We start from the raw sequence: 57671 nt of genomic DNA on the forward strand, positions 1-57671 counted from the left end.
ACGCTTCCTTTGTACTCACCCTCTCGGGCTTTCCTCCGGGCGCTTCCCTTCGATCTTGCGTTTCCGACTCTATCAGACTCTTTCGTGTCCGATTCCCGGCCGAAGCGGGTCAAGCGATTTTCGCTTTCCAGTTCTTCGCTTTCGCGTTTCCCTTTCCGGCGAGTCCGACTCTATCAGATCCTTTCGGGCCTGATTCCCAGTCAGCGGGGCTTGTCCTCCGGGCTGTTGGGCCCTTCCGACGTCCAAAACTCTAGCGGATTTTCCCGGCGGCTCATAATCGGGCCTTCGAAATTAATTTCGGCATGCCGAAATTTCCCCGAACGGGAGATCGTGCTGAGTTTGGTGTGCCGCGTCTGCGGCGGGATCGGCTGCCGCGGAACCGTTCAGGCTCCGTGGCAACCCGAAGAACCTTACGGATCGCCGAGGGGCGTGTCAACCCCTCCCCACCTGCCCCGCAGGGCCGCTCAGTCCAGGTCGGTGAGCCGGCCGCCGGCGTCCGGCTGGGCGTGCTCCACCCTCCGCAGCAGACGGGTCAGCATCGCGCCGAGCACCCCGCGCTCCTCGCCGTCGAGGTCCTGGAGCAGGTCCGCCTCGAAGTCCGTGGCCATCCGCATCGCCTCCAGCCACTTCGTACGGCCCTCGTCCGTCAGCTCCACGATGACGCGGACACGGTTGTTCTCGTCGCGGTCACGGGTCACCAGGCCCTCACCAGCCATCCGGTCGATCCGGTGCGTCATCGCGGCCGGGGTGAGACCGAGCCGCTTGGCGAGCTCGCCGGGGCCGAGGCGGTAGGGCTCTCCGCCCAGCACGAGGGTCTTCAGGACCTCCCACTCCGCGTTGCTGATGCCGAGCGCGGCGAGCTGTCTCCCGTACGCGACGTTCATCCGGCGGTTCAGCCGGCCGAGCGCGGAGACGACCTGTTCGACCTGGGGGTCCAGGTCGCGGTACTCGCGCTGGTAGGCGGCGATCTGCTCGTCGAGGCTCGGCTCATCGAGTCCGGGCTCGGTGGTGTCGGACATGGCGCGCAGTATGGCACGCCACCCATAGCCGTCGAAGTCCTTCGAGTCGTAGTGTTCAACATCTAACTTTAGTGATAAAGTCTTCGGGTTCGAGTCGTTCGATCGGTACGACTCAGAGGCTTCGAGAGCTTGAGGTAGGTGAGTGTGACCAGGGAAATGGGCGCAGCACTGCGGCGGATCCAGCTGGGGAGCGCGCTGAGCGCGTTCGGGCTCGGGTTCACCGTTCCGTATCTGTACGTCTATGTGGCGCAGGTACGGGATCTGGGCGCCGGTACGGCCGGGATCGTGCTGGCGGTCTTCGCCATGGCGGCGCTTGCCGTCCTGCCGTTCACCGGCCGGGCGATCGACCGTCGCGGTCCGCTGCCCGTGCTGATCGCCGCCTCGGCCGTCGCTTCCCTGGGCGCCGTCGCGCTCGGTGTGTCCTCGCAGGTCACCACGGCCGTTCTGGCGGCTGCCGTGCTCGGCGCCGGCACCGCCGTCATGCAGCCCGCGCTCGCCACCATGCTCGTCCGATGCACCGGCCCCGCCACCCGTACCCGGGCGTTCGCGATGCAGTTCTTCCTGCAGAACCTGGGGCTGGGGATCGGTGGTCTGGTCGGCGGGCAGATCGTCGACACGAGCAGCCCGGCGTCGTTCACGCTGCTGTTCCTGATCGAAGCGGTGATGTTCCTGGCGCTCGGCGTCATCGCGGCGACCGTGCGGATGCCGGGTGCCCCCGTCAGCGCGCCGGAGACGGTGGCCGGGGCACCGGCCCCGCGCGGCGGGCTGCGGACGCTGCTCTCGCACCGCGCGATGGTGCAGCTGTGCGTGCTGGGCTTCGTGCTGTTCTTCGCCTGCTACGGACAGTTCGAGTCCGGGCTCGCGGCGTACGGCACCGAGGCGGCGGGCATCGAGCCCTCCACGCTCGGCATCGCGCTGGCCGCCAACACCGCCGTGATCGTCGTCGCCCAGTTCGTGGTGCTGCGTCTCGTGGAGCGCCGGCGGCGCTCCCGGGTCATCGCGGCGGTCGGCCTGATCTGGGCCTTCGCCTGGATCGTGGCCGGTTACGCGGGCCTCGGGCACGGCAGCCAGACCATGGCGACGGCCGCGATGATCTCCACGTACGCGCTCTTCGGGCTCGGCGAGTCCATGCTGTCGCCGACCGTCGCACCGCTGGTCGCGGACCTGGCGCCGGAGTCGATGGTGGGCCAGTACAACTCGGCGTTCGCGCTCTGCAAGCAGCTCGCGCTGGCCGTCGGCCCGGCCGTGGGCGGTCCGATGGGGGCCTCGCTGCACGGCCCGTACATCGTGACGTTCGTGCTGTTCTCGCTGGGCATCACCGCGCTCGCGCTGCGGCTCGGCCGACGGCTCACCCCCGTACAGGACCAGCCCTCGATCGCGCACGTGCCGTCGCGGGTGGTGGCCGTCTCCGTGCCGGAGAGCGCGCCGGAGCCCATGGCCGCCGCGCGCTGAGCGTGGCCGCTACCGCGGCAGGACGAACTCGCACCACACCGCCTTGCCGCCGCCCGGCGTGCGGCGGCTCCCCCACGACGTGGCGATCGAGGCGACGATCTCGATGCCCCGGCCCGCCTCGTCCGCCGGTTCGGCGCGGCGGCGGCGCGGCAGGTGGTCGTCGCCGTCGGTCACCTCGATGATCAGGCGGCGGTCGGTGCGGCGCAGGCCGAGGCGCATCGGCGGGGTGCCGTGCTGGAGGGAGTTCGCGACGAGCTCCCCGGCGGCGAGGACCCCGAGGTCGCACAACTCCACCGGGAATCGCCACGAGGCGAGCACGCCCGTCGCGAAGGCGCGGGCGCGGGGAGCCGCTTCGATGCCGCCGAGCAGTTCGAGCGAGGCGTTGTGGAACAGCTCGGCGGCGGCGCCCGTGCGCGCCGGGTGCTGCACGACCAGGACCGCCACGTCGTCGTCGTGCTCCGCGGTGACGTTGAGGGAGCGGATCAGCCGGTCGCAGACGACCTGCGGCGCGCCCGTCGCCCCGGACAGCGCCCGCTCCAGCGCGCCCACGCCCTCGTCGATGTCCTCGCTGCGGCGCTCCACCAGCCCGTCCGTGTAGAGGACCGCGGTGGAACCGGGCGGCAGCGGGATCGTGCCCGAGGTGTGGATCCAGCCGCCGGTGCCGAGCGGCGGGCCGATCGGGTCCTCCGCGCGGTGGACCGTACCGTCCTCGTCGCGCACCAGGATCGGCAGATGTCCGGCGGAGGAGTAGACGAGCAGCCCCTCGTTGGGGTCGTGCACGGCATAGGCGCAGGTGGCGATCTGGCTGGCGTCGATCTCGGCGGCGAGCCCGTCGAGCAGCTGAAGGACCTCGTGCGGCGGGAGGTCCAGGCGGGCGTAGGCCCGTACGGCGGTGCGGAGCTGGCCCATGACGGCGGCGGCGCGCACACCGCGTCCCATCACGTCCCCGATGACCAGCGCGGTGCGGCCCGCGCCGAGGGTGATGACGTCGTACCAGTCGCCGCCGACCGCGGCGTCCGTGCCGCCCGGCTGGTAGGTGGCGGCGATCCGCAGGTCGTCGGGCTGTTCCAGCTCCTGCGGGAGCAGTGAGCGCTGGAGGGTGACGGCGGTTTCGCGGTGGCGGCCCTCGCTGGCGCGCAGGCGTTCGGCGGCCTCGGCGTGATCGGTGACGTCGGCCGCGTACACGAGGACTCCGCTGTCGCGGCCCTTCTCCTGGTCGGGACGCACAGGAGTGCAGGTCACGGTGTACGAGCGGCCGTCGGCGGCCTTGCGGGACTTGACCGTGCGCGGGGTGCCGCTGCGCAGGACCTGGTCCATGAGGGGGAGCAGGCCGATCTCGGCCAGCTCGGGCATCACCTCGGCGGCCGGGGCGCCGCAGGGGCGGGGGCCGAAGGCGGCGGCGTACGCGTCGTTGACGTAGGCAATGTGGTGGTGGGATCCGTGCACCAGGGCGACGAGGGCGGGCAGCCGGCCCAGGATGTCGCGGGCGGAGAGGTCCTCCAGGTCGGGCGCCGAGGGCAGCGGGACACCGACGGTCCCGCCCTGCTGCGGGGCGGCGCCCGGTTCGGCGCGGGCCGCCGGTACGGAGCTGTGGTCCTCCCGGGCGGCGCGACGCTGCGTACCGGGGAGGCGGGCGCTCCAACGCGTGAAGTTCACGGAATTTCTGGCCTCGTGTGTCGGTCTGGTCCGCTCGGGCGGGTGCTTCCTCTGCCCAGGGCGTCGGGCGCGTTCGTCGCTCCTGGGGCGGTTTTCGCTGGTCACTGTCGGTTGCTGCCGGCCGGGTCACTCTGTGCAGATGTGGGCCCACCCATGGTCACACGTCCAGTGTGTCGGACCCTACTGACAGTCGTCCCCGTCCGGCCGCGGGCGGCGTCCGGCGGCGAGTTCGAACTCGGCCCGGGGGTGCTCCAGGGAGCCCAGGGAGACGATCTCGCGTTTGAAGAGGCCGGCGAGCGTCCATTCGGCCAGGACGCGTGCCTTCCGGTTGAAGGTGGGGACCCGGCTCAGGTGGTACATGCGGTGTATCAGCCAGGCCGGATAGCCCTTCAGCCGGCGCCCGTAGATGTGCGCGACGCCCTTGTGGAGTCCGAGCGAGGCGACGGAGCCCGCGTAGCTGTGGCGGTATTCGGTGAGCGGTCCCTCGTCGAGCGCGGCGACCAGGTTGTCCGCGAGGACCTTCGCCTGGCGGACGGCGTGCTGGGCGTTGGGGGCGGTCGTGCGGCCGGTTTCGGCGGCGGTGAGATCGGGAACGGCGGCGGCGTCGCCCGCCGACCAGGCGTGTTCGGTGCCCTCGACGGTGAGCTTCGCGGTGCACACGAGCCTGCCGCGTTCGTCCAGGGGGAGGCCGGTGTCGGCGAGGAGCGGGGCGGGTTTGACCCCGGCCGTCCACACGAGGGTGCGGGTGGGGAAGCGGGAGCCGTCGCTGAGGACGGCGACGCGGTCCTCGCAGGAGTCCAGCCGGGTGTCGAGGCGTACGTCGATGTTGCGCCCCCGCAGTTCCCGTACGGCGTACCGGCCGAGGGATTCGCCGACCTCGGGCAGGATGCGGCCGGTGGCCTCCACGAGGATCCACTTCAGGTCCTCGGCCTTGATGTTGTGGTAGTACCGCGAGGTGTAGCGGGCCATGTCCTCCAGTTCCGCGAGCGCCTCCACACCCGCGTAGCCGCCGCCGACGAAGACGAAGGTCAGGGCGGCGTCACGGACGGCGGGGTCGCGGGTGGCGGACGCGATGTCCATCTGTTCGATGACGTGGTTGCGCAGCCCGATGGCTTCCTCGATCGTCTTGAAACCCACGCCGTGGTCGGCGAGGCCGGGGACGGGGAGGGTGCGCGAGACGGACCCGGGGGCGAGGACGAGTTCGTCGTACGCGATCTCCAGGGCACCGGTGCCGTCCTCACCGCTGGCGAGGGTGGTGACGGTCGCGGTGCGCTTGGTGTGGTCGATGGCCCGGGCCTCGCCGATGACGATGGTGCAGTGCGGCAGGACCCGGCGCAGCGGTACGACGACATGGCGCGGCGAGATCGAGCCGGCGGCGGCCTCGGGGAGGAACGGCTGGTACGTCATATAGGGCTCGGGCGCGACCACCACGATCTCGGTCTCGCCGCTTCTCAGTCTCTGCTTCAGCTTCCGCTGGAGACGCAGCGCTGTGTACATCCCGACGTAGCCTCCGCCGACGACGAGAATGCGCGCACCGGGCGGGGGGCCGGGGGTTGTGCCCCCGGAAGCTGAAGCCATCACCACCCCATGACGCAACGTGCACCGGAATTTGTCCACAGGCCCGGCAAATTGTGTGACCGGAGGTCGTGGACGGGCCGGTGGTGCCGGACGGACTCTTGGTACGCAAGCCCCGCAGGTCAGGCATTGCGGCGGGGGGCCGGGGCGGGGATCAAGTGGTGACCAACCGGTCCTTGCGCCGATCCGGGGGCGCTCCGGGCGGAACTGCCCCCTTCTGAATTGACCCGGGCTCAACTATGTTCGTATGTCGTCGGGGTGTCGGACGGTGACGATCGGTCCACCCTCGACGGACACGGCGGGAGTCTCCGGGGGGAGACGCGTCATAACCGGGGGAACAGTTATGGACATTCAGGAATCGCATTGGCCGACCACTGCTGTCGCGCCTGAAAGCAGCGGACACATCGGGGCAGTTGGCACCCTCAACGGAACGGGCGGCACCACGACGACCGCGCCTCCGGCTGCGGTGAACGCGCTGGGCAACGGCCTCGGTGCCCAGCCCGCCGGTGTGTCGGCGCACGCACGGTCCGCCCCGCTGCGGGTGGACGCGCAGCGCAATCTCGAGCACGTACTGCGTGCTGCGCGCGAGGTGTTCGGGGAGCTCGGGTACGGGGCCCCGATGGAAGACGTAGCCCGTCGGGCCAGGGTCGGCGTCGGTACGGTCTACCGGCGCTTTCCCAGCAAGGACGTGCTGGTGCGCCGGATAGCCGAGGAGGAGACCGCCCGGCTGACCGACCAGGCGCGTTCCGCGCTCGGGCAGGAGGACGAGCCGTGGTCGGCGCTCTCGCGCTTCCTGCGGACCTCCGTGGCCTCGGGGGCGGGGCGGCTCCTGCCCCCGCAGATACTGCGGGTCGGTGTGGAGGCCGAGGACTCGACCGTGGTCGGTGAGGCCGGCGAGGGCGGGGACGAGCCCCGGGTGCCGCAGCAGCGGCAGGAGGCGGGCACGGCCGCGCCCCGGGCGGTGGCCCGGCAGCGGACCGGTCCGGAGGGCGGCGACGAGGACCTGGGCGCCGGTGCGGCCGAGCTGCTGGAGGTCGTGGGGCGGCTGGTCGACCGGGCGCGGACGTCGGGCGAGCTGCGCCACGATGTGACGGTGTCGGACGTTCTGCTGGTCATCGCGACGGCCGCGCCTTCGCTGCCGGACGCGGCCCAGCAGGCAGCGGCCTCTTCCCGGCTGCTGGACATCCTGCTGGAGGGGCTGCGCTCGCGTCCCGAGTGACAGGCGCCGGGCGGGGCGGGGTCGCGATGCCCTGCCTCCCGCCCGCTGCCGCGTCAACCCAACCGCTCGCTCCTTCCCCGAAGGAGTGCCGGCTATGGCTCACGTTCGGGGAGGACACCCCGGATGAGTGGTTGGTGGGACTGAGGGCACGCCGCATCGGCGCTCTGTGGCACGCTTGCCCGGTATTCGGGTCCGATGGCGCATACGGGGGCGTCCGCGATGAGCGGTGACGGGCAGAGGGAAGAGTCGTACGACGGTGTGTCCATCGCCGGCGGCGGTACGGAGCCGGCCGGCTCACCCGGGCACCAGGTGCCGAGCCAGGCCGTCCCCGGTCAGCACGATGCCGACGTGGCGGCGGACGACCCAGGCGGAACGGTCCTGCCGGGCCCCTGGCCGCCCGCACCGGCCGACCGCGGCGGGGCGGAGAGCGCTTCCGAGAGCCCCGGCGCGGGTCCGGCCGAGACCGTTCCCGCCGTGCCCATGCAGCGGGCGGGGCGGGGTTCCGGCGGGGCGGACGGCGCGGCGGCGGGGCCGTCGGACGCGCAGCTGATCCAGCGCATGCGGGAGGGCGACAACCTCGCCTACGACGAGCTGTTCCGGCGCCACTCCCAGGCCGTGCGCCGCTACGCCCGCACCTGCTGCCGGGACGCGCACACCGCCGACGACCTGACCGCCGAGGTCTTCGCCCGGACGCTCCAGGCGGTACGGGGCGGCAAAGGGCCCGAGGAGGCGGTGCGCGCCTACCTGATGACGGCTGTCCGGCATGTGGCCGCCGCCTGGACGAAGACCGCGAAGCGCGAGCAACTGGTGGACGACTTCGCCGCGTTCGCCGCCCAGGCCGCCCGGTCGTCCGAGGTGTCCGACGACGACACCCTCGACCTCGGCGCGGACGTGCTCGCGATGCACGAGGCCGAGCAGTCGATGGCCATGCAGGCGTTCCGCAGCCTCCCGGAGCGCTGGCAGGCGGTGCTGTGGCACACCACCGTCGAGGAGGAGTCGCCCAGCGACATCGCGCCCCTGTTCGGGCTGACCGCCAACGCCACGTCGGTGCTGGCCAGCCGGGCGCGTGAAGGGCTCAAGCAGGCGTATCTGCAGGCCCATGTGAGCCAGGCGCTCACCTCCGGCGGCGACTGCGCGCGGTACGCGGACCGGCTCGGCGCGTACGCCCGGGGCGGGCTCCGGATGCGGGCGGAGCGCGGGCTGCGGGGGCATCTGGACGAGTGCGCGAAGTGCCGCGTGGCGGCGGGCGAGCTGGCCCACGTCAACGCCGGTATCCCCGCGCTGCTCCCGGTCGCGGTCATCGGCTGGTTCGCCGCCGGGTACACCCTCAAGGCCGCCGGAATCGTGGCGGGAGGCGCGGTCGGCGCCGCCGGGGCGAGTGCCGCCGCGGCGGCTACCGGAAGCGGCTCGTCCGCAGGCACGGCGGGGGGTGCGGCGGCCTCCGAGGGGCTCGGCGCACCCGCGAAGGCCGGCATCGCCGCGGCGGTGGCCGTCGCAGCGGCGGCCGGGCTCGTCTGGGCCCTGGTGGGCGACGACAGCCCCCGGCCCGAGGCGAAGCCGGTCCCCAAGCCCCCGGCCGTGGCGCCCGCGGTGCCCTCGCCGGCACCGCCGAGGCCGACACCGCCGGAGCCCACGCCCCCGAAGCCCGCGCCGCCGGCCCCCACACCGCCGGAGCCCACGCCCACCCCGACGCCCAAACCGGCGCCCACGCGGACACCGAAGCCGACGCCGCCGCCGAGTCCCACGCCGCCGCCGACGTCCCCACCGCCGAAGCCGACCCCCAGCCCGCCCGCGCCGACTCCGCCGCCTCCCGCTCCGGCGCCGGATGTCTACCAGGTCAACGAGCTGGAGTACTCCCTCTTCGGCGACCACACCGCACCCGAGGTGGTGCTCGGGGAGAGCGGCTGGGTCTGGCAGCGCTCCGGCGTATCGGTCGGCGGCACGCAGTACGCGCACGGGGTGACTGTCAACGGCCGCTCCTCCGTGGTCATCCAGCTGAACCGCCAGTGCACCCGTTACGAGGCCATGGCCGGGGTGGACGACCTCACCCTGGGGCTCGGCGCGGTGCGGTTCTCGGTGTTCGGCGGGGACGGGACACGGCTCTGGCAGTCCGCCGTGGTCCGGGGCAACGACCCCGCCGTGCCGGTCGGGGTGAACGTGGCGGGCCAGGAGCGGATCCGGCTGGTGGTCGAGCCGGAGCAGCCGTTCGGCGGGGCCGCCCTCGCGGACTGGGCCGAGTCGCGCATCAGCTGCCGCTGAGGATCGCGGCCCGCCCGCCCCTCGGCGCGGGCGGGCCGCGCTCGACACGGCAGGTCCGGTGTCACGGCAGGTCCGCGACGACCTCCTGCAGCAGGGCGATGACGTCGTCCAGGGACAGCCCGTGGCCTGCGGCGCGCTCCTCCTCGTAGCGCGCGGAGCCCAGCGCCTCGCGGCTCAGTCGCTCGGCCGCACCGGTCTCGGCCAACTCCCCCTCGGTCCGCGGGCTCGACGTCCGCCGCCAGTCATCGGCGGCGGCGGACACCCGGGCGGCCACCGCGTGGTGGCCGAGCCTCGCCAGGACCGACACCGCGCCGTCCGCCAGATGCCCCGTGACGATCTCGGCGCACTGGGCCTCCTTGGCCGCGACGAGGGAGCCGGTCAGCCCGCGCGCCCCGGCGACGAGGCCGCCGTCGGGCCCCGGCTCGTGCACCGCGATCCGGGCCGACAGGCCGGCCATCGCCACAGTGAAGTGCGAGGGCGGGCCGCCGCGCCCGGCCTCCTCCAGGGCGACCGTGAGCAGCCGCCGGGCGTCCGCGATGTCGCCCCGGTAGAACGCCATCGTGGCGCGCAGGTAGTGGACGTACGCGGTGGCGTCATGGGCCTGGTGGCGTTCGGCCTCGGCCTCCGAGCTGTCCAGCCGCTGACGGGCGTCCGCCAGGTCGCCGGTGCGGTAGGAGAGTTCGGCGAGCCGGGCCAGGAGGAACGGGGCCTCGGCGTGGGCGCCGACCTCGCGGGCGAGCAGTAGCGCCTCCTCGTACGCGGCGCGGGCCTCGGCGTAGCGTCCGCGCATCATGCCCGCCTCGGCCGCCGCGCTCGCCACCTGGGCGCGCATCCAGCGGTCGCCGACGCGGCGGCTCAGGGTGCGCAGCTCGTCCAGGTCGTCATCGATCCCGGGCATGCCGCCCGGCATGTCGACCACCATGTGCGCGCGGAACATCAGGATGACGCCGTACTCCCACGGGCCGCCGTGCTCGCGGGCGTTGTCGACCGCCGCGTCGATCTTCTCCCGGGCGTCCTCCGGCGTCCCGGTGAGATACGCGGTCATCGGCCAGAGCAGTCCCGGGAACCGGACGCTGTGGGTGAGCGAGCTGGCGAAGGCGTCGGCCACCCGCATCACGAGCGCGTGGAGCGCGGTGTCGTCGTGCGCCATCGCGGAGTGCCCGCTCTCCGCCGCGAAGAAGAACCACAGCATGTGCAGGTCCATCCGGGGCCAGTACCGAGGGTCCGACTCGTCGGTGGGTTCGGGGCCGAGCTCACGGGCCTTCCGGGTCCAGGACAGCCCCTCGGAGCGGTAGTTGCGCAGCCACCAGAACCAGCCCATGGCGAGCACCAGGCGGGCCGCTTCCGCCTCGGAGGAGGAGGCGGGCGAGGTGGTGCGGTGGAGCACGGCCCGGATGTTGTCGAGGTCGGTCTCCAGACGCTGGATCCAGGGCAGTTGGTCGTCGGAACGCAGGAGCGGATCGGCCTCCTCGACCAGTGCGAGGAAGTAGGCGGTGTGCGCGTTCTCGGCGGCGGCGCGCACCTCCGGGACCTCGGCGCACCGCTCGCTGGCGTACTCGTGGATCGTCTCCAGGAGCCGGTAGCGCATCGCGCCGTCCGCGCCCGGGGCAGCCACCACGAGGGACTTGTCGACCAGCGCGCCGAGCAGGTCGGCGGTGTCCCCGGCGGGCCCGCCGGGGACGGCCGGTGTCCTGATGACCGCTTCGGCGGCAGCCAGATCCCAGCCGCCCGCGAAGACGGAGACCTGGCGCAGGGCGGTGCGCTCGTCCTCGTCCAGGAGGTCCCAGGACCAGTCGACAACCGCGCGCAGCGTCTGCTGGCGGGGCAGGACGGTCCGGCTGCCGCCCGTCAGCAGACGGAACCTGTCGTCGAGCCGGTCCGCGATCTGACGCGGTCCGAGCAGGCGCAGCCGGGCGGCGGCCAGCTCGATGGCGAGCGGCAGCCCGTCCAGCCGGCGGCAGATCTCCGCGACGGCGTCCGCGTCGTGCGCGGCCCCCTGACCGGGGTCGAAGCCGGGGCGCACGGCCCTGGCCCGCTCCGTGAACAGGCGATGCGCGGGGTCGGCGGGCAGGGGGCCGACCGGTCGCACGGACTCACCGGGCACCGCGAGCGGTTCGCGGCTGGTGGCGAGGATGCGCAGCTGTGGGCAGCGGGTCAGCAAGTTCTCGGCCAGCGCGGCGGCGGCGCCGATGACGTGCTCGCAGTTGTCGAGGACGAGGAGAACGGGTGAGGGGCGGGCGCCGTGGCCCAGGCGGTCGACCAGCAGGTCGACCGGGTCCGTGCGCGGGGGCGCGGCATCGAGGGCGGTATCCCGCAGCAGGGCGGTCTCCCGCAGCCCGAGCGCGGAGAGCACGGCGCCCGGGACGGCCTCGGGGTCTTCGACGGGGGCGAGTTCGGCGATCCAGACATCCGGCGGAGCCTCGCCCGGGGCAGGGGCCAGATGGGCGGCGGACTCCTCGGCGAGGCGGGTCTTCCCGGAGCCGCCGGGGCCGGTGAGGGTGACCAGCCTCGACCGGGTCAGGTCCTCGCGGATGGCGCGCAGTTCGGGCTCGCGCCCCACGAAGGAGGTCAGCCGGGGGCGCAGATTGCTCCGACCGGGTTTCACGTGAAACAACCCGGTTTCGGCGGGCGCGGGCGCCGGGGCGAGGAGTTCGCGGTGCAGAGCCGTCAGTTCGGGCCCGGGATCGGTGCCGAGCCCGTCGGCGAGGGCGCGGCGCGCGTCCTCGTACGCGGCGAGCGCGTCGGCCTGCCGGCCGTCGGTGCGCAGGGCCCGTATCAGCTGGGCCCGGAAGCGCTCGTCGTACGGGTGGGCGGCAGTCAGCTCGGTCAGCTCGGCGACCAGGGCGGCGGCGGCCGGGGCGGCGGCCTCGCCGGGCTCTGCGGTGAAGGGCTCTGCGGTGAAGGGCTCGGCGAGGGTCGGCGTCCCGGAAGCGGACTGCCTGGCGGCCCCGGCGCCGCCCGAGCCCGCACCACCGGCCGGGCCCGCACCCCCGGCCGAGCCCGCACCCCCGTCCGAGGCCGCACCCCCGCCCGAGCCCGCACTCCCCGCGCCATCCGTCGCGCGGCGCAGGTCCGCCTCGATGCGGCGTTCCAGGGCGGCGAGGCGGTGGGCCTCCGGGCGCAGCGCATGGCCCTGGTCCCCGTCGGGCAGGTCGGCCAGGGCCGGGCCGCGCCAGAGGGCGAGGGCGGTCCGCAGGGTCCGGGCGGCCCGGTCCGGCGCGCCCGCCTCCAGTTCGGCCCCACCCTGCCGGGCCAGCCGCTCGAACACATAGAGGTCGACGTCGTCCGGGCCGGCCGTCAGGCGGTAACCGCCCGGCGTACTGGCCAGCGCCTCCCGGCCCAGCACCCGGCGGAGCCGCCCGACGAGGGCCTGGAGGGCGGCGGGCGCGTCGGCGGGGGGATCGTCCGCCCAGACGTCGTCCACGAGGTCGGCCACGGGCACGGGGCGTCCCGGTCGCAGGGCGAGGGCGGCGAGAAGGGCACGCAGCCTGCTGCCGCCGAGGGGCAGCGCGCCACCGTTCTCGTCTCGCGCCTCGGTGGCGCCCAGGATCAGATACCGCACTGGACCATTGTGTCCCGGCGGAAGTGCCGGTGAGCAGCGGTCGGACGGACCGGGACGCCTGGGGACGAACCCACCCGGCGGGCGCCCGCCCTCAGGACCCGTGGAGACGAGCCCACCCCGGCGCGCCCCCGCCCCCTGTCACCCCTGGAGCGAGCGCCGGGCCGGGACCACACCCCCCGCCACCGCGCGCTGCCGGGGCGCCGCCGTGCCGGTCCAGCAGGTGCCACGCCGGGAGACGAGGCGGCGCAGCCACAGCTCCGTGGAGGCGAGCTCGGCGAGGCCGTCCAGGGGCAGCGGCTCCCCCTCGGAGGCCGCGCGCAGGGCCTTGCGTACGACCCGGGCCTCCACCAGACCGGCATCGGCGAGCAGCGGGGCGTCGAAGAGCGCGATGAGCTCGGGCAGGGCGGCGCGCAGCCCGGTCCGGGTCACCGCCGTCGAGGTGTGCTGCGAGGGGGCGCCCCAGCCGGGCGGCAGTTCGTGGATGCCCGCTCCGGCCAGGACACGGCGCAGGATCGCCGCGCGGGCGCCCGGCTGGACCCGCAGCGACTCGGGGAGCGCGCGGGCCGCGCGTACGACCTGGTTGTCCAGGAAGGGGGCGTGCAGCCGCTGGCTGCGGATCTCGGCGGCCTGCTCCAGGATGCGGTGGTCGGCGGCGCTGCGGGCGAGGGCGGCCCTCGCGCGGGCCTCGCCGGGGCGCTGGACCGAAGAGGGACGGATCGCCGCCTCCTGAAGACGAACCGATACTTCTGCCAGCGCCTCCCCGGTGAGCCACCGGGCGGCCGGACCCGGTCTCGACCAGGCGAGTGCGGCGAGCGACGCATCGGCCGGGGTGTCGAGGCCGGGTGCGAGGCGGTTGGCTTCGGGCAGCCGCCCTGCCGCCGTCTCGAGGCCGGTGCGATAGGACGTACGGGCCAGCTTGCGGGCCGCCCGGTAGACGGTCAGCGGCACGAACAGCGAGTGCGCGGAGGGGCCTTCGGCCTTGGCGAGGGCCGCGACCGGACGTAGCAGGTGGCGGCGGCGCCGGTCCATCAGCAGGTCGGCGAGGCGGGCCGGGTGGGCGTCGAGCACCTGCCGGGCACCGGCGCCCACGAAGTGGTCGGCGCTGCCCGCGGAGAGCCGGCGCCGGTGCCGTTCGGCGACGACGAGGGAGGGAGCCGGCTCGTCGGTGAGCGGCCCGGCCCCCAGCTCGGCGTAGGGCAGCGCCTCTTCGCCCGCCGCGACGACGACGTGGTGCAGCCGGGGGTTGGCCGCGATGGCGCGGGCCCGTTCGAGCTCGGGTTCGTGGGCGCGGGTCGTCAGATCGTTGAAGGTGACCGCGAGCAGCCGCTCCCCCGCCCCGGTGCCGTGGCCCAGGATCGTGCCGGGCAGCCCGGGCAGACCGGCAGCGAGCAGGGCGAGCGTCGCCGATGCGCTGCCCCCGGAGAGGTCGGCGCCGATGCCGGGCACGGGCGCGCCCCGGGCGGCGCGGCGTTCGGCCGGGCCCATGCCGGGGACCGGGCCGGGGTCGGGCGGCAGGGTCTCCGGGGCGTGGCGCGGGGCCAGGAGCCGGGCGCGTACCGCTTCGACCAGGGCGTCGCGCACGCCGTCGACGGCGCTCACCGGGTCGAGCTCGGGCGCCGCGACGGCGAGGGAGGCCACCGCCTCGTAACCGGTGATCTCGCGCGAGCCCTCGCGGAGGATCAGGGCGTGGCCGGGCGGGATGCGCTTCACGCCCGCGTAGGGGGTGCCGTCGCGCAGCGCCTCCGGGGTCTCGGGGCAGGCCAGCAGGGCGGCCAGGTGGCCGATGTCGAGCTGGGCCTCGATGAGATCGGCGAGCGGCAGCGCGGCGGTGGCGTACGCCGTGCCCCCGGCCCACGGCGTGTAGAAGACCGGGCGGGCCCCGGCGAGATCGCCGACGACGGTGATCCGGCGGCCGATCTGGACGACGACCGTGTAGCTGCCGGTCCACGCGGTGAGGTGGCGCAGGGCGCCGCCCCGGGCGGCCAGCAGACCGACGCGCAGCTGTTCGTCGGTGGCCCCGCAGCAGCCGAGGACGGCGAGCCGGACCATGGGCGCGCCTTCGGCCGTGTCCACCCGGACGGTGCGGATCTCATCGGGCCGCCAGTCGCCGACCGCCCAGAGCGGATCGGGGTCGCCCCACAGGAGTTGGGAGCCCACGGGGTGCATCGTGCGCCCGTCGTCGCTGCCGCCGACCGCCCCGGCCGTGCCGAAGCTCGCGGCGATACTGCTCCAACCCACCAACCAACGCATCGCCGCCTCCACAGGCTGTGGACAAAAAACGGCGCGGCAGGCAAGCACCCGGAGAACTCCGGTGACGATCGGCGCCGTTGCGGACATGCTGCCACGACAACGGCGCGCAGGAGTGGCTACGGACGGCGCACGTCGTGAGCGCATGCGCCCCTGGCAAAGGCCGCTGGGCGGACGCCGGGACGCGCGATCCGTGCGGGGCTCGCGCGCGTCGCCCGGGAGAGCAACGGAATTGCGGATTCCGGGCGTTGCGTTCCCCGGTACGGTCCCGCGTGAACGGCCCGCTTCCGGCCAACGCCCGCACCCGGATCCCGCGACGGCGGAAGGGCACGCGCCTCCCCCGGCCCGACCTCATCCGACCGTCGACATCCGGCCAATCTCAGGGCGGAACGGAACCGTTGGCCACCTGATCGATTGGCCGATTCGCTCCGATATCACCACACTTGGCCGCCGTCGCCCCGGTCAACGCATCCGCTCGGCCGTCCACCCGCCGCACCGAAGGTCCACACCCCCGGACCCCCGGGAACACACGGTCCGGGAGGCGGGCCTCGCCCCCCGGACCGGTCCACCGCCTGCGGGGAATGAGGCGGCGATATCCCCCAGCCCCCTGCGTCGGACGCAGCGGGCCGATCCACGCAGCACCCATGCAAGCGCCGCCTCCCGGACCGGGCCAGAGCGCACGTGCGGGCGCACGGCCACACACCGGGGTGCACGCACGGAGCCCTCGGAGGACCCTGGCCGGCCCCGCCGGGGGCGAGCGGGGCGACAGCGGGCACGAACGCCCCGCGCGCCGGTCCGCGCTGGTCGGCGGGGAGAGGGAGCGGCGCGACGAACCCCGTACTCCGCCGCCGCGAAGCGGAATCGCACACCCTCACGGGCCGGCCCGCACCCCGCTCCGGCGATCTCCACTCCCCCTCCCCCGTACCGCCGCCATTCCCCCGCTCTTCCTTTTCCCTTCCTCCGCCGCGTGTTCGCCTCCACCGCCCCGTACGCCCCTCGCGTCACCTCCCGCCCCACAGCACCCCGCACGTGGCCGGGACGGACAACAATCCCGCCATACGGACGTCCGGCCCTTAACGGTAGGGATGCGACGAACTACGCTGGGTGCACTGATGTTCTCTGCAGGGCGGCATATTCCCCGGGGCACGGCCAAATGCGTGTGCGGGCGGAGTGACAGGGTTCGTCCCTGGGGAGAACACGGTACGAATGCCGCGCGCCGAGACGGTGACGCGGCTGCCGTCTGTGTGTCGAGGGGTGGCCATGTCCAGGGAGCAACGAGGACCGAACGAGAAGCTCGGCACCGTTCTCGCCCTCGCGGGAATCAGTAACGCCGGGCTCGCCCGACGGGTCAACGACCTCGGGGCGCAGCGCGGACTGACCCTCCGCTACGACAAGACGTCGGTCGCCCGGTGGGTCTCCAAGGGCATGGTGCCCCAGGGCGCCGCGCCCCATCTCATCGCCGCGGCGATCGGCGCCAAGCTCGGCCGGCCCGTCCCGCTGCACGAGATCGGTCTCGCCGACGCCGATCCGGCGCCGGAGGTCGGCCTGGCGTTCCCGCGTGACGTGGACGCGGCCGTCCGGTCCGCGACGGAGCTGTACCGGCTGGATCTGGCCGGGCGGCGCGCGGGCAGCGGCGGGATCTGGCAGTCGCTCGCGGGCTCGTTCTCGGTGAGCGCGTACGCCACACCCGCGTCCCGCTGGCTGATATCCCCCGCCGACCCGTCGGTCGCGCGGGCACCGGCCACGGCCGGGGGGCAGCCGACCGGCGCGCACGGCGCACCGGGGGCGCACGGCCCCGCCGGGGCGCCCGCCCAGCCGGACACAGCCGCATCGCCCGCCCAGGCGACCGGCACGGCCACCGGCCACAGCCTCCTGATCCCGGCCCAGCCCGGCCCCGAATCCGGAGGCGACGCCTCCTCGTTGCGCGTCGGCCACAGCGACGTATCCAAACTCCGCGAGGCCGCCCAGGACGCGCGCCGCTGGGACTCCAAGTACGGCGGCGGCGACTGGCGCTCCTCGATGGTCCCCGAGTGCTTACGCGTGGACGCGGCCCCGCTCCTCCTCGGCTCGTACAGCGACGAGGTCGGCCGGGCGCTGTTCGGCGCGGCGGCCGAGCTGACCCGGCTCGCCGGCTGGATGGCCTTCGACACCGGCCAGCAGGAGGCGGCCCAGCGGTACTACATCCAGGCGCTGCGCCTCGCCCGGGCGGCGGCCGACGTGCCGCTCGGCGGCTATGTCCTGGCGTCGATGTCGCTCCAGGCGACCTACCGCGGCTTCGCCGACGAGGGCGTCGACCTCGCGCAGGCCGCCGTCGAGCGCAACCGGGGGCTCGCGACCGCCCGCACGATGAGCTTCTTCCGCCTGGTCGAGGCCCGCGCGCACGCGAAGGCGAACGACGCGCCGGCCGCGGGGGCCGCGCTCAAGGCGTCCGAGAGCTGGCTCGAACGCTCCCGGGAGGGCGACGCCGACCCGGCGTGGCTCGGCTTCTACTCGTACGACCGGTTCGCGGCCGACGCCGCCGAGTGCCATCTCGACCTGAAGGCGCCCCGCCAGGTCCGGCGCTTCACCGAGCAGGCGCTGTCCCGGCCCACCGAGGAGTTCGTCCGCTCGCACGGGCTGCGGCTCGTCGTGTCGGCGGTCGCCGAGCTGGAGTCGGGGAATCTGGACGCCGCCTGCGCGGCGGGCACCCGGGCCGTGGAGGTGGCGGGCCGCATCTCGTCGGCGCGGACCACCGAGTACGTACGCGACCTGCTGCACCGACTGGAGCCGTACGGGGACGAGCCGCGCGTCGTGGAGCTGCGCGAGCGCGCCCGGCCCCTTCTGGTCGCCCCTGCGTAAAAATCCCGACGTCGGCATGGAAGTCCCACTTCCGGGGAACCGCCACGCTGACCGCACGGGTTTGAGTGCGTTGTCAGTGGGTCAGTGCACTATCGGGGTGGGAGGTGGCGTGATGATGACGCACGCGGCGTACGACTGCGATGTGCTGGTGATCGGCGGCGGGATCGTCGGCCTGTCGGCCGCGTACGCGCTCACGCGCACCGCGCCCGGCACCCGGGTGACCGTGCTGGAGAAGGAGAAGGGCCCGGCGCGCCACCAGACGGGCCGCAACAGCGGGGTGATCCACAGCGGGATCTACTACCCGCCGGGCTCGCTCAAGGCGCGGTACGCGCTGCGCGGCAGCGCCGAGATGACCGACTTCTGCCGGGAGCACTCCATCACCCACGCGGTGACCGGCAAGCTGATCGTCGCGACGGACCGCGCCGAGCTGCCCCGGCTGCACGCCCTGGTCCAGCGCGGCCGCGAGCACGGGCTGCCGGTGCGCGAGCTGGGGCCCGCGCAGATCGCCGAGTACGAGCCGAAGGTGCGGGGCCTCGCCGCGATCCGGGTCGGCACGACGGGCGTGTGCGACTTCCGGGCGGTCGCCGGGCGCCTCGCCGACGAGGTACGCCGCGCGGGCGGCGTGATCCGCTTCGGCGCCGAGGTCACGGCGATCGACCGCCGCCCCTGGGGCGTGGCCGTGCGCACGGCCGACGGACTGGTGGTCCGGGCCAGGGTGCTCGTCAACTGCGCGGGGCTGCACTGCGACCGGATCGCCCGGCTGGCCGGGGACGACCCGGGGATGCGGATCGTGCCGTTCCGGGGGGAGTACTACGAGCTGGCGCGGCCCGAGCTGGTGCGCGGGCTCGTCTATCCGGTGCCCGACCCGGCGTTCCCGTTTCTCGGCGTCCACCTGACCCGGGGCTTCGACGGCTCCGTCCACGTCGGCCCGAACGCGGTGCCCGCCGCCGCCCGCGAGGGCTACGGCTGGCCCGTCGTCCGGCCCCGCGAGCTGATGGACACGCTCAGCTGGCCGGGCTCGTGGCGCATCGCCCGCAGACACTGGCGGTACGGGGCGGGCGAGGTGCACCGCTCCCTCTCGAAGCGCGCGTTCACGGAGGCGGTCCGCCGCCTCCTGCCCGAGGTCAGGGAGGAGGACCTGCGCCCCTCGCCGGCCGGGGTCCGCGCCCAGGCCGTGCTCCGGGACGGCACGCTGGTGGACGACTTCCTGATCCGCGAGGCCCCGCACACGGTGCACGTGCTGAACGCCCCGTCGCCCGCCGCCACCGCCTCGCTGCCCATCGGCCGCGAGGTGGCCCGCCGCGCCCTGCTCCGGGCCCGGGCGGCGGGCTGGAAGCCGCCGGAGCGGGCGACGACGGGGTGATTCCCGCGCCCTCCGTGGCAGGAAGCCCGTCCCCGTAGAATCAGGGCATTGTGTCTGAGCCCAAGAACCCCTCCCCGACGCCCGACGACGGCGCCGTGCCCACCACCGCCGGGATCCCCGACGACGTGCGGGCCGCGTCCCTGGAGCGCGCGCGCCGGATGCGCCAGCAGCCCCGCTTCCCCGGCGGCCCCGCCGCCGACCCGGCCGGCTCGCACCACGAGCGCCGCATCCGCAGCTTCCAGCCGCGCCGCAGCCGGGTCACACCCGGCCAGCAGAACGCCCTGGAACGGCTCTGGCCCAAGTGGGGCCTGGACATCGACGGGCTGAGCGTCCTCGACCTGCCCGCCCTGTTCGACGGCCTCCCGGTGGTCCTGGAGATCGGCTTCGGCATGGGTGAGGCCACCGCGCAGATGGCGGCCGACGACCCGGGCACCGGCATCCTCGCCGTCGACGTGCACACGCCCGGCCAGGGCAACCTGCTCGGCCTCGCCGACCGGAACGGCTCGACCAACGTCCGGGTCGCCAACGGTGACGCGATCATCCTGCTGCGCGAGATGCTGGAGCCGGATTCGCTGGACGGGCTGCGGGTCTACTTCCCCGACCCGTGGCCCAAGTCCCGCCACCACAAGCGCCGGCTGATCCAGCCGGAGTTCCTGGACCTGGTGGCGGGCCCGCTGAAGTCCGGGGCGATCGTGCACTGCGCGACCGACTGGGAGCCGTACGCCGAGCAGATGCTCGACGTGCTGACCGCGCACCCCCTCTTCGAGAACACGGTGGCCGACGGCGGTTACGCCCCGCGCCCCGCGTTCCGCCCGCGGACCCGGTTCGAGGGCCAGGGCCTGGGGAAGGGCCACGTCGTGCACGACCTGCTCTTCGCACGCGTCTGAGCCCGACGGGCACCATGGCCGTTGTCGGACCCGCTCGTTAGGGTCAAGGGGTGTCCGACGGGTCTGTTCAGCGACAACGGTGGGATCAGCCGGCCGTCCCGGTGCTCCAGGAGCAGCGGGTCGGCGAGATCCTGGCCGCCGTGCCGGCGCGGGGTCAGTGGCGTTACCGGCCGCGCCGCGTCGGCCTGCTCTGGCGGAACCGTACGTTCCGAGTCATCGCCGTCTTCACGCTGCTGGCGCTCTGCGGGGTGGTGATCCTCGCCCTGGTCCGCGACCAGACCGGCACCGAGGGCTTCCTCGTCGGCCTGAGCCTGGCCGTCCTGCCGGTCCCGGTGCTGATGACGGCCTTCCGCTGGCTGGACCGGGTCGAGCCGTCGCCGTGGCGGAATCTGCTGTTCGCCTTCGCGTGGGGCGCGTGCGCCGCCGCCCTGGTCGCCATTCTCGCCAACTCGTTCGCGACCCGGTGGATAGCCGACAGCGATCCGGGGAACGCCGACACCCTCGGCGCCACGGTCATCGCACCGGTGGTCGAGGAGAGCGCCAAGGCGGCCGCCGTCCTGCTGCTCTTCCTCTTCCGCCGGAGGGACTTCACCGGGATCGTGGACGGCGTCGTCGTCGCCGGGTTCACCGCGACGGGGTTCGCCTTCACCGAGAACATCCTCTACCTGGGCAACGCCTTCGGCGAGGACCAGCAACTGGACTCCGGTTTCGCGTCGGTGACCGTGGTGACGTTCCTGGTCCGGGCCGTGATGACCCCCTTCGCCCACCCGCTCTTCACCGTCCTGACCGGCATCGGTCTCGGGATCGCCGCGAGCAGCGCCCCCGGCCGCCGGGTGCGGCGCATCGCCGTACCGCTGCTCGGCCTGGTCCTCGCGATGGGCATGCACGCCCTGTGGAACGGCTCGGCGACCTTCGGCCGGTACGGCTTCTACATCGTGTACGGGGCGTTCATGGTCCCGGTGTTCGGCCTGGTGACCTGGCAGGTGGTCCGGGCCCGCCGCAAGGAGCTGCGCTCCCTGGCCGTCGAGCTCCCCGCGTACGCCGAAGCCGGCTGGCTCACCCCCGACGAGCCCCGCGCCCTCGCCTCGATGCGGGCCCGCGCCCTGGCCAGGAACGCGGCGCGCAGGCGGTACGCGGTGAGCGCCTCCGGCCATCCGTACCACCCGGACTACGCGAGGGTCCGTGCCAAGGAGGCGAAGGAACGCGGCAGGGCGGCGGCGCGGGCGGTCGCCGAGTACGAGGCGTTCGCGACGTCCCTGGCCTCCCTGCGCCGGCAGGCCGGACTGGGCAGGACGGACCCGGACTTCGCCGCACGCGAGCTGGAGCTGCTGCACCACCTGTGGCAGCGCCGCGAGATCGCGGGCCCCGCCCTCGCGTACGCGGCCCGGGCCACGCACCGCCGCCCGCCGGGCTACACGGCCGCCTGGCCACCCGGCCGACCGTACGCGGGCGGGCCCGTGCCGTACGCGTACGGCAACCCGGCCCCGTACAACGGCAACCCGAATCCGTACGGCCGCCCGTCCCCGTACCCGACGACGCAGTCGCAGCCCTACGGTCAGCACCCCTACGGCCAACAGCCCCACCCCCACGGGCCGCAGGCCTGATCGCTAGGCCGAGGCCGCCGTCAGCGTCGACAGCTCCTCGTCCGTCAGCTCGAGCCCGGCGACCGCCAGCAGGGCGGGCAGCTGGTCGACCGTGCGGGCGGAGGCGATCGGCGCGGCGACCGTCGGGCGGGACGCGAGCCAGGCCAGGGCCACCGTCGCGATCTCGGCGTCCCGGTCCCGGGCCACCGTGTCGAGCGCGGCGAGCACCCGCTGTCCGCGCTCCGACTCCAGGTGACCGGCCGCGCTCCCGGCGCGGGCGCTGTCCACGGCCGTCCCCGGGCGGTACTTGCCGGTGAGGAAACCGGCGGCCAGCGCGTAGTACGGGACGGCCGCGAGCCCGGCGTCGGCGGCGGTGTCCTGGAGCTCGCCCTCGTAGGTGTCCCGCGAGACGAGGTTGTAGTGCGGCTGGAGCGCCACATAGCGGGCCAGGCCCTCGCGTTCGGAGAACTCCAGCGAGGCGCGCAGCCGCGCGGCGCTGATGTTGGAGGCGGCGATCTCGCGGACCTTGCCCTCCTTCACCAGCTCGTCGAGGGCGGTGATGATCTCCTCGACCGGGACCGTCTCGTCATCGAAGTGCGTGTAGTACAGGTCGATGTGGTCCGTGCCGAGGCGGCGCAGCGACTCCTCGGCGGCCGACTTGATCGTGGGCGCCGAGAGGCCCTTGTAGCCGGGGAGCGCACCGACCTTGGTGGCCACCACGACGTCGGACCGGTTGCCGCGCGAGGCGAACCACTTGCCGATGACCGTCTCCGACTCGCCGCCCTCGTTGCCGGGCACCCAGTGCGAGTAGGCGTCGGCGGTGTCCACGAAGTTGCCGCCTGCCGCCGCGTACGCGTCGAGGACGGCGAAGGACTGGGCCTCGTCCGCGGTCCAGCCGAAGACGTTTCCACCGAGGCAGAGCGGGAAGACCTGGAGGCCCGACGGGCCGAGATTGCGCAGTGAAGTCATAGGTGGAACAACAGCTTCCGGCCCGCCCGCTATTCCGTGCCACCTACATCCGGCAGGCCGCGGCCACACAGACCGGCAGCCCTGACGTCGGGGGGTGTGCGTCAGGGCTGCCGGGGTTCGAAAGGCCGCGTGCGGGGAAGGGCCGGGGTGCCGGAGGAGGAGACCTCAGACCGTCAGGCCGCGGGCGCGCAGCCAGGCCATCGGGTCGATGCCGGTGCCGTCCGGGGTGTGGACCTCCAGGTGGAGGTGCGGGCCGGTCACGTTGCCGGTCGCGCCGACGCGGCCGATGGTGTCGCCGGTGGTGACCTTCTGGCCGACCGTGACGCCGATCGAGGACTGGTGGCAGAACCACAGCTCGGTGCCGTCCTCCAGCTCCAGCACCGTGCGGTAGCCGTAGGCGCCGGACCAGCCGGCCGACTTGATGGTGCCGGTGTGGATGGCCTTGATCGGGGTGCCGGTCGGGGCCGCGAAGTCGAGGCCCGTGTGGTAACCGGAGGACCACATCGAGCCGGCCTCGCCGAACGTCGAGGTGATCGTGTACGAGGAGGTGGGGATGGCGTAGCTGGCGGCGAGCTTGGCCAGGCGCAGGGCCTCGGCCTTCTTCTTCGCCTCCTCCTCCGCCTTCTTCTTCTCGGCGGCGGCCTTGGCCGCGGCCTCGTCCTGCTGCTTCTTCGCCTCGGCGGCCGCCTTCTCGGCAGCGGCCTTCTCCTCGGCCGCCTTCGCCTCGGCGTCGGCGGCGCCCTGCTGCTGTTCGGCCTGCTGGAGGATGCGGGCGCGCAGCGCCTCACCGGCGTCCGTGGTGCCCTGCTCGGCCTCGGCGGTGGTGATGCCGGCGGTGGTCAGCGGGGCGGCGGCGGTGGCGGTCGCGGGGGTTTCGGCCTCGCTCTCGCCGGAGAACAACGCGCCCACGCCGGGAAGGGACTTGGCGTCGGGGAGATTGTCCGCGATGGAATCGGGAAGAGAGATGGAGACCGGCGGCTTGCTCTGCGCGGTGGCCATGCCTCCCGCACCGACGGCCGCGATGACACCGACGCCGAGGACGGTGGAGCTACGGGCCAGACCATTGCGCTGCTTGGCGACACGGTGCTTGCCGCGGACGGGGCGGACGGACTCCTCGGTGGGGTTCCATTCCTCCCAGGTCCGCTCGGAGTCGGCGTCGTCGGCGCGGAAGCCGCTGCCGTAACCGGCGCCGGTGGCGAAGCCGTTGCCCCGGTCGGTCGCGTAGTCGCCGCCCTGTTCCGGGATGTACGCGGTGCCGGTGCCGGACGCGAAGTCGGCGCCGTACTCGGGCACGAACCGGGAAGGTGATTCGGGGGCAGGCTTGTTGGACGCCACGCGGGCGCGCTCCTTTCCTTCCTTCTCGCCTACCGGGTTAGCTGACGGGTTCGGAGCAGGAAGGTCTCCTACGGGTTCCTCCGCCTCTTGTGAAGACGAAGATGCCCGATTCACCCCATGTAGGTGGTTCCCCGGTTCCCTTGCGGAATTCGGCGCACGCGCGCGGCGCCGTCCCTGACGACGGCTGGGACAACCGCGCTGCGTTATCGAACGTTAATAGACAGACGGGTCCGATTCCAAGCTGTTCCCACTGATCGTTCACGCGCTCGGCCTGGACTTTACGGGACACAACCGGGTGCAATCGGGCGAGTTGATCGGCGCTCAGCCACTACGCGTTTTCTGACGTTGCGTCAAATGTTATGCGGAGTGGCGCCCCTCAGTCACGCAGCGTGGCATCCCCCTTGATGATCTTCACCGTCCTGCGCCGGTCGGGCTGCCCCTTGGCCGGCCGGGCCACCGCGAGCAGCGCCATGTCGTCGGTTGCCTCGCCCCCCGTATGCAGCCGTACGTCGTCGGTCAGCGCGGACAGCAGCTCCTCGGGCCCCGGGAAGAGCCGCCCCCGCAGCCGCTCCGCCGGGTCGTAGAAGACACCCTCGGCGTCACGGGCCTCCGACAGGCCGTCCGTGTAGAACAGCAGCGTCCCACCGGGCGGCAGCTCCCACTCGTCCGAGCGGTCCGGCCGCACCCCCAGGTCCATGCCCAGCGGCAGCGCGGGCTCCGTGGGCGTCAGCGCCTCCACCGCCCCGTCCCCGTACAGCAGCAACGGGTCCGGATGGCCGCGGTTCACCAGCCGTACGCGCTCCGCGCCCGGCGGGATCTCCGCGAACACGGCGGTCACGAACCCCTCGAACGCGTCCAGGTTGCTCCGCCGTACCGACTCACGCGCCAGCGCGCGCTCCAGCCGCTGCGCCACGCCCTCCAGCGACTTCTCGTGCTCCGCCGCCTCGCGGAACGCCCCGATCACCACCGCCACCGCCCCGACCGCCTCCAGCCCCTTCCCGCGTACGTCCCCCAGCACGAGCCGTACGCCGTACGGAGTGTCGGCGGCCGCGAAGAGGTCGCCCCCGACGAACTCGTCCGCCTGCGCCGCCTCGTACCGCGCGGCCACCTGGAGTCCGCCGATCCGCTCCGGCGGGGCGGGGAGCACGGCCCGCATGGCCGTCTCCGCGATGATCCGGGCGGACGCCAGCTGCTCGCTGCCGCGCCGCACGACCCGGTTGATCACACACGCCTGGACGGCGACCGTGAGCACGGTGAGCATCTCGATGAACGAGACCACCTCGACCAGGTCGCCGGTGTAGAGCCGGATGCCCGCGACCGCGAGCACCGCGGCGATCCCGATGCGGATCGTGGTGCCCAGACCGAAGAAGGGCGCGGCGATCAGCGGCGCGGCCGCGAAGATCGGGACGGCGGTGAAGGAGGGTGGCGTGAAGAGGTCGAACACCACCCCGATGACGATCATCGCCACCGGCAGCACCCGGACGAACCGGCGGCTGCCCGCGCCGTCCGACCCGCGCCGCCGTCGCTCCCACTTCCTCACCTGCGGTCTCCTGCCCGGTGCGGCCACGGCCGGTACCGCGCACCTCCCCCAGCCTCGCGCCGACGCGGCCACCGGGCGAATCCTCGGCCGCCGATGGGGCGACAACGCATCAGGCCCGGCACGCTGTCTGCGTGCCGGGCCTGATCCTTCAGTAGCGGGGACAGGATTTGAACCTGCGACCTCTGGGTTATGAGCCCAGCGAGCTACCGAGCTGCTCCACCCCGCGTCGGTGAACCCAACTCTACGGCATCTTCGGAGCTCTCATGACCACCACCCGTCCCGCGCACCCCGTGCGCACCGGCGGCGCGGACCGCGGCCTCCCTTGATCCGAACCCCAAAGTGCCGAAAACGAGAAGGTGTTGCGAGGAACATGTGTTCTGGCGCAAGGTATCTGCTGCACCCCCCGGCTCGGTGGGCTGCCCGTGTGAGCAGGCCCCCGACCGCGCATGCCGGCGCGCGCGGAGAGCTGCTCCCGGTCTCTGATCGCAGCCTGTCTGGAGGGCTCTCGACCATGGCCGCACCGCTCGCCGCCTCCGATCACACCCCCGCCCCCTCGGCCACCCCGCCGTCACCCGCACGCGCCGCCGCCAAGAGCGGCCTCATCGGCGGTGTGATGGGCGCGGCGATGAGCGCGGCGGTGAACTACCTGGCGATCGGCCTCCCGGGCAGCGCGTCCGTCAACGCGGTCAACCACGCGATATCGGGCCTGATCAGCGGATTCCTCGCCGGTTTCATCGGCATCATGGTCCACAGCAGGAAGACGGCGGCGGCCACGACCACCGCCCCCTCCGAGCCGGAGAAGTAGCCACCGCCCTCCACAGCGCTCCCCCTTCAACGGGCGCACGGACCCATATGGCGATATGACTGATTTCAGACTCAGCCATTTCGAGGCTCCGGGAGTGGACGATGGACGACTATCCCCTGCTCAACCTGTTCTGGACGATGCTCTGGTTCTTCCTCTGGATCATGTGGCTCTTCCTCCTCTTCCGGGTCATCATGGACATCTTCCGCAGCGATGACCTGAGCGGCTGGGCGAAGGCCGGCTGGCTGATCCTGGCGCTGGTCCTGCCCTATCTGGGCGTGCTGATCTACGTGATCGCCCGCGGCAAGTCCATGGGCAAGCGCGACGTCCAGGAGGCGAAGGAACGCGACGCCGCCTTCAAGGCGTACATCAGGGACGCGGCGGGTACGGAGGGCGGCGGCAGCCACCACAAGAGCGGCGGCCACGTCGAGGACCTGTCGAAGCTCGCCGACCTCAAGGACAAGGGCGCGATCACCGAGGAGGAGTACCAGCGAGCGAAGTCGAAGCTCCTGGTCTGACGCCCGCCCCCGCACACGACGGAGCCCCGGGTCGCGCACGCGCTGACCCGGGGCCACGAGGTAGGCCGTGTGGGACTCGAACCCACAACCAACGGATTAAAAGTCCGCTGCTCTGACCAATTGAGCTAACGGCCCTCGGCACATCACCCCCGAGCATAGCCCGCCCCGGCCGCGCAGCCGATCGGGTATCGGCCGCGCGGCGCCGTCGGCGGAGTGGGGGCGGGCTCAGGGGCTCAGAAGATGGCCTTGTACGTCTGCCAGCCGGTGGCGATCTGCGTACGGGCGCCGAAGGAGCCCTTGCCGTTGCCGTTGTTGCGGAACAGCTTGCCCGCCGAGTCGCGCACGACGAAGTCGTTCCGGCCGTCGCCGTTCAGGTCGCCGACGCCGATCAGCGCGTTGTACGAGCGGCCCCAGTCCGAGAACACCTTCACGCGCGGCGCGAAGCGGCCGTTGCCCAGGCCGTTGTAGCGCCACAGGCCGCCGTTGCGGTCGTGGCCGAGCAGGTCGGGGATGCCGTCGCCGGTGATGTCGCCGACGCCGGTGATCTGGGCGTACGTCCGCCAGTCGGTGTTGATCCGGGTCTTCGGGAGGAACTTCCCGGCGGCCGTGCCCGCGTAGAAGTAGATGTCCCCGGTGGACGTCTGACGGGCGATGAGGTCGGCCCGGCCGTCGCCGTTCAGGTCGCCGGGCGACGTCAGCACGTCGTACTGCTGCCAGCCGCCGCCGATCACGGTGTGCTTGCCGGTCGGCTTGTAGCCGGAGGCGCCGCAGTTGCCCTCGTACCGGCGCAGTTCACCGCCGGGCATCCGGACGAACAAGTCGGAGCAGCGGTCGCTGCCGGTGTCTGCGAAGGGCACGGCGACCGTGCCGGCCGGCCAGCCGGTGCCGGACGCCTTGCCGCTGAAGGCACCCGAGCCCTGCCCGAACTGGATGGTCAGGTCCCCGTGGGAGTTGAGCGTGACGAGGTCGCCGATGCCGGAGCGGCCCTGGTCGTGGAAGCCCGCCTTGCCGCCGCCGACCGAGATGGTCCCGTTGGCGGTGTACTTCCCCGAACCGTCCTCGGCCGTCGCCGTCAGGGTCCAGGTGTGCGTGCCGTTACCCGTGTATCCGCCCGCGTCCGTCAGGCCGTCCCAGTTGACGTCCGCCTCGGTCCCGTCACCGCCCTTGAGGGTGCGCACCGTGCGGCCCGTCCAGTCCTTGACGGCGTACGTCCAGGAGACGGGCTTGTTGAACTGCCAGCTGCTGTTCCAGCTCTCCAGCCCGTCGACGCCCTTGATGTCCATGTACGCGTCGCCGAGATCGGAGGCGATCTTCGCGAGGGGCTGCGCGGGCACCCCGCTGGGCACGAGGTGCAGGGTCTGCGCGGCGTCGAGATACGCGATGTCGCCGCCGAACTTGTCCACGGCCCAGGTCAGCCGCCGCTGGTCGGCGGTCTTCCCCGCCGGGAGCGCCGCAATCACGCGCGGGGCGGCCGCCTTGCCCGTGTGGAAGTCGGTGAGCAGCAGCTCGCCCGTGCTCCGGTCGTGCCGGACGAGGTAGCCGTCGCCGACGAGGGCGGGCCCGGACGGCACGGTGAACGACTTCTTCGCCGTACGGTCGTACACGCCCGCGGCACCGGTCGTCCCGCAGTTCCAGTAGAGCCAGCGGCCGACCGCGCGCACCTCCTTGATCACGCAGGGGGCGCCGGTGGCCGCCGTCTCCACGACCTTCTTCGTCCCCAGGTCGGTCGCGCTGAGCGCCCCGGTGGTGGTCGCCGCCCAGAGCGTCGTCCCCCAGACGGAGGCCGCGCTCGGGGTGCGGACGACGGGGTCGGCGGTCGAGGTGTAGCCCGGGTACATGCCCGCCTGCTGCTTGGCGGGAGAACCGCCGTTGACGACGTAGGCGCGCCCCGTCGTGTCCACGATCCGCGCGGTACCGGCCGGGTAGTGGGTCCCGGTCCCGTGGTACGAGTTGCCGGGCGCGCGGAACTGCACGCTCTCGGTGCCGGCGTCGTCGCCGTCGACGAACACCACGCCGACGTCGCCGTGGCCCGAGGCCATGAGGTCGACGCATGCGCCGTTGTCGCAGGGCACCGTCCTGAGGTGCGCGTCGTTGGCGTACGTCCCGGCGAAGGCGAGGCTCTCGCGCTCCCCCACGGTCGTGGCGTCGGCGGACACCCGGCGGTCGAACACCATGCGGTCGCCGGAAGCGCTCCGCTCCGCCGTCACCAGCCGCCCGCCCGCGAAGTCGAGGCCGTAGACCCCGGTCGTCGCCACGGTGGCGGGGGCGGGGTCGGCAGCGCTCGCCGGGACGGCGGCCGTGGCGAGCACGGTCGCCCCGGCCACGGCGCCCACGAGCGCGACGCGCCCGCGTATGAACACGGTCAAGAGAAGTTCCTTTCCGGGGAGCCCGGAGGTCGAGCGAATGATCAGAAGAGATTCTTGTACGTCTGCCAGCTGCCGCCGACCTTGGTACGCGCCGCCAGCGCGCCCTTGCCGTCGCCGCGGTAGCTCCACAGCACCCCGGACGTGTCGCGGGCCAGCAGGTCCGCGCGTCCGTCGCCGTTCAGATCACCGGAGCCGACCATCGTGTCGTACATGGTCCAGCCGTACCCGATCTTGGTACGGGCGCCGAGTGTGCCGTTGACGGTGGCGGGGTAGCGCCACACGTTGCCCGAGCGGTCGCGGGCCACCAGGTCGCCCTTGCCGTCGCCGTCCAGGTCGCCCGTCCCGGCCAGGAGGTACCCCTGCCAGCCGTAACCGATCTTCACCCGGGGCTCGAAGAGGCCGTCGCCCTTGCCCTGGTAGAAGTACAGGTCGCCGGAGGGCGTCCGGCCGAGCAGATCGGCGCGCCCGTCGCCCGACATGTCGCCGGGCGAGGTCAGGGCGTCGAACATGTTCCAGCCGGTGCCGATCTTCTTGTACGGCGTGGTGGGCTTGAGCGCGGCCCCGCAGCCCGGCTTGTACGCGCGCAGCTCGCCCGCCTCCGTACGGACCAGCACGTCGTTGCACCGGTCGCCGCTGATGTCCTCGAACGGCACGGCGGCCGTCACGGTGTTGCCGCCCGTCCAGCCGGTGCCCGACACCTTGTCCTCGACCCGCCCGGCCCCGGTCCCGGTACCGGCCCGCCAGTCGGCCTTCCCGGCCGAGGTGAACGCGAGCAGGTCCCCGTACCCGTCCTTCTTGACGAAGTCCCGGGCCACCGCGGCCCCGCCGGTGAGTGCGAGGGTGCCGGACGTGGTGAAGGCGGCGCCGTTCCCGTCGGCGGGGGCGGCGGTCAGGGTCCAGGTGTAGGAGCCGTTGGGGGCGTACGCGCCGGAGGCGGTCCTGCCGTTCCAGGTGGCGGCGACGGTCCCGCCGCCGGCGCTCGGGGCGCCGGTCAGGGTGTGCACGGTCTTCCCCGTCGCCCGGTTCTTGAACGCGATCTTCCAGGAGGAGACCGGCTTGGACATCAGCCAGCGCGCCTTCCAGTCCCAGCCGACGTCGAGACGGGTGCCCACCTCGGTCTCGACCGGGTCGACCCGCTCCGTGGCCACACCGCTCGGCACGAGGTGGATGCGCTGATCGGCGGCGATGTACGCGACGGGCCCGCCGAACTTGTCGACCGTCCACTGCGCGCCCCGCTCGTGCGCGGCCGTACCGGGCAGGTCGCCGACCGCGTGGGTGTCGTCGGCCGTACCGTCGCGGAACCCGGTCAGCAGCAGCTTCCCGGCGGCCTTGTCGTACCGGACGAGGTAGCCGTCCCCGATCAGGGCCTCACCGCTGGGCACCGCGATGCTCTTCTTGGCCGTACGGTCCCAGACACCGGCCGGGCCGGTGGGACCGCAGGACCAGTAGAGCCAACGCCCCACCGCCTGGATCTCCTTGGCCACGCACGGGGCGCCCGTGGTGACGGTGGAGAGCGTCTTCTGCGTGACCACGTCGCTCGCGGTCAGCACCCCGGCCGTCTTCGTGGCCGACCACAGCGTGCCGTCCCAGACCGAGGCGGCCCGGACGGTCCGCGAGTACGGCTTGGTGTCGTACGCGCCAAGGTCGCCCACGTACTGCAGGTCCGGGTTGGTGCCGTTCAGGATCACCCACCGGCCGGTGAGGTCGACCAGGGAACCGTAGTGGGAGTTCATACGGAACCAGCGAGGATCGTCGTCGTCGTTGATCGCGCCGACGCTCGCTTCGGCCGCCCCGAAGGTGTTCACCCGGATCAGGTGCCCGTCTCCCGACGACCACGGACCCTCCCATTCCGATTCCGGGGTGGCCCAGCCCTCGTACACCGGCTCGCCCACTTCCAGAGAGCCCGGCTTCGTCGTCACCGCCCGCTGGAAGTTCGACGGGAGGAACATGGTGTCCGGCTCGCTGGTCGCCAGGACCCCGTTGGCCAGGGAGATCCGGGAGACGCGCCCGGGGATGCCGGGCACCGACGCCAGCTCGGACAGGGCGAGGGAGCCGGGGGCGGCCTTCCGCAGCGCCCAGTGGGCGGAGTCCGTACCGCCCGCGAACACGAGGCCGCCGTCGGGCGCGGCCACCGTCACCGGAGCGGCGTGCCGCAGCAGCTCGACCGGTTCCCCGCCGTCCTTCGGGTACGCCTGGAGGCGGAGCCCGGACAGGTCCACCATGTCGTCCGGCTCGCGGTCGTACCAGGTGACGAGCAGCCGGTCACCGGCCGCGCCGAGCACGGGCACCTCGTTGTAACGGGGCTTCAGGTCGATCCGCTTCGGGGCGGTCGCCGGGTTGTCCCGGGGCACCCAGGAGGCGTCGCCGAGGGAGTCGACCCAGTAGAGCCGGTCGGCGGTGAGCAGGGCCCGCTCGCCGGTCGCGGGGCCGGGTGTGAAGCGGCCGGTGGCGATGTCGATCAGCCCGAGGCTCTGCCGTCCGTCCGCGGTCGTGCAGCGGACCACCAGCGTCGAGGCGTCGGCGGCGGCGATGTCGGTCAGGTCGGCGATCGGCGCGGGCAGTTCGAGGGTGGCGCCGACCGTCACGGTGTCCGCGCCGCCCCAGCGCGCCAAGTGGTAGGTGGGCGCGAGGTTCGTTCCGGTACGGGTCAGCAGGTGCGGCCCGGCCGAGGCCACCGCGATGTGCTCCGCCGGGAGCTGGAACCCGCTCGACCGGCCGGTCCCGAGGTCCGTCCCGCGCCACTGGCCCGCGGCCTGGGTGAGGATGGTGTCCGTGCCCGCCGCAAGCCACTTGGGCCGCTTCAGTGCGTAGGCGGCGGCGTTCGAAAGGAGCGGCGAGGCGTCGGGGACGTCCACCGTCCTGGTGGTGCCGTCCCAGTCGGTCCAGAGAAGACCGGCCTGGCCCTCCTGCCGGTAGAGCACGCCCGAGGTGCCCGCCCCGTACGGGATCGCCACCCGTGGCGCGTACCTGGCGGCGGTGAACGATACGGCTCCGGGCTGTGTCACCGGATCCACCGCTGCGGCCTGCCCCCCGGCGGCCAGTCCCAGCAGTCCCGCTGTCATTCCGATGGCCACGGCCGCGGACATGGTTCTTCGGGCGCGACGACGCCTCATGTTGCGATTCCCTCCCCAGGGGCCCTTGCGGGCGCGGAGCGGATCGTAACAGCGGGAACGCACGGCGGGGAAGCGAAAATCGAACCTGTTCAAAAAGGTCAGGGCCCGTACGTCACCGAGGTGACGTACGGGCCCTGACCAGGCATCAAGCGGCCGGACGATCAGCCGTTGCGCTTCCAGCGCGGCTTGTCGTCGCGGCGGCCGAAGGAGCCGGTGCTGGTGCCGGTCGAACGGTGGTCGTCGCGGCGGCCGTTCGGGCGGTCGCCGCCGGAGCGGAAGCCACCGGACGGGCGGTCGTCACGACGGTCGCGGTTGAACGGACGGTCGCCACCACCGGAGCGGAAGCCACCCGAGGGGCGGTCGTCGCGACGGTCGCGGTTGAACGACGGGCGGTCGTCGCGGCGCTCGAAGGAGCGGCCACCACGGTCGTCCCGGCGGTCGCCGCCGGAGCGGAAGCCACCGGACGGACGGTCGTCACGACGGTCGCGGTTGAACGGACGGTCGCCACCACCGGAACGGAAGCCACCCGACGGACGCTCGTCACGACGGTCACGGTTGAACGACGGGCGGTCGTCGCGACGGTCGTTGCCCCGGTAGCCACCGGAGGGCCGGTCGTCGCGGCGGAACGGACGGTCGCCGCCCCGGTCGTCGCGGCGGTCGTTGCCCCGGTAGCCACCGCGGTTGTCGCGGCGCTCGTAGTTGCCCCGCTCGTCGCGGCGGTCCTCGCGCACGGCCGGCTGCTCCGGCACGGAGGCGGCGGCAGCCGCGAGGGCGGCCTCGGCCTCGGCGGTGACCTCGGCCACGGCGGCCTCGGGGTCGTCGCCGCGCTCACGGGCGGCACGCGCCACCAGGCGGTCGGCCTCCTCGCGGAGCTCGACGGCGCGGCGCTGCGCGCGCTCCAGCTGCTTGGTCAGCTCGGCGGCCTCGCGCTCGGCCTGCTTCGCGGCGTTGTTCGCGGAGTCGGCCTGGACCTCGGTGAGCGAACGGGCGCCGGTGATCTCGGCGACCTCCGGCTCGAAGACGCCCGCGCCCTGCACGATGTGGCGCGAGGCGTCGACGCCCGCGTCCTCCATCAGGCGGAAGATCTGGCGGCGCTGGTGCGGCAGGGCCAGCGAGACGACCACACCGGACTTGCCGGCACGGGCGGTACGGCCCGAGCGGTGCAGGTAGTCCTTGTGGTCACCGGCCGGGTCCACGTTCAGGACCAGGTCGATGCCGTCGACGTGGATACCGCGCGCGGCGACGTCGGTCGCGACGAGCGCGTTGACGTAACCCTTCTTGAAGTCCTCCAGGACCCGGGTGCGCGCGCCCTGCGTCATGCCGCCGTGCAGCGCGTCCGCCTTGACGCCCGCGTCGACGAGCTGCTCGGCGATGCGGTCGGCGCCCAGCTGGGTGCGGACGAAGATGATCGTGCGGCCCTTGCGGGCGGCGATCGCGGAGGTGACCGGCGCCTTGTCCTTCGGCTTCACGACGAGGACGTGGTGCGACATGGTCGAGACGTTGCCCTGGGCGGAGTCGACCTCGTGGGTGACCGGGTTGCTCAGGTAGCGCTTGACCAGCGTGCCGATCTCGTTCTCCATGGTGGCGGAGAAGAGCATGCGCTGGCCGCCCTCGGGGATCTGGTCCAGCAGCTCGGTGACCTCGGGCAGGAAGCCCAGGTCGGACATCTGGTCGGCCTCGTCGAGGACGGCGACCTGGACGTTCTCCAGCGAGCACGCGCCGCGGTTGATGATGTCGCGCAGCCGGCCCGGGGTGGCGACGAGGATGTCGACGCCGCGCTCCAGGGCGTAGATCTGGTTGCCCATCGACGTACCGCCGCAGACGACCTTCATCTTCAGGCCGAGCACGTCGCCGTACGGCTGCAGCGCGTCCGCGACCTGCATCGCGAGCTCACGGGTCGGGGTGAGGATGATCGCGCGGGGCTTCTTCTTCTCGGTGCGCCCCTCCGCCAGCGCCGACAGGGTCGGCAGGCCGAAGGAGAGGGTCTTGCCGGAGCCGGTACGGCCGCGGCCGAGGATGTCCTTGCCGGCCAGGGCGTCCGGGATGGTCGCCGCCTGGATCGGGAAGGGCGTGGTCACACCGTTCTGCGCGAGCTTGCGGACGATGCCCTCGGGCAGGCCCAGGTCGGCGAAGGTGACGGTCGGCTCAGCGGCCTCGGCGGTCTCGGCCACGACGGCCTCGGCGACAGCGGTGAGCTCGTCGTTCTCGACGTTCTCGGGCATGACGGTGTGGTCAGAACTGGAAATTGACATGCGAAATGCGAAACCTTCCGGAGTCTCGGCACGCGCCCATAACTCCGTGATTTCGCAATGTCGACCGCCTCAATGCGGTCCAGCCACGGCAAGGGAGAGTACGCGCCACACGGCGCTCTTCTGTGTCGGCGCCGGGCAATGGGATCAAACGATCTACCACCATACGCACTCTCACCCACATTGCGCAAGCCGCCTCCCCTCGCCCCTCCCCTCAGGCCGGTCCCACCTGCGGCGATGCCTCCGGCGTACGCAGCTCCGCCACCTCGTCCGGCCACCCCAGGGCGTCGGTACGGAACTGAGCCGCCGGAGACGCCGAGGGCTCCGGCGGCGCGGACTCCGAGGGCTCCGGACCGGGCTCCTCCGGGTCCGGCGGCGCGGGCGAGTCCCCGGGGTCCTCCGGACCGGTTACGGGGCCGGGGTCGGCCGGCACCGAGGGCTCCGGCGGCGCGGACCCGGCCGGGCCCTCCGGTACGGACGGACGGGCGGCCCGGCCCTCGCCCTTCTCCGACCCACCCCCGGGCCCGCCGGAGGCCGGGGCGCTCCCGGAGGGCGAGGCGGAGGCGCTCGGCCCGGCGCCCCGGCGCTCCGACTGCGCACCGGCGCCGCCGATCCGGGAGTGCCCGGTCCCCGTCACCGTGGAGCCGTTCGGCTCGACCGCGGCCCCCTTCGGCTCGGCGGACCGCGAGGGCGCCGGTTCCGCCCCGTCGGAGCCGACGCTCATACAGCCGGTGGACGTGGCGAGCGCGACAGCGGTGACCGCTGCCCAGCGGACGGGGACGGAGAACTGGCGCACGAGGGCACCTCCGGGGACGCGAGGAAGGACAGGCCTGACATGAACGAGACGGGTGCGCCCTGCCCAACTCCCTTGACCCCGCCCGGGACACGCCCGCCGGGGCGGCTCCTTCACAACGGGCCCCCGCGCCCCGCTCAGCCGTAGCCGAGCGCGTGCAGCCTCTCGTCATCGATGCCGAAGTGGTGGGCGATCTCGTGGACGACGGTGATCTCCGTCTCGGCCACCACGTCCTCGCGCGTCTCGCACATTCGCAGCGTCGGACCCCGGTAGATCGTGATCCGGTCCGGCAGCACGCCCGCGTACCACTCACCGCGCTCGGTCAGCGGCGTGCCCTCGTACAGGCCGAGCAGTTCCGGGTCGTCGGACTCCGGCTCGTCCTCGACGAAGACCGCGACGTTGTCCATCAGCCGGGTCAGCTCCGGCGGAATCCGGTCCAGCGCCTCGGCGACCAGTTCCTCGAACGCTTCCCGCGTCATCTCCAGCACCCGGCCATTGTCCCGTACGGCCACCCGGCCCGCCCAGGTCCCCGCACCCGGGCATACCCGCGCCACGACTGGGGCAGGGGCACCCAATGGCCCGCGCCCGACTCCCCTTCCGCCGCCCGATATCCCGCCGCGCAGACCGCGGCCCTCTCGCCGCACCCCACCCCTTCTTCCGGGCGCTCGGACTGGTCGTCGTGGTGCTGTTCGGCGCCTGGCTCGGGCTGCTCGCGGTGGGCAGCGTCCGGACGCCCGTGGGGCCGATGGACACGACGATGACCCTGCGGCCCTCGCTCAGCGGCGGCACCAAGATCAACGTCTCCCCGCTCGGCGCCCTGGAGCTGGACTCGCACCGCGCCCCGGTCCGCCTCGACGTCGACGTGGACCGGCTCGACCCGGTCCGCTCGCAGGCCCTGGTCCAGCACCCCGAACGGCTGGCCGGGCTGGAGGACGAGGTCACGTCGGACGTCGCCTCGGGCACCCGCGAGCTGGCGCTGCGCTCCTGCGTGGCAGTGGTGACCGGGGCGACGGCGCTGGGCCTCGCGGTGTACCGCAGGCCGCGCCGGGCTCTGGCCGCCGGGGGCCTGGCCCTCGCGCTGCTGGCGGCGTCCGGCGTGGGCGCGTACGCCACCTGGAACCCGAAGTCGGTCCTGGAGCCCAAGTTCTCCGGGCTGCTCTCCAGCGCCCCCTCGGTCGTCGGCGACGCCCGCTCGATCGTCAGCGACTTCGACGTCTACCAGCAGGAACTGGCCCGCCTGGTCACCAACGTCACCAAGCTGTACGACGCCACCTCGACGCTCCCGGTCTACAGCCCGGACCCGGCGACCCTGCGCGTCCTGCATGTCTCGGACATCCATCTGAACCCGGCCGCGTGGCACATCATCGGCTCGCTCGTGGAGCAGTACGACATCGACGTGATCATCGACTCCGGCGACACGATGGACCACGGCGCCGCCGTCGAGAACAGCTTCCTGGACCCCATCGCCGACCTGGGCGCCCCCTATGTCTGGGTGCGCGGGAACCACGACTCGGCCGTGACGCAGAAGTACCTGTCCGACAAGAAGCGCTTCCCGAACGTCCACGTCCTGGACCAGGGCAGGGCCGTGACCGTCGGCGGGCTGCGGGTCGCCGGCATCGGGGATCCGCAGTTCACCCCGGACCGGACGGGCCCGGAGCAGGCGGAGGACGTCGAGGGCGTGGCCGGCCGCACGCTCGCCGCCGCCCTGCGCGAGCAGCAGCGGTCCGGCACCCCCGTCGACATCGCCGTCGCCCATGAACCGGAGGCGGTGAAGGAGACGGACGGCGAGGTGCCGGTGGCGCTGGCGGGCCATGTGCACCACCGGCAGAACGAGCTCCTGAAGGGCGGCACCCGGCTGATGATCGAGGGCTCCACGGGCGGCGGCGGGCTGCGAGCCGTCCAGAACAAGAAGCCGGAACAGGTGCTCGCGTCGGTGCTCTATCTGGACCGCTCCACCCGCCGCCTGCAGGCCTGGGACGAGATCACCCTGGGCGGCCTCGGACTGACGACGGCCGAGGTCAGCCGCCATCTGCCGGAGCAGAAGCCCGCCCTCACGAGCCCGTCCCCGACCGGCCCGAGCCCGTCCCCGTAAACCGTTTTGGCGAACGCCGCCGGCATCCCATATGCTTCTCACGTCCCCGACGCGCTGCAAGGCGCGCAGGCGGGCCCTTAGCCCTCATCGTCTAGTGGCCCAGGACGCCGCCCTTTCAAGGCGGTAGCACGGGTTCGAATCCCGTTGGGGGCACGCTTGAACGTGTGCGAGACTTGTCTCGCACATTGCTTGGTCCTGTGGAGCAGTTAGGAGTGCTCGCCACCCTGTCAAGGTGGAGGCCGCGGGTTCAAATCCCGTCAGGACCGCTGAGGTTTCACGTGAAACCTTGTGGCTGGGTAGCTCAGTTGGTACGAGCGATCGCCTGAAAAGCGATAGGTCGCCGGTTCGATCCCGGCCCCAGCCACTTCCCGAAGGCCCCGTCCGATGGACGGGGCCTTCGCCGTTCCGGAAGGTCTTCGGCAGCCCACCGGGGAGCGCCGCCCGAAATGGGTTCGCCCTTCCTCCGGCCCGGGTGAGATCCTGGGATCCGTATGTCTACTTCCTTCGCCGATCTCCAGTCCCGGCTCGCGCAGCTCTCGCTCCGCGACGCGAACCGGCTCGGCCGCCGCCTCGAGGGCGCCCGCCGCATCCGCAAGCCCGAGGCCCAGCAGGCCGTGCTGGACGAGATCGCCGCCCAGGCGGACAAGGCAGCCGGGCGGCTTGAGCAGCGGGCCGGCCGGATGCCTGCCGTCACGTACCCGGAACAGCTCCCGGTCAGCCAGAAGAAGGACGAGATCCTGGAGGCGATACGCGACCACCAGGTCGTGATCGTCGCCGGTGAGACCGGCTCCGGCAAGACCACCCAGATCCCCAAGATCTGCATGGAGCTGGGCCGCGGCCTCCGGGGCATGATCGGGCACACCCAGCCGCGCCGGATCGCCGCGCGCACGGTGGCCGAGCGGATCGCCGACGAGCTGAAGACGCCGCTCGGCGAGACCGTCGGCTGGAAGGTCCGCTTCACCGACCAGGTGAACCCGGACGCGACCTTCGTCAAGCTGATGACGGACGGCATTCTGCTCGCCGAGATCCAGACGGACCGCGAGCTGCTCGCGTACGACACGATCATCATTGACGAGGCCCACGAGCGGTCGCTGAACATCGACTTCCTGCTCGGCTATCTGGCCCGGCTGCTGCCCAGGCGCCCCGATCTGAAGGTCGTCGTCACCTCCGCGACCATCGACCCGGAACGCTTCTCGCGCCACTTCGGCGAGGCCCCGATCATCGAGGTCAGCGGGCGTACGTATCCGGTCGAGGTGCGGTACCGGCCGCTGCTCGAAGAGGACGGCGATGACGCCGACCGCGACCAGATCACCGCGATCTGCGACGCCGTGGACGAGCTCCAGGGCGAGGGCCCCGGTGACGTCCTGGTCTTCCTCTCCGGCGAGCGCGAGATCCGCGACACCGCCGACGCCCTCGGGAAACGGAACCTGCGCAACACCGAGGTGCTCCCCCTCTACGCGCGCCTGTCGCACGCCGAGCAGCACCGGGTGTTCCAGCGCCACACCGGCCGCCGAATCGTGCTGGCCACCAACGTCGCCGAGACCTCGCTGACCGTTCCCGGCATCAAGTACGTGATCGACCCGGGCACCGCCCGCATCTCCCGCTACAGCCACCGCACCAAGGTGCAGCGGCTGCCGATCGAGCGGATCTCGCAGGCCAGCGCCAACCAGCGCAAGGGCCGCTGCGGCCGTACCTCGGACGGCATCTGCATCCGGCTGTACTCCGAGGACGACTTCCTCACCCGCCCGGAGTTCACCGACGCGGAGATCCTCCGTACGAACCTGGCCTCCGTCATCCTCCAGATGACCGCCGCCGGCCTCGGCGACATCGAGAAGTTCCCCTTCATCGACCCGCCGGACCACCGCAACATCCGCGACGGCGTGCAGCTCCTCCAGGAGCTCGGCGCCCTCGACGCGGCGGAGAAGGATCCGAAGAAGCGGCTCACCCCGCTGGGCCGCAAGCTCTCGCAGCTGCCGGTGGACCCGCGCCTGGCCCGTATGGTCGTGGAGGCCGACCGCAACGGCTGCGTCCGCGAGGTCATGGTCATCGCCGCCGCGCTCTCCATCCAGGACCCGCGCGAACGGCCCTCCGACAAGCAGACGCAGGCCGACCAGCAGCACGCCCGGTTCAAGGACGAGACGTCCGACTTCCTGGCCTTCCTGAACCTGTGGCGCTACATCCGCGAGCAGCAGAAGGAGCGCGGCTCCTCCAGCTTCCGCCGGATGTGCAAGCAGGAGTACCTGAACTTCCTCCGCATCCGCGAGTGGCAGGACATCTACGCCCAGCTGCGCACGGTCGCCAAGCAGATGGGCATCGCCCTCAATGACGAGGACGCGCCCGAGCAGTCGGTGCACACCTCGCTGCTGGCCGGGCTGCTGTCGCACATCGGGCTGAAGGACACCGAGAAGAACGAGTACCTGGGCGCCCGCAGCGCCAAGTTCGCGATCTTCCCCGGTTCGGCGCTGTTCAAGAAGCAGCCGCGGTTCGTGATGTCGGCCGAGCTGGTGGAGACGTCCCGGCTCTGGGCGCGGGTCAACGCCAAGGTCGAACCCGAGTGGATCGAGCCGCTGGCCCAGCACCTGCTGAAGCGCACCTACAGCGAACCGCACTGGGAGAAGGACCAGGCCGCGGTGATGGCGTACGAGCGGGTCACGCTGTACGGAGTGCCGATCGTCGCCCAGCGCAAGATCAATTTCGGCCGGATCGACCAGGAGACCTCGCGGGACCTCTTCATCCGCAACGCCCTGGTCGAGGGCGACTGGCGCACGCACCACCAGTTCTTCCACGACAACCGCAAACTGCTCGGCGAGGTCGAGGAGCTGGAGCACCGCGCCCGGCGCCGCGACATCCTCGTGGACGACGAGACGCTGTTCGACTTCTACGACCAGCGCATCCCCGAACACATCGTCTCCGGTGCCCACTTCGACTCCTGGTGGAAGCACAAGCGGCGCGACGAGCCGGACGCGCTCGACTTCGAGCGCTCGATGCTCATCAACGAGAAGGCCGGGGCCGTCACCAAGGACGACTACCCGGACTCCTGGCGGCAGGGGAAGCTCAAGTTCCGGGTGACCTACCAGTTCGAGCCGGGCGCGGACGCCGACGGTGTGACCGTCCACATCCCGCTCCAGGTGCTGAACCAGGTCACCTCGGAGGGCTTCGACTGGCAGATCCCGGGGCTGCGCGAGGAGGTCGTCACCGAGCTGATCCGCTCGCTGCCCAAGCCGATCCGCCGGCACTACGTGCCCGCGCCGAACTACGCGGACAAGTTCCTGGACCGGGCCGTGCCCCTCCAGGAGCCGCTGCCGGTGACGCTGGCCCGTGAGCTGCAGCGGATGGTCGGGGTCCCGGTCACCGCGGAGGACTTCGACCTGAGCCGGGTCCCGGACCACCTCAAGATCACCTTCCGGATCGTGGACGAGCGGCGCCGCAGGGTCGCCGAGGACAAGGACCTGGAGGCGCTGAAGCTCCGGCTGCGCCCGAAGGCCCGTCAGGCCCTCTCCAAGGCCGCGGCGGCGACCGCGGGCCCCTCCGGTGAATCCATCGAGCGCTCGGGCCTGAAGGACTGGACGATCGGCACGCTGAACAAGGTCTTCGAGACGCGGAGAGCCGGTCAGCCGGTCAAGGCGTACCCAGCACTGGTGGACCAGGGCGAGACAGTGGCCGTACGCCTCTTCGACACCGAGGCCGAGCAGGCGCAGGCGATGTGGCGGGGCACCCGGAAGCTGATCCTGCTGAACATCCCGGTGAACCCGGCGAAGTTCGCGTCGGACAAGCTGACGAACCAGCAGAAGCTGGCCCTGTCCCGCAATCCCCACGGCTCGATCCAGGCCCTGTTCGACGACTGCGCGACGGCGGCCGCCGACCGGCTGATCGCGGCGCACGGCGGCCCCGCCTGGGACGAGGCGTCGTTCCGGACGCTGTACGACAAGGTGCGCGCGGACCTCGTGGACCTGACCGTGCGCACGATCGGCCAGGTGCAGCAGATCCTGGCGGCCTGGCAGGCGTGCGAGCGCCGGCTGAAGGCCACCAACAGCCTGGTCCTGATCAACAACGTCACGGACGTACGCGACCACTTGGCGCGCCTGATGCCGCCCGGCTTCGTCACCGCGACCGGGCTGCGCAGGCTGCCCGACCTGATGCGCTACCTGGTGGCGGAGGACCGCAGGCTCCAGCAGATGCCGACCAACGTCCAGCGCGACACCACGCGCATGGAGAAGGTCCACGAGATGCAGGACGAGTACGCCTGGCTGCTGGAGCAGCTGCCCAAGGGCCGGCCCGTCCCGCAGGAGGTACTGGACATCCGGTGGATGATCGAGGAGCTGCGGGTGAGCTACTTCGCGCACGCCCTGGGCACCGCGTTCCCGGTCTCGGACAAGCGGATCGTGAAGGCGATCGACGCCGCCGCACCCTAGTCCATCTCCGTAACGGACCTGCCACCCGGAGTGAGTTCGACCGCACCCGCTGAACTCCTGTACAGTCTGTTTTCGCAGCCGGACGCAAGGAAGGCAGCGAAACCTGGTCCTGTGGAGCAGTTAGGAGTGCTCGCCACCCTGTCAAGGTGGAGGCCGCGGGTTCAAATCCCGTCAGGACCGCAGTAACGAAAGCCCGGATCGCATCGATCCGGGCTTTCGCGCGTCTTGACTGCGGTGTCCCCCGACGAGTACTCAGAAACCAGGGGTCGCCCCGGGATTCCCGGAGTGGGGCGGCGCGCATCCACCGGGAGGTGGCGTGATGGGGGCATCCACGGGCGAGAGCCGGCGCGAGCGGACACAGGGGCTCGTGAAGGCACCCAGGCACGACGTCCGCGCGCTGCTGCGCGCGCACCTGGCCGCCGCCTCCGGCTACCGGCACCTCACCCGGCACTGCGCGGTCTGCGCCCGGCTGCTGAGGCTCGCCATGGAGCCCGTGACGGCCCCACAGGACGCCCGGACGCCCGATCGGCCCGCCGGACCGCCCGAGCCGCCCACGAGGCGCCGACGAGTCCCCGTACAGCCGTCGCGCAGCGGGGACGTAAGTCCTCCCACGACATGACCTTCGGCGGCGCCGTCGGCTTCCTCACAGTGGCAGGCTCGTAGTTGGCAACACTCGTGCAGTGTGACGGGTGTCACTGAATCAGTTTTGAGAAGGGGGTCCTTTACACCCTTCCTACAACTAGCGAATTTAATATGTGCAATTGCACCTCCCGGAAGGATGTCCTCCGGATACCCCCGCACCGCCCGCCGACACCACGGGCGACGCCGCGAGTGAGGCCGCCGACGAGGCCCCGGCCGCCGGGCCTGGCTGCGCAAACGAGGCCGTAAGCCGACGGGGGGCAGGCGCAAGGCGGACCCGTTCCGGGCGCAAAAAAATCGCGCTGGACCCGGCGGAGTCCAGCGCGATCGGATGACATGACCCGTACGACACAGGTATGGCGCCCGTTGGGGCGGGCGCCCGTCATATGGAGCTATGGGTGAGCAAGTGGGTTGGGGGACCCAAAAGCCCAGGTGTGACGGGGTGACAGGGGGTTTGTCAGGCCTCGCTGCGCTGCTGCGGAATACCCGCAAGCAGTGCGCGGACCTCTGCCTCGCGGTACCGGCGATGCCCACCGAGCGTGCGGATGGACGTGAGCTTGCCTGCCTTCGCCCAACGGGTAACCGTCTTCGGGTCCACGCGGAACATCGTGGCAACCTCAGCCGGGGTCAGCAGCGGCTCGGCATCAGGGGTGCGAGCGGTCATGAGCGGCCTCCTCGGGAGAACCGAACCATCTCGGTTCTTTCCTCTAAATTCTGCACCTTGACCCACGTTGCCCGAAATGGCGGACGCGGGCCGAGTCGGTTATAGGACGAACGGCTTGTCCTCGGCACTACAACTACACCATCCGTCCAGCCCGGTCGGCCAAACCGATGGAATTGCCCTCCCAGGTGTCCATCAGCGACGGAAAGCCGATGGACCATGCCATAGCGGACAGTCACACCACCGTGACGATCAGTCACAGAGCGATCAGGAGTCATCAGACCCCCCATAGCGTGCAATGCTGAGTGATCCGCCCATACATGGACGGATGGAGTCCTCACCGGACTCCTTGTCCTATTTTGGCACGAGGGGTAGGGAAGGGCGCAAGGGCCCCGTAAGTGCTATCCATCACGGTTGAGGCAAAGGCCCGGTTCGGGACGTAGGTCCCGCCACCCCCTGTGCCCCTTCCGCCCCTTCACCCACACGTGTCACATCCGAAACCGGTTCACGAACCGTTCGCGCAAGGTGCCGCGCCGGTCAGTTGGCGAACTGACGGTCCCTTACGGCCCGCCAGCGCTCCGCGAGACGCGCGTACGCCTCGGCCGCCCGCTCCGCGTCCCCCGCCCGCAGCGCGGCGATCCCCTCCGCCACGTCGGCGGCGCTCCGGTCGACGCTGAGCTCCCGCTCCGGCAGCGCGTGCACGAGCCCGCCGTAGTCCAGCTCCACGAGCGAGCGCGGGTGGAACTCCTCCAGCCACCGCCCGACGTCCACGAGCCCCGCCGTCAGCGGACCCTCGTCCATCGTCTCCCGCAGCGTCCGCAGCGACCGGGCCAGCCGGCGCCGCGCCTCGACCATCGGCGTCCGGTACCGGAACACCGGAGGCTCCCCGTCCGGACCGGCGACCACATGCTCCCGCTCCTCGTCCGCGAACAGCACGAACCAGCGCACCGGCACCTGCCACACCGCCGTCCTGATCCACGGCCGGGCGTCCGGATTGCGCTCCGCCCACCGCTCGTGGTCGGCCAGCGCCTGCCCGCGCACCACCGGCGGCAGCACCGCGTCGAGCACCGGCCCGGGGAACAGCTCCGCCAGCCCGTCCATCGCCAGCCAGCCGCGCAGCCGGGTCCGCCACGGGCACACGCACACCACGCCGTCCACCTCGGCCACGAACGCGTCGGCGCTCTCGTGCGCCGGCACACCGGCGGGCGGGGTCGCCACCAAGTCGGCCAGCGAGCGCCTGAGTTCGTCCTGTGCCGTGGGCACCCGGTCGCGGGCCGCGTAGCGGGCCCAGTGGGCGCGCTCGCCCTCCGGGAAGGCCGCCAGTGGCTCGTACACCCGGAGGTAGGACGCGTAGGGAACCAGCACCGAAGACACCACCGACATGCGGTGATCGTGTCACGCCTGCCCCCCGGTGGGGGGTGATCCTTGGCACTGGAACAGATCTACGTGGGGGTAGGACTTACGCTCTTGCCCAGCCGGGCCGTCCGTACGGCCGGTCCGGCTGGGCCCTCCCCACCTTCAGGAGGGTCTTTCCGCCGCTTCGTACTTGGGAGTCACCACAGTGACCGATGTGACCGGCGCGCCTGTCGATGTCCTGCACACCCTGTTCCACTCGGACCAGGGCGGACACGAGCAAGTCGTCCTCTGCCAGGACCGGGCCAGCGGCCTCAAGGCCGTCATCGCCCTCCACTCCACCGCCTTGGGCCCCGCCCTCGGCGGCACTCGCTTCTACCCGTACGCCTCCGAGGCCGAGGCCGTCGCCGACGCGCTGAACCTCGCGCGCGGCATGTCGTACAAGAACGCCCTGGCCGGGCTCGACCACGGTGGCGGCAAGGCCGTCATCATCGGCGACCCCGAGCAGATCAAGAGCGAGGAACTGCTGCTGGCCTACGGCCGGTTCGTCGCCTCGCTCGGCGGCCGGTACGTGACGGCCTGCGACGTCGGCACCTACGTCGCCGACATGGACGTCGTGGCCCGCGAGTGCCGCTGGACCACCGGCCGCTCCCCCGAGAACGGCGGCGCCGGCGACTCGTCGGTGCTCACCGCGTTCGGCGTCTTCCAGGGCATGCGGGCCTCGGCCCAGCACCTGTGGGGCGACCCGACGCTGCGTGGCCGGAAAGTGGGGGTCGCCGGTGTCGGCAAGGTCGGCCACCACCTGGTCGAGCACCTGCTCGCGGACGGTGCCGAGGTCGTGATCACCGATGTGCGCGAGGAGTCCGTCCGCCGGATCACCGACAAGCACCCCGGGGTCGCCGTCGCGGCGGACACCGAGGCGCTGATCCGTACCGAGGGCCTGGACATCTACGCCCCGTGCGCGCTGGGCGGCGCCCTCAACGACGACAGCGTGCCGGTGCTCACCGCGAAGGTGGTGTGCGGCGCGGCCAACAACCAGCTCGCGCACCCGGGCGTCGAGAAGGACCTGGCCGACCGCGCCATCCTGTACGCGCCCGACTACGTGGTGAACGCGGGCGGGGTCATCCAGGTCGCGGACGAGCTGCACGGCTTCGACTTCGACCGGTGCAAGGCGAAGGCCACGAAGATCTTCGACACCACGCTGGCCATATTCGCACGTGCGAAGGAAGACGGCATTCCGCCGGCCGCGGCGGCCGACCGGATCGCCGAACAGCGGATGGCGGACGCCCGTCGCCGCTGAGCCGGCACCCCTCCTCGGGGTCGCGGCCCGTCGGCCGGCGAGACAAGACTCACGCCGGTCGGCGGGTCGCCTGCCGATAAGAGGTTAAAATCGCAGTTGACCAGCGAGGACGGGGCGTCTCGCAGGTCCTCTTCCGGGGCGCGTGATGCGGGCGGCGTACCGTATGGCCGCGGAAGCAGGTACCGTTAAAGCTCTACAGGCACGGTCTCTCTACCGAGAGTCCGTCCTGAAACATGAACGCGTGTCAAGACTCTGGGGCCGTCGAGCCCCGTCACCGAGGGGGTCGAGCCATGGGGCGCGGCCGGGCAAAGGCCAAGCAGACAAAGGTCGCCCGCCAGCTGAAGTACAGCAGCGGCGGGACGGACCTGTCGCGTCTGGCCAATGAGCTGGGCGCATCGACTTCGAGTCAGCCACCGAACGCGGAGCCGTTCGAGGACGACGACGAGGAAGATGACCCGTACGCACAGTACGCGGATCTGTACAACAACGACGAGGACGAGGACGAGAACGACCAGTCCGGTCCGTCGTCCAAGCGCCGCGGCGCTTGACCTCGCGCTGACACATCACCCCGGTTCGGAGCTCCTCCGGACCGGGTTTTGTGCTGCCTGCGTACGGGAAGGGCGAGGCGGCCGGTGACCGGCCGGGCCCGTCGGCCCGACCGGTCCTCCCGCTCAGCGTGCGTACGAACCCACCAGCTCGGCGCCGGTCGCGTGGTCGCCCCGGGCGGTGATCTCGCCGGCGACCCAGGAGTCGACACCCCGGTCGGCCAGCGTCGTCAGGGCCGCGTCCACGGACTCGGCGGGGACGACCGCGATCATGCCGACGCCCATGTTCAGCGTCTTCTCCAGCTCCAGCTGCTCGACCTGACCGGCCTTGCCGACGAGGTCGAACACCGCGCCCGGGGTCCAGGTGGAGCGGTCCACCGTCGCGTGCAGGTCGTCCGGGATGACCCGGGCGAGGTTGTTGGCCAGGCCGCCGCCGGTGACGTGGCTGAAGCCGTGCACCTCGGTCGTACGGGTGAGGGCCAGGCAGTCCAGCGAGTAGATCCGGGTCGGCTCCAGGAGCTCCTCGCCCAGGGTCCGGCCGAACTCCTCGACCTGGCGGTCCAGCGCCCAGCCGGCCCGGTCGAACACCACGTGGCGGACGAGCGAGTACCCGTTCGAGTGAAGCCCGGAGGACGCCATGGCGATCACGGCGTCACCCTCGCGGATGCGGTCGGGGCCCAGCAGGCGGTCGGCCTCGACCACGCCCGTACCCGCTCCGGCCACGTCGAAGTCGTCCGCGCCCAGCAGACCCGGGTGCTCGGCCGTCTCGCCGCCGACCAGCGCGCAGCCGGCCAGCACACAGCCCTCGGCGATGCCCTTGACGATGGCCGCGACACGCTCGGGGTGCACCTTGCCGACGCAGATGTAGTCGGTCATGAACAGCGGCTCGGCGCCGCAGACGACGAGGTCGTCCACGACCATGCCGACGAGGTCGTGACCGATCGTGTCGTACACGCCCATCTGACGGGCGAGGTCGACCTTGGTGCCGACGCCGTCGGTGGCGGAGGCCAGGAGCGGACGCTCGTAGCGCTTGAGCGCCGAGGCGTCGAAGAGGCCGGCGAAACCGCCGAGGCCACCGAGACCCGCGACCTCGGGGCGCTGCGTCTTCTTCACCCACTCCTTCATCAGCTCGACGGCGCGGTCGCCGGCCTCGATGTCGACGCCCGCTGCCGCGTAGGAAGCACCTGTTGTCTCAGACATTGCCTGGGATCTTTCGTGTGGAGATACGGGGCTGGGGGAAGGGCTGCCGGACGGTCCGGGTCACGGCCGCCGCAGCGCGTCGGCCGCCGCGGTCGCCGCGGGGCCCGCCGCCAGCTCGGTCTCCAGCAGCTGCTTGCCGAGCAGCTCCGGATCCGGGAGCTCCATCGGGTACTCGCCGTCGAAGCAGGCGCGGCACAGGTTCGGCTTGTCGATCGTCGTCGCCTCGATCATCGAGTCGATCGAGATGTACGCGAGCGAGTCGGCGCCCATCGACGTGCCGATCTCCTCGACGGACATGCCGTTGGCGATCAGCTCGGCGCGGGTCGCGAAGTCGATGCCGAAGAAGCAGGGCCACTTCACCGGCGGGGACGAGATCCGGATGTGGATCTCGGCGGCACCGGCCTCACGGAGCATCCGGACCAGTGCGCGCTGGGTGTTGCCGCGGACGATCGAGTCGTCCACGACCACCAGGCGCTTGCCCTTGATGACTTCCTTGAGCGGGTTCAGCTTGAGGCGGATGCCCAGTTGGCGGATCGTCTGGGACGGCTGGATGAAGGTCCGGCCGACGTAGGCGTTCTTCACCAGGCCGGCGCCGAACGGAATCCCGCTGGCCTCCGCGTAACCGATGGCGGCCGGGGTGCCGGACTCCGGCGTCGCTATGACCAGATCCGCCTCGACGGGCGCCTCGGCGGCCAGCTTGCGACCCATCTCCACCCGGGAGAGGTAGACGTTGCGGCCCGCGATGTCGGTGTCGGGGCGCGCCAGGTAGACGTACTCGAAGACACAGCCCTTCGGCTTCGCTTCCGCGAATCGCGAGGTGCGCAGACCGTTCTCGTCGATGGCGACCATCTCGCCCGGCTCGATCTCGCGGACGAAGCTGGCGCCGCAGATGTCGAGGGCGGCGGACTCCGACGCGACGACCCAGCCGCGCTCCAGGCGGCCGAGGACCAGCGGGCGGATGCCCTGCGGGTCACGGGCGGCGTAGAGCGTGTGTTCGTCCATGAAGACCAGGGAGAAGGCGCCCCGCACCTCGGGAAGCACCTTGGCGGCGGCCTCCTCGATGGTGAGCGGCTTGCCGTCGTCGTCGGTCTGGCCGGCGAGCAGCGCGGTCACCAGGTCGGTGTCATTGGTCGCGGCGACCTGGGTGGCGCGGCCGTCCTTGCGCGGGAGGTCGGCGACCATCTCCGCGAGCTGGGCCGTGTTGACCAGGTTCCCGTTGTGACCGAGGGCGATCGAGCCGTGCGCGGTCGCACGGAACGTCGGCTGCGCGTTCTCCCACACCGAGGCACCGGTGGTGGAGTAGCGGGCATGACCGACCGCGATATGGCCCTGGAGCGATCCCAGGGAGGTTTCGTCGAAGACCTGCGAGACCAGTCCCATGTCCTTGAAGACCAGGATCTGGGACCCGTTGCTCACTGCGATGCCCGCGGACTCCTGTCCACGGTGCTGCAGGGCATACAGTCCGAAATAGGTGAGCTTGGCGACCTCTTCGCCCGGAGCCCAGACACCGAAGACGCCGCAAGCGTCCTGGGGGCCCTTCTCTCCGGGGAGCAGGTCGTGGTTGAGTCGTCCATCACCACGAGGCACGCCATCGAGTGTAGGGGAGATCGACCACTGGTCCGAATTGGGGATCCCCCGCCCCACCACCGGCGAAGCGCCCTCGAAGACCGCTCCCGGGCCCCTCGGATCGGTCACGCACGGTAATCGCGGGCCTTCCCCGATCTACGCGCGGCAACCGCCGCAGGGCAGGCGACGCCCGGATCACCGGCCATCCACCGGCGGGTTCCGGCCACCCGGAAAACCCCGCGAAGAGGCCCGTCGTGGCACTGCGTGAGCCGGTTCCCGGGCGCCGGGGGCAAGCAGCCCGACCGGTCGTTTCGTGGCGAGCCTCACACCGTGGGCGCCCGGTATGCGGCATCTCGGGGCGTCCGGGGGTGGGTCGGCCGGGACGGGTCAGCCCATCAGCGGCAGCAGCTCGGAGAGATCCGCGCGCTCGCCGCTCGCGGCGACCCCGGCCGCTTCGACCTCCCGCGCCCACTCCGTACGCCCGGTCGCGAGCCGGATCCAGGTGAGCGGGTCGGTCTCGATGACGTTGGGCGGGGTGCCCCGGGTGTGGCGCGGCCCCTGGACGCACTGCACCACGGCGAACGGCGGCACCCGGACCTCGACCGATCCGCCGGGCGCCTTCTCGGCCAGCGCGTCGGCGAGGAGCCGGCTGCACGCGGCGAGCGCCTGCCGGTCGTACGGGACGGAGAGCCCGGTCGCCTCGTTGAGGTCCCAGGTGTGGACGACGAGCTCCACGGTGCGGGTGACCAGGAAGTCGCCGAGGCGCATCGCCCCGACCCGGGTGGCCAGCAGCCGGTCCTCTGAGGCGCCGGTCACCAGGGCCTCGAAGCGGGCGGCGACCTCCGCGTAGAGCGCGTCCAGGTCGGGGGCGGCGGCGGCCCGTTCGGCGGTGTCGTCCGCGATCCGGGGGGCGCGGGCCGCTGTGGTGAACGGCCACTCCAGGAGGGTCACCTCGGGTCTGGCGAGGGCCGGCGCGGGCAGCTCCAGCGTCCGGCTGACGTGGGAGAGGGCCATGGTGAGGTGCACGGCGAGCTCGCGCACCGTCCAGTCACCGAGTCCGCTCGGCGCGGCCAGCTGCTCCGGGGTCAGCGTGCGCACGCCGTCCCGGACGTGGGCGAACTGGGCGAGGACCGCGGTGCGGGTCCTGGCCGGGTCGTAGCGACGGGCGCGCTTCTGCGAGGGCGGCATGCCGGGGAGCCTACGACGCGGCACCGACAGGGCGTCCGCCCCGCGTCCGCGGCACCCCCGGGTCAGGTGCGCGTCGCGTAGTCGCCGAGGCCCTTCTCCAGCAGGTCGAAGCCCCGGTGGGCGAGTGCGACGGCGTCGGGGACGACCGCAGCCGCCGGTTCGCCGGCCAGCAGGCGCCTGCGGTTCTCGGTGAGCAGGGCGTTGCGCGTACCGAGGAGCTGGGAGGCGACGATGCGCGCGATGACCGGCTCCTCGCCCTCCTCGATCAGGGCCTCGGTGAGCTGGTCCTGCGTACGCACGAAGAAGGAGTGGGCGCGGGTGAGCAGGGCGGGCGTCTCCAGGATGAGCCGGACGATGCCCAGGGCGAGCGGGTGGTCCCCCATCCCCACCGAGGGGTCGTGGCGCTCGACGGCCTCCACGAACTGCCTCCGCAGCGCCGCGACCGCCGATTCGCCGGGCGCGCGCTCCCGCACGATCCGGGCGGCGTCGCCGACGTGCTCCTCCAGCGGCGCGAAGACCAGGTCTTCCTTGCTGTCGAAGTAGTTGAAGACGGTCATTTTCGATACATCGGCCGCGTCGGCGATCTCCGCGACGGAGACCTGGTCGAACCCGCGCTCGGAGAAGAGCTTGGTGGCCGTTTCCAGCAGCCGCCGCCGGGTTTCCCTCTTCTTGCGCTCGCGCAGGCCCATCCCCTCGGTCATGACCTCACTGTACCAGGATGAAAATTAATCCCGGACGAAAACTTGACTCGGTACACAAATACAGTGAACAGTGGGACCCGACCACAGCGGTGCGCGTCGGCACCGCCCGGCAGGGGGGATCCCAGTCATGCCCGGAACAGCCACAGCGCCCGCGCCAGGGCGGACGACCGCGGACGGACAACAGGCCGGCGGCCGGAGCGCCACGATCGCCGTGGCGCTCTGCATCGTCACGATCCTGCTGGCCGTGCTGGACTCGAACATCGTGTCCTCGGCGACCGTCCCGATCGTCCGCGACCTCGATCCGGTCCACGGCGTCGACCGGATCCCGTGGCTGATCGCCGCCTACCAGCTCGCCGCGACCGCCGCACTGCCCCTGTACGGCAAGCTCTGCGACACCCTCGGCTCGAAGAAGGTCTTCATCGGGGCGCTCGCCACCTTCCTCACCGGCTCCGCGCTGTGCGGGATGGCCCAGTCCATGGGCGAGCTGATCGCCGCCCGCGCCTTCCAGGGCATCGGCGGCGGCGGGCTGATGAGCGTCACCATGGTCGTCCTCCGCCAGCTCGGCACGGCGGGCTCCGAGGAGGGCGAGGGCGCCAAGGCCAAGGGCGGCGACAGGAAGGGCAGCATCGGCGGGATCATCGCCGGTGCGGGCATGGCGCTCGGCCCCTGGCTGGGCGGTGCCCTGGCCGACCACGCGGGCTGGCGCTGGATCTTCTACGTCAACCTGCCCGTCGGCATCGCCGTCCTGATCGGCGCGGTCTTCGTCGTGAAGCTCCCCGCCCGCACCGCGCGCCACCGCATCGACTTCCTCGGCGCCGGTCTCGCCGCCGCCTTCTCCACCGCGCTGCTCCTGGTCACCGAGTGGGGCGGCGAGGACTACGCGTGGACCTCGCCGGTCATCGTCGGCCTCGCCGTCGCCGCCGTCGTCGCGCTCGGCCTGTTCCTGTGGCGCCAGGCCACGGCCGCCGAACCGATCCTGCCGCTCTCGCTCTTCCGGCTGCGGCTCATGCGGTACGGCTTCGCGGTCCAGGGTCTGGTCGGCGTCGCGATGATGGGGTCGATCGTCTACGTGATGATCTACCTCCAGGTGGTCCGCGGGGTCGCCGCGACGTCGGCGGGTCTCTTCCTGGTCCCGATGGCGATCGGAATGACCGTCGTCGGGCTCGTCTCCGGGCGCCTGGTCGCGGCCGGCTGGTCGCAGAAGACCTTCGTCGTCAGCGGCACGGTCTTCGCCTCCGCCGCCCTGGCCCTGCTGACCACGCTCGACACGGACACCGGCCTGTGGACCGTGCGCGGCGCGCTGCTGCTCATGGGGATCGGCTTCGGCCAGCTCATCGGCCAGCTGATCGAGCTCGTCCAGGACACCGCCCCGCCCGCCCAACTGGGCGTCGCCACCACCGGCGTCCGCTTCTTCCAGACCCTCGGCACGGCCCTGGGAGCCTCCCTCTTCGGAGCCGTGCTCAGCAGGGTCTACGCCGCCAAGGGCCCCGGCGGAACGACGAGCGACATCGGCCGCCTCACCGGGGCCGTCCGCGACCGGGCCCTGGACGCCTTCGTCTCCTCGACGGACGTGGTCTTCGCCTGCGCCACCGGCGCGATGCTCCTCGCCCTGATCCTGGCGATCCGGCTGCCCGGCACCCGTACGAGAGCCTGACCCTTCCCCGTACGAGCCGGGGGCGAACCTCCCACCGGGGCCCCGCACTTCCCCGTACGCACCACGCGAAAACCCCCGACCGGGCTGAACCGGTCGGGGGTTTCGGCGTGTGCGGTCCGGGAACTACGCGAGCAGCGCCGGGATCGTCTCCTCGTGCGCGGTGCGCAGCTCGCTCAGCGGGATGCTGAACTCGCCCTGGATCTCGATCGCGTCGCCGTCCACGACACCGATGCGGGTCACGGGCAGACCGCGCGCCCCGCACATGTCGTTGAACCGCAGCTCCTCGCTGCGCGGCACCGAGACGACCGCGCGGCCCGCGGACTCGGAGAACAGCAGCGTGAACGCGTCGAGGCCGTCCGGCACGACCAGCCGGGCACCCTTCCCGCCACGCAGGCAGGACTCGGTGACCGCCTGGATCAGTCCGCCGTCCGACAGGTCGTGCGCCGCGTCGATCATGCCGTCGCGGGAGGCCGAGATCAGGATCTCGGCGAGCAGCTTCTCGCGGCCCAGGTCCACCTTGGGCGGCATCCCGCCGAGGTGGTTGTGGACGACCTCGGACCAGGCCGAGCCGCCGAACTCCTCACGCGTGTCACCCAGCAGGTAGAGGAGCTGGCCCTCTTCCCCGAAGGCGACCGGCGTACGCCGCGTGACGTCGTCGATCACACCGAGCACGGCCACGACCGGCGTCGGGTGGATCGCCGTGTCACCGGTCTGGTTGTACAGCGAGACGTTGCCGCCGGTGACCGGGGTGCCCAGCTCCAGGCAGCCGTCCGCGAGACCACGGGTGGCCTCGGCGAACTGCCACATGACGTCCGGGTCCTCGGGCGAACCGAAGTTCAGGCAGTCCGAGATCGCGAGCGGCTTGGCACCGGTCGCGGCCACGTTCCGGTACGACTCCGCCAGCGCGAGCTGCGCACCGGTGTACGGGTCGAGCTTCGCGTACCGGCCGTTGCCGTCCGTCGCCATGGCCACGCCGAGGTTGGACTCCTCGTCGATGCGGACCATGCCGGCGTCCTCGGGCATCGCGAGCACGGTGTTGCCCTGCACGAACCGGTCGTACTGGTCCGTGATCCAGGACTTCGACGCCTGGTTCGGCGAGGCGACCAGCCGGAGGACCTGCTCGCGCAGCTCCGCGCCGTTCGCCGGGCGGGCCAGCTTGCCCGCGTCGTCGGCCTGGAGCGCGTCCTGCCAGGACGGGCGGGCGAACGGGCGGTGGTACGTCGGACCCTCGTGGGCGACGGACCGCGGCGGCACGTCCACGATCTGCTCGCCGTGCCAGAAGATCTCCAGCTGCGAGCCCTCGGTCACCTCACCGATGACGGTGGCGATGACGTCCCACTTCTCGCAGATCTCCAGGAAGCGGTCGACGTGCTGCGGCTCGACGATGGCGCACATGCGCTCCTGCGACTCGCTCATGAGGATTTCCTCGGGCGAGAGGGAGGAGTCGCGCAGCGGCACGGTGTCCAGCTCGACGCGCATGCCGCCGGAGCCCGCGGAGGCCAGCTCGGACGTGGCGCAGGAGAGCCCGGCGCCGCCGAGGTCCTGGATGCCCGCGACGAGCTTCTCCTTGAAGATCTCCAGGGTGCACTCGATGAGGAGCTTCTCCTGGAACGGGTCGCCGACCTGGACGGCCGGGCGCTTGGCCGGGCCGGTCGACTCGAAGGTCTCCGAGGCCAGCACGGAGACGCCGCCGATGCCGTCACCACCGGTGCGGGCGCCGTAGAGGATGACCTTGTTGCCGGGACCCGACGCCTGCGCGAGGTGGATGTCCTCGTGCTTCATCACACCGATGCAGCCGGCGTTGACCAGCGGGTTTCCCTGATAGCAGGCGTCGAAAACGACCTCGCCGCCGATGTTCGGCAGACCGAGGCAGTTGCCGTACCCGCCGATGCCCGCGACCACACCCGGCAGGACCCGCTTGGTGTCCGGGTGGTCGGCCGCACCGAAGCGCAGCGGGTCCACGACGGCGACCGGGCGGGCACCCATGGCGAGGATGTCGCGGACGATGCCGCCGACGCCCGTCGCCGCGCCCTGGTAGGGCTCGATGTACGAGGGGTGGTTGTGCGACTCGACCTTGAAGGTGACCGCGTACCCCTGACCGACGTCGACCACACCGGCGTTCTCACCGATGCCGACGAGCATGGCGTCGTTGGCGGGGACCTTCTCGCCGAACTGCTTGAGGTGGACCTTGCTGCTCTTGTACGAGCAGTGCTCGGACCACATCACGGAGTACATGGCGAGCTCGGCGCCGGTGGGACGGCGGCCCAGGATCTCGCGGATGCGCGCGTACTCGTCCTCCTTGAGGCCGAGTTCCTTCCAGGGCTGCGCGGTGTCCGGGGTTTCGGCCGCGTGCTTGACCGTGTCCAGGCTCATGCGTTGACCAGCTTCTTGATGATCGAGGTGAAGAAACCGAGACCGTCGGTGCGACCGGTGCCGATCAGCGGCTCCACGGCGTGCTCCGGGTGCGGCATCAGGCCGACGACGTTGCCCGCGGCGTTGGTGATGCCGGCGATGTCGCGCAGCGAGCCGTTCGGGTTGCGGCCCACGTAGCGGAAGGCGACGCGGCCCTCGGCCTCCAGCGCGTCGAGCGTGTGCTCGTCGGCGGTGTAGCGACCGTCCATGTTCTTGAGCGGTACGGAGATCTCCTGGCCCGCGGAGTAGTCCGAGGTCCAGGCGGTCTCCGCGTTCTCGACGCGGAGGGTCTGGTCGCGGCAGATGAAGTGCAGGTGGTTGTTGCGCAGCATCGCGCCGGGCAGCAGGTGCGCCTCGGTCAGGATCTGGAAGCCGTTGCAGATGCCGAGGACCGGCATGCCCGCCTTCGCCTGCTCGATCACCGTCTCCATGACCGGCGAGAACCGGGAGATGGCTCCGGCGCGCAGATAGTCGCCGTACGAGAAACCGCCCGCCAGGATCACCGCGTCGACCTGGTGCAGGTCCTTGTCGCGGTGCCACAGCGATACGGGCTCCGCGCCCGCGACGCGAACGGCCCGAAGGGCGTCCTGGTCATCGAGCGTGCCCGGAAAGGTGACGACTCCGATACGAGCAGTCACTTCGACTCCTCGGCGTTCTCCACCTTGACGGTGAAGTCCTCGATCACGGTGTTGGCGAGGAACGTCTCCGCCATCTCGTGAATACGGGCGAGGGCGGCGTCATCGACCGGTCCCTCGACCTGCAGCTCGAAACGCTTTCCCTGACGTACGTCCGCGATTCCCTCGAAGCCGAGACGGGGCAGTGCGCGCTGCACCGCCTGTCCCTGCGGGTCGAGGATCTCGGGCTTGAGCATGACGTCGACTACGACGCGTGCCACTGGCACTCCCGGTGTGGTGGTGTGGTGCGGCTGTTTCTCCGGAGGGGGTACCCCGGACCCCCGCGGGTCCACTCAGCGTACCTGGCCGGAAATTCTACGCGGGTAGATATCAAACGGGATAGATCACGTCCAGATATCGGCCGATCGCCGGACGGCGGAAAAGCCGCGAAACAAATGCTCACGAGCGGCACACATAGCGGGCGGACACGCGGAAGTAATTGGACGGGCTTCACAATGCGGTGCCACTCGCTGTACAAATGATTACCGGGGAATGCAGCATTGCCCCGGAGCACCGACAACAGTCGGCCCGCATCCGCGCTCACAGCCGGAAGGCCGGCATCGACGCATGTCAGACGCGTCGATGCCGTAGGAAAGGACCGATATCCGTGGCGCAGCGCGTAGTGGTCACACTCTCCGACGACATCGACGGGGGCACGGCGGCGGAAACGGTCACCTTCGCCCTGGACGGGAAGTCGTACGAGATCGACCTCAATCCGTCCAACGCAAAGAAACTGCGGAACGCCCTGGCCCCGTACATGGCGGCCGGTCGCAAGCAGACAAATGCCGGCAAGCACGGCAAGACCCCCGTTCCGTACCGGCACACCTCGCTCGCGCCCGACCCGGCGGCGGTGCGCGCCTGGGCGCGCTCGCACCGGATGGACGTGCCCGCCCGGGGCCGCATCCCGAAGAGCGTGTACGAGGCGTTCCAGGAAGCGAGTTGACCCGGCGACAGGTCCGGCGGGGCTCCGTCGGAGGACCTGCGGGGGAGCCGACTTGCGCGACACCCCCGCAGGTCGGATAGAGTCTGGAACACGCCGAGGGGCGAGGCCGAAAAGGCCGAACCCCACGCAGCGTGCGGGTGTAGTTCAGTAGTAGAACATCCCCCTTCCAGGGGGAAGGCGCAGTGTGCAATTCCTGTCACCCGCTCTGCACGACTTGCAGGACCACTCCGGTGGATCAGGTAGAGTAGTGCTCGCTCCACCGGTGAAAGCCGAGTGGTTGCAATGCGGACGTAGCTCAGTTGGTAGAGCGCAACCTTGCCAAGGTTGAGGTCGCCAGTTCGAACCTGGTCGTCCGCTCAGAATACGAAGGCCCCGGTCGATTCCGACCGGGGCCTTCGTCGTGTTCCCGTCCCTTTCGGTCGGCTCCCTGTGTCTTCCCGGCCCGCGCGCCACCACCCATGACGTTTGTCATGAGTGGTGATGACAGTCCGCACTGCCCCGGGCCCGGCGCGGACGGAAACCTGAAGACATGACCAGCGACGACAAGTCCCGAGAGTGCGTGATCCAGGCGGAAGACGTCCGGCGCAGCTATGCCGGCGGCTTCGAGGCCGTGTCCGGCGTCTCCTTCTCCGTGGCCCGCGGCGAGCTCTTCGCCCTCCTCGGTACGAACGGGGCCGGCAAGACCTCCACCGTCGAGCTTCTGGAGGGCCTGGCCCGGCCGGACGGCGGCACGGTCCGGGTGCTGGGCCGCGACCCCTTCGCCGAGCGCGCGCAGGTCCGTCCGCGGATAGGCGTGATGCTCCAGGAGGGCGGCTTCCCGTCCGAGTTGTCGGTCGCCGAGACGGTACGGATGTGGGCGGGCTGCACCAGCGGTGCCCGGCCCACCGGCGAGGCCCTGGAGCTGGTCGGGCTCGGCCACCGCGCCCGCGTCCGGGTCAAGCAGCTCTCGGGCGGAGAGCGGCGGCGGCTCGACCTGGCGCTGGCGC

At 71.9% G+C, this 57671-nt stretch carries 39 protein-coding genes, 8 tRNA genes and 1 riboswitch (1 of these 48 running past the window's edge); of the genes, 23 read left to right on the top strand and 24 right to left on the bottom strand.

Going from position 1 to position 57671, the window contains the following annotated elements; all coding sequences use genetic code 11:
- Positions 1-464: 464 nt before the first annotated feature.
- A complete protein-coding gene (locus AMK18_RS19580; protein WP_018101704.1) occupies positions 465-1019 on the bottom strand; it encodes a MarR family winged helix-turn-helix transcriptional regulator in 555 nt (184 codons plus the stop codon).
- 156 nt (positions 1020-1175) lie between these two features.
- Between AMK18_RS19580 and AMK18_RS19585 the strand changes: the two genes are divergently transcribed.
- Positions 1176-2471: an MFS transporter gene (locus AMK18_RS19585; protein ID WP_073863762.1), complete on the top strand. Its 1296-nt coding sequence runs from the start codon at positions 1176-1178 to the stop codon at positions 2469-2471.
- A 9-nt stretch (positions 2472-2480) separates the two neighbouring features.
- Here the strand turns inward: AMK18_RS19585 and AMK18_RS19590 are convergent, their stop codons facing one another.
- Both AMK18_RS19590 and AMK18_RS19595 read right to left on the bottom strand, forming a co-directional pair.
- Entirely contained in the window at positions 2481-4127 is a 1647-nt protein-coding gene (locus tag AMK18_RS19590) for an ATP-binding SpoIIE family protein phosphatase (protein ID WP_073863763.1), read from the bottom strand.
- A 180-nt stretch (positions 4128-4307) separates the two neighbouring features.
- On the bottom strand, positions 4308-5624 hold the full coding sequence (locus tag AMK18_RS19595; protein ID WP_241836603.1) for an NAD(P)/FAD-dependent oxidoreductase: 1317 nt from the start codon (positions 5622-5624) through the stop codon (positions 4308-4310).
- Between the two features lie 421 nt (positions 5625-6045).
- Between AMK18_RS19595 and AMK18_RS19600 the strand changes: the two genes are divergently transcribed.
- Positions 6046-6921, top strand: coding sequence for a TetR/AcrR family transcriptional regulator (locus AMK18_RS19600; RefSeq protein WP_202534881.1), 876 nt, complete (start codon positions 6046-6048; stop codon positions 6919-6921).
- A 219-nt stretch (positions 6922-7140) separates the two neighbouring features.
- Positions 7141-9180 (top strand): sigma-70 family RNA polymerase sigma factor, encoded by a 2040-nt coding sequence (locus tag AMK18_RS19610; protein ID WP_198957058.1) that lies wholly within the window; start codon positions 7141-7143, stop codon positions 9178-9180.
- Between the two features lie 61 nt (positions 9181-9241).
- Here the strand turns inward: AMK18_RS19610 and AMK18_RS19615 are convergent, their stop codons facing one another.
- Both AMK18_RS19615 and AMK18_RS19620 read right to left on the bottom strand, forming a co-directional pair.
- A complete protein-coding gene (locus AMK18_RS19615; protein ID WP_073863767.1) occupies positions 9242-12742 on the bottom strand; it encodes an AfsR/SARP family transcriptional regulator in 3501 nt (1166 codons plus the stop codon).
- Between the two features lie 138 nt (positions 12743-12880).
- A complete protein-coding gene (locus tag AMK18_RS19620; RefSeq protein ID WP_106430034.1) occupies positions 12881-14992 on the bottom strand; it encodes an asparagine synthase-related protein in 2112 nt (703 codons plus the stop codon).
- A gap of 1257 nt (positions 14993-16249) precedes the next feature.
- Between AMK18_RS19620 and AMK18_RS19625 the strand changes: the two genes are divergently transcribed.
- From AMK18_RS19625 to AMK18_RS19640, 4 genes are all read left to right on the top strand, one after another.
- A complete protein-coding gene (locus tag AMK18_RS19625; protein ID WP_018101712.1) occupies positions 16250-17827 on the top strand; it encodes a hypothetical protein in 1578 nt (525 codons plus the stop codon).
- A 112-nt stretch (positions 17828-17939) separates the two neighbouring features.
- A complete protein-coding gene (lhgO, locus tag AMK18_RS19630) occupies positions 17940-19190 on the top strand; it encodes an L-2-hydroxyglutarate oxidase (protein WP_073863768.1) in 1251 nt (416 codons plus the stop codon).
- Positions 19191-19240: 50 nt separating this feature from the next.
- On the top strand, positions 19241-20077 hold the full coding sequence (gene trmB, locus AMK18_RS19635; RefSeq protein WP_073863769.1) for a tRNA (guanosine(46)-N7)-methyltransferase TrmB: 837 nt from the start codon (positions 19241-19243) through the stop codon (positions 20075-20077).
- Between the two features lie 50 nt (positions 20078-20127).
- Positions 20128-21681 carry a PrsW family glutamic-type intramembrane protease gene (locus AMK18_RS19640; protein WP_073863770.1) on the top strand — a complete coding sequence of 518 codons (1554 nt, stop codon included), beginning with the start codon at positions 20128-20130 and terminating at the stop codon, positions 21679-21681.
- A 3-nt stretch (positions 21682-21684) separates the two neighbouring features.
- Here AMK18_RS19640 and AMK18_RS19645 read toward each other — a convergent pair whose 3' ends face one another.
- From AMK18_RS19645 to AMK18_RS19660, 4 genes are all read right to left on the bottom strand, one after another.
- Positions 21685-22629 (bottom strand): aldo/keto reductase, encoded by a 945-nt coding sequence (locus tag AMK18_RS19645; protein WP_073863771.1) that lies wholly within the window; start codon positions 22627-22629, stop codon positions 21685-21687.
- 165 nt (positions 22630-22794) lie between these two features.
- Positions 22795-23964: a M23 family metallopeptidase gene (locus AMK18_RS19650; RefSeq protein WP_073863772.1), complete on the bottom strand. Its 1170-nt coding sequence runs from the start codon at positions 23962-23964 to the stop codon at positions 22795-22797.
- Between the two features lie 11 nt (positions 23965-23975).
- Positions 23976-24129, bottom strand: a riboswitch (cyclic di-AMP (ydaO/yuaA leader).
- Positions 24130-24340: 211 nt separating this feature from the next.
- Positions 24341-25504 (bottom strand): PP2C family protein-serine/threonine phosphatase, encoded by a 1164-nt coding sequence (locus AMK18_RS19655; protein WP_018101718.1) that lies wholly within the window; start codon positions 25502-25504, stop codon positions 24341-24343.
- Positions 25505-25656: 152 nt separating this feature from the next.
- Positions 25657-25730, bottom strand: a tRNA-Met gene (locus AMK18_RS19660).
- A 285-nt stretch (positions 25731-26015) separates the two neighbouring features.
- Here AMK18_RS19660 and AMK18_RS19665 point away from each other — a divergent pair.
- A complete protein-coding gene (locus tag AMK18_RS19665) occupies positions 26016-26309 on the top strand; it encodes a hypothetical protein (protein WP_018101719.1) in 294 nt (97 codons plus the stop codon).
- A 101-nt stretch (positions 26310-26410) separates the two neighbouring features.
- Positions 26411-26824: an SHOCT domain-containing protein gene (locus tag AMK18_RS19670; RefSeq protein WP_018101720.1), complete on the top strand. Its 414-nt coding sequence runs from the start codon at positions 26411-26413 to the stop codon at positions 26822-26824.
- A gap of 61 nt (positions 26825-26885) precedes the next feature.
- Here AMK18_RS19670 and AMK18_RS19675 read toward each other — a convergent pair.
- The 6 genes from AMK18_RS19675 to AMK18_RS19700 form a co-directional block, all read right to left on the bottom strand.
- Positions 26886-26959 (bottom strand) — tRNA-Lys (locus tag AMK18_RS19675).
- Positions 26960-27057: 98 nt separating this feature from the next.
- On the bottom strand, positions 27058-29184 hold the full coding sequence (locus AMK18_RS19680) for an FG-GAP-like repeat-containing protein (protein ID WP_241836623.1): 2127 nt from the start codon (positions 29182-29184) through the stop codon (positions 27058-27060).
- A 47-nt stretch (positions 29185-29231) separates the two neighbouring features.
- Entirely contained in the window at positions 29232-32195 is a 2964-nt protein-coding gene (locus AMK18_RS19685; protein ID WP_241836604.1) for an FG-GAP-like repeat-containing protein, read from the bottom strand.
- A gap of 269 nt (positions 32196-32464) precedes the next feature.
- Complete coding sequence (locus AMK18_RS19690) at positions 32465-34525, bottom strand: DEAD/DEAH box helicase (protein ID WP_073863775.1); 2061 nt, start codon at positions 34523-34525, stop codon at positions 32465-32467.
- Positions 34526-34766: 241 nt separating this feature from the next.
- Complete coding sequence (locus AMK18_RS19695; RefSeq protein WP_073863776.1) at positions 34767-35348, bottom strand: hypothetical protein; 582 nt, start codon at positions 35346-35348, stop codon at positions 34767-34769.
- Between the two features lie 134 nt (positions 35349-35482).
- The gene (locus AMK18_RS19700) at positions 35483-35833 is read right to left on the bottom strand and encodes a metallopeptidase family protein (protein ID WP_018101725.1); all 351 of its coding nucleotides are present in this window, start codon (positions 35831-35833) and stop codon (positions 35483-35485) included.
- Between the two features lie 86 nt (positions 35834-35919).
- On the opposite strand from AMK18_RS19700, the gene AMK18_RS19705 reads away from it, so the two are divergent.
- From AMK18_RS19705 to AMK18_RS35260, 7 genes are all read left to right on the top strand, one after another.
- Complete coding sequence (locus tag AMK18_RS19705; protein WP_073863777.1) at positions 35920-37437, top strand: metallophosphoesterase family protein; 1518 nt, start codon at positions 35920-35922, stop codon at positions 37435-37437.
- Between the two features lie 80 nt (positions 37438-37517).
- Positions 37518-37590: transfer RNA gene (locus tag AMK18_RS19710), tRNA-Glu, on the top strand.
- A 38-nt stretch (positions 37591-37628) separates the two neighbouring features.
- Positions 37629-37703: transfer RNA gene (locus AMK18_RS19715), tRNA-Asp, on the top strand.
- A gap of 24 nt (positions 37704-37727) precedes the next feature.
- A tRNA-Phe gene (locus tag AMK18_RS19720) sits at positions 37728-37801 on the top strand.
- 127 nt (positions 37802-37928) lie between these two features.
- Entirely contained in the window at positions 37929-41849 is a 3921-nt protein-coding gene (gene hrpA / locus AMK18_RS19725; protein ID WP_073863778.1) for an ATP-dependent RNA helicase HrpA, read from the top strand.
- A 105-nt stretch (positions 41850-41954) separates the two neighbouring features.
- Positions 41955-42029: transfer RNA gene (locus AMK18_RS19730), tRNA-Asp, on the top strand.
- A 139-nt stretch (positions 42030-42168) separates the two neighbouring features.
- Entirely contained in the window at positions 42169-42468 is a 300-nt protein-coding gene (locus tag AMK18_RS35260) for a DUF6274 family protein (RefSeq protein WP_073863779.1), read from the top strand.
- Between the two features lie 477 nt (positions 42469-42945).
- On the opposite strand, the gene bldC is transcribed toward AMK18_RS35260, so the two are convergent.
- Together bldC and AMK18_RS19745 are read right to left on the bottom strand one after the other, a co-directional pair.
- Positions 42946-43152, bottom strand: a complete 207-nt coding sequence (gene bldC, locus AMK18_RS19740) for a developmental transcriptional regulator BldC (RefSeq protein ID WP_003949541.1) — start codon at positions 43150-43152, stop codon at positions 42946-42948.
- Positions 43153-43686: 534 nt separating this feature from the next.
- Complete coding sequence (locus AMK18_RS19745) at positions 43687-44532, bottom strand: hypothetical protein (RefSeq protein WP_073863780.1); 846 nt, start codon at positions 44530-44532, stop codon at positions 43687-43689.
- Between the two features lie 178 nt (positions 44533-44710).
- Between AMK18_RS19745 and AMK18_RS19750 the strand changes: the two genes are divergently transcribed.
- Together AMK18_RS19750 and AMK18_RS19755 are read left to right on the top strand one after the other, a co-directional pair.
- Complete coding sequence (locus AMK18_RS19750) at positions 44711-45802, top strand: Leu/Phe/Val dehydrogenase (RefSeq protein WP_073863781.1); 1092 nt, start codon at positions 44711-44713, stop codon at positions 45800-45802.
- Between the two features lie 290 nt (positions 45803-46092).
- A complete protein-coding gene (locus tag AMK18_RS19755; RefSeq protein ID WP_018101730.1) occupies positions 46093-46350 on the top strand; it encodes a DUF3073 domain-containing protein in 258 nt (85 codons plus the stop codon).
- Between the two features lie 123 nt (positions 46351-46473).
- On the opposite strand, the gene purM is transcribed toward AMK18_RS19755, so the two are convergent.
- From purM to AMK18_RS19775, 4 genes are all read right to left on the bottom strand, one after another.
- Positions 46474-47547 (bottom strand): phosphoribosylformylglycinamidine cyclo-ligase, encoded by a 1074-nt coding sequence (gene purM, locus AMK18_RS19760; protein ID WP_073863782.1) that lies wholly within the window; start codon positions 47545-47547, stop codon positions 46474-46476.
- Between the two features lie 60 nt (positions 47548-47607).
- On the bottom strand, positions 47608-49134 hold the full coding sequence (gene purF, locus AMK18_RS19765) for an amidophosphoribosyltransferase (RefSeq protein WP_026171337.1): 1527 nt from the start codon (positions 49132-49134) through the stop codon (positions 47608-47610).
- A 366-nt stretch (positions 49135-49500) separates the two neighbouring features.
- Positions 49501-50301 carry a maleylpyruvate isomerase family mycothiol-dependent enzyme gene (locus AMK18_RS19770; protein ID WP_073863783.1) on the bottom strand — a complete coding sequence of 267 codons (801 nt, stop codon included), beginning with the start codon at positions 50299-50301 and terminating at the stop codon, positions 49501-49503.
- 62 nt (positions 50302-50363) lie between these two features.
- A complete protein-coding gene (locus tag AMK18_RS19775; RefSeq protein ID WP_018101734.1) occupies positions 50364-51002 on the bottom strand; it encodes a TetR/AcrR family transcriptional regulator in 639 nt (212 codons plus the stop codon).
- A gap of 127 nt (positions 51003-51129) precedes the next feature.
- Between AMK18_RS19775 and AMK18_RS19780 the strand changes: the two genes are divergently transcribed.
- Positions 51130-52656, top strand: a complete 1527-nt coding sequence (locus AMK18_RS19780; RefSeq protein ID WP_241836605.1) for an MFS transporter — start codon at positions 51130-51132, stop codon at positions 52654-52656.
- 123 nt (positions 52657-52779) lie between these two features.
- On the opposite strand, the gene purL is transcribed toward AMK18_RS19780, so the two are convergent.
- The 3 genes from purL to purS are packed head-to-tail and all read right to left on the bottom strand — an operon-like array spanning position 52780 to position 55963.
- Positions 52780-55029 (bottom strand): phosphoribosylformylglycinamidine synthase subunit PurL, encoded by a 2250-nt coding sequence (purL, locus tag AMK18_RS19785; protein WP_018101736.1) that lies wholly within the window; start codon positions 55027-55029, stop codon positions 52780-52782.
- The gene (gene purQ / locus AMK18_RS19790; RefSeq protein WP_018101737.1) at positions 55026-55706 is read right to left on the bottom strand and encodes a phosphoribosylformylglycinamidine synthase subunit PurQ; all 681 of its coding nucleotides are present in this window, start codon (positions 55704-55706) and stop codon (positions 55026-55028) included. Before purQ ends, purL begins: the two co-directional genes overlap by 4 nt.
- On the bottom strand, positions 55703-55963 hold the full coding sequence (purS, locus tag AMK18_RS19795) for a phosphoribosylformylglycinamidine synthase subunit PurS (RefSeq protein ID WP_018101738.1): 261 nt from the start codon (positions 55961-55963) through the stop codon (positions 55703-55705). Before purS ends, purQ begins: the two co-directional genes overlap by 4 nt.
- Before the next feature lie 386 nt (positions 55964-56349).
- Between purS and AMK18_RS19800 the strand changes: the two genes are divergently transcribed.
- From AMK18_RS19800 to AMK18_RS19815, 4 genes are all read left to right on the top strand, one after another.
- Entirely contained in the window at positions 56350-56685 is a 336-nt protein-coding gene (locus AMK18_RS19800; protein WP_198957044.1) for a histone-like nucleoid-structuring protein Lsr2, read from the top strand.
- Between the two features lie 133 nt (positions 56686-56818).
- Positions 56819-56890 (top strand) — tRNA-Gly (locus AMK18_RS19805).
- A 79-nt stretch (positions 56891-56969) separates the two neighbouring features.
- A tRNA-Gly gene (locus tag AMK18_RS19810) sits at positions 56970-57042 on the top strand.
- Positions 57043-57214: 172 nt separating this feature from the next.
- Positions 57215-57671, top strand: the 5' end (the start) of a protein-coding gene (locus AMK18_RS19815) for an ABC transporter ATP-binding protein (RefSeq protein ID WP_073863785.1). The gene runs 488 nt beyond the window's last position; the window shows 457 of its 945 coding nt (coding positions 1-457); it begins with the start codon at positions 57215-57217; its stop codon lies off the right edge, out of view.

Origin of the sequence: Streptomyces sp. CB01249, from assembly GCF_001905735.1 — a bacterium.
In the GTDB taxonomy this organism is placed as follows: Bacteria; Actinomycetota; Actinomycetes; order Streptomycetales; family Streptomycetaceae; genus Streptomyces.

Excerpts from the sequence above, each read along its gene's own strand:
- AMK18_RS19625 (WP_018101712.1), top strand. The coding sequence starts at position 16,250 with ATGTCCAGGGAGCAACGAGGACCGAACGAGAAGCTCGGCACCGTTCTC.
- AMK18_RS19585 (WP_073863762.1), top strand. The coding sequence starts at position 1,176 with ATGGGCGCAGCACTGCGGCGGATCCAGCTGGGGAGCGCGCTGAGCGCG.
- bldC (WP_003949541.1), bottom strand. The coding sequence starts at position 43,152 with ATGACCGCTCGCACCCCTGATGCCGAGCCGCTGCTGACCCCGGCTGAG.
- AMK18_RS19645 (WP_073863771.1), bottom strand. The coding sequence starts at position 22,629 with ATGACTTCACTGCGCAATCTCGGCCCGTCGGGCCTCCAGGTCTTCCCG.
- AMK18_RS19770 (WP_073863783.1), bottom strand. The coding sequence starts at position 50,301 with ATGCCGCCCTCGCAGAAGCGCGCCCGTCGCTACGACCCGGCCAGGACC.
- AMK18_RS19620 (WP_106430034.1), bottom strand. The coding sequence starts at position 14,992 with ATGCGTTGGTTGGTGGGTTGGAGCAGTATCGCCGCGAGCTTCGGCACG.
- AMK18_RS19580 (WP_018101704.1), bottom strand. The coding sequence starts at position 1,019 with ATGTCCGACACCACCGAGCCCGGACTCGATGAGCCGAGCCTCGACGAG.
- AMK18_RS19595 (WP_241836603.1), bottom strand. The coding sequence starts at position 5,624 with ATGTACACAGCGCTGCGTCTCCAGCGGAAGCTGAAGCAGAGACTGAGA.
- AMK18_RS19610 (WP_198957058.1), top strand. The coding sequence starts at position 7,141 with ATGAGCGGTGACGGGCAGAGGGAAGAGTCGTACGACGGTGTGTCCATC.
- purL (WP_018101736.1), bottom strand. The coding sequence starts at position 55,029 with ATGAGCCTGGACACGGTCAAGCACGCGGCCGAAACCCCGGACACCGCG.
- AMK18_RS19780 (WP_241836605.1), top strand. The coding sequence starts at position 51,130 with ATGCCCGGAACAGCCACAGCGCCCGCGCCAGGGCGGACGACCGCGGAC.
- AMK18_RS19705 (WP_073863777.1), top strand. The coding sequence starts at position 35,920 with ATGGCCCGCGCCCGACTCCCCTTCCGCCGCCCGATATCCCGCCGCGCA.
- AMK18_RS19775 (WP_018101734.1), bottom strand. The coding sequence starts at position 51,002 with ATGACCGAGGGGATGGGCCTGCGCGAGCGCAAGAAGAGGGAAACCCGG.
- AMK18_RS19665 (WP_018101719.1), top strand. The coding sequence starts at position 26,016 with ATGGCCGCACCGCTCGCCGCCTCCGATCACACCCCCGCCCCCTCGGCC.
- hrpA (WP_073863778.1), top strand. The coding sequence starts at position 37,929 with ATGTCTACTTCCTTCGCCGATCTCCAGTCCCGGCTCGCGCAGCTCTCG.
- AMK18_RS19600 (WP_202534881.1), top strand. The coding sequence starts at position 6,046 with ATGGACATTCAGGAATCGCATTGGCCGACCACTGCTGTCGCGCCTGAA.
- AMK18_RS19690 (WP_073863775.1), bottom strand. The coding sequence starts at position 34,525 with ATGCCCGAGAACGTCGAGAACGACGAGCTCACCGCTGTCGCCGAGGCC.
- purM (WP_073863782.1), bottom strand. The coding sequence starts at position 47,547 with ATGTCTGAGACAACAGGTGCTTCCTACGCGGCAGCGGGCGTCGACATC.
- AMK18_RS19755 (WP_018101730.1), top strand. The coding sequence starts at position 46,093 with ATGGGGCGCGGCCGGGCAAAGGCCAAGCAGACAAAGGTCGCCCGCCAG.
- AMK18_RS19745 (WP_073863780.1), bottom strand. The coding sequence starts at position 44,532 with ATGTCGGTGGTGTCTTCGGTGCTGGTTCCCTACGCGTCCTACCTCCGG.
- lhgO (WP_073863768.1), top strand. The coding sequence starts at position 17,940 with ATGATGACGCACGCGGCGTACGACTGCGATGTGCTGGTGATCGGCGGC.
- AMK18_RS35260 (WP_073863779.1), top strand. The coding sequence starts at position 42,169 with ATGGGGGCATCCACGGGCGAGAGCCGGCGCGAGCGGACACAGGGGCTC.
- AMK18_RS19670 (WP_018101720.1), top strand. The coding sequence starts at position 26,411 with ATGGACGACTATCCCCTGCTCAACCTGTTCTGGACGATGCTCTGGTTC.